The 55,399-nt window shown below is 65.1% G+C and carries 55 protein-coding genes; 27 read left to right on the top strand and 28 right to left on the bottom strand.

Annotated elements, in window-relative coordinates; all coding sequences use genetic code 11:
- Positions 1-119: 119 nt before the first annotated feature.
- The 3 genes from WH303_RS00275 to sucC all read right to left on the bottom strand — a co-directional run bounded on the left by WH303_RS00275 (position 120) and on the right by sucC (position 2,989).
- The gene (locus WH303_RS00275) at positions 120-803 is read right to left on the bottom strand and encodes a TerC family protein (RefSeq protein ID WP_312986859.1); all 684 of its coding nucleotides are present in this window, start codon (positions 801-803) and stop codon (positions 120-122) included.
- A 112-nt stretch (positions 804-915) separates the two neighbouring features.
- Positions 916-1,812, bottom strand: a complete 897-nt coding sequence (gene sucD, locus WH303_RS00270) for a succinate--CoA ligase subunit alpha (protein ID WP_021026616.1) — start codon at positions 1,810-1,812, stop codon at positions 916-918.
- A gap of 16 nt (positions 1,813-1,828) precedes the next feature.
- Positions 1,829-2,989 (bottom strand): ADP-forming succinate--CoA ligase subunit beta, encoded by a 1,161-nt coding sequence (gene sucC, locus WH303_RS00265; protein ID WP_021026617.1) that lies wholly within the window; start codon positions 2,987-2,989, stop codon positions 1,829-1,831.
- A 561-nt stretch (positions 2,990-3,550) separates the two neighbouring features.
- On the opposite strand from sucC, the gene argC reads away from it, so the two are divergent.
- Positions 3,551-4,483: an N-acetyl-gamma-glutamyl-phosphate reductase gene (gene argC, locus WH303_RS00260; protein ID WP_339516007.1), complete on the top strand. Its 933-nt coding sequence runs from the start codon at positions 3,551-3,553 to the stop codon at positions 4,481-4,483.
- A 104-nt stretch (positions 4,484-4,587) separates the two neighbouring features.
- Here the strand turns inward: argC and WH303_RS00255 are convergent, their stop codons facing one another.
- From WH303_RS00255 to WH303_RS00225, 7 genes are read right to left on the bottom strand one after another with little or no spacing between them, the layout of a single operon-like run.
- The gene (locus tag WH303_RS00255) at positions 4,588-5,649 is read right to left on the bottom strand and encodes an ABC transporter substrate-binding protein (RefSeq protein WP_027010839.1); all 1,062 of its coding nucleotides are present in this window, start codon (positions 5,647-5,649) and stop codon (positions 4,588-4,590) included.
- An 11-nt stretch (positions 5,650-5,660) separates the two neighbouring features.
- Positions 5,661-6,785: an NAD(P)/FAD-dependent oxidoreductase gene (locus WH303_RS00250; RefSeq protein ID WP_339516001.1), complete on the bottom strand. Its 1,125-nt coding sequence runs from the start codon at positions 6,783-6,785 to the stop codon at positions 5,661-5,663.
- Positions 6,778-8,211 (bottom strand): FAD/NAD(P)-dependent oxidoreductase, encoded by a 1,434-nt coding sequence (locus WH303_RS00245; RefSeq protein WP_339515999.1) that lies wholly within the window; start codon positions 8,209-8,211, stop codon positions 6,778-6,780. The genes WH303_RS00250 and WH303_RS00245 overlap by 8 nt, the downstream gene beginning before the upstream one ends.
- The gene (locus tag WH303_RS00240; protein WP_339515997.1) at positions 8,208-8,570 is read right to left on the bottom strand and encodes a (2Fe-2S)-binding protein; all 363 of its coding nucleotides are present in this window, start codon (positions 8,568-8,570) and stop codon (positions 8,208-8,210) included. Before WH303_RS00240 ends, WH303_RS00245 begins: the two co-directional genes overlap by 4 nt.
- The gene (locus WH303_RS00235; protein WP_116926056.1) at positions 8,570-9,364 is read right to left on the bottom strand and encodes an ABC transporter permease; all 795 of its coding nucleotides are present in this window, start codon (positions 9,362-9,364) and stop codon (positions 8,570-8,572) included. The genes WH303_RS00240 and WH303_RS00235 overlap by 1 nt, the downstream gene beginning before the upstream one ends.
- Before the next feature lie 17 nt (positions 9,365-9,381).
- Positions 9,382-10,239, bottom strand: a complete 858-nt coding sequence (locus WH303_RS00230) for an ABC transporter permease (RefSeq protein ID WP_339515991.1) — start codon at positions 10,237-10,239, stop codon at positions 9,382-9,384.
- Positions 10,236-11,309, bottom strand: a complete 1,074-nt coding sequence (locus WH303_RS00225) for an ABC transporter ATP-binding protein (protein WP_021026626.1) — start codon at positions 11,307-11,309, stop codon at positions 10,236-10,238. Before WH303_RS00225 ends, WH303_RS00230 begins: the two co-directional genes overlap by 4 nt.
- 200 nt (positions 11,310-11,509) lie before the next feature.
- Here WH303_RS00225 and WH303_RS00220 point away from each other — a divergent pair, with 200 nt between their 5' ends.
- From WH303_RS00220 to yddG (WH303_RS00200), 5 genes are all read left to right on the top strand, one after another.
- Positions 11,510-12,355, top strand: a complete 846-nt coding sequence (locus WH303_RS00220) for an IclR family transcriptional regulator (RefSeq protein ID WP_021026627.1) — start codon at positions 11,510-11,512, stop codon at positions 12,353-12,355.
- A 48-nt stretch (positions 12,356-12,403) separates the two neighbouring features.
- Positions 12,404-13,360, top strand: coding sequence for a 2-hydroxyacid dehydrogenase (locus WH303_RS00215; protein WP_339515987.1), 957 nt, complete (start codon positions 12,404-12,406; stop codon positions 13,358-13,360).
- A 166-nt stretch (positions 13,361-13,526) separates the two neighbouring features.
- A complete protein-coding gene (gene yddG, locus WH303_RS00210) occupies positions 13,527-14,465 on the top strand; it encodes an aromatic amino acid DMT transporter YddG (protein WP_312986868.1) in 939 nt (312 codons plus the stop codon).
- A gap of 145 nt (positions 14,466-14,610) precedes the next feature.
- A complete protein-coding gene (locus tag WH303_RS00205; RefSeq protein ID WP_021026630.1) occupies positions 14,611-14,760 on the top strand; it encodes a hypothetical protein in 150 nt (49 codons plus the stop codon).
- A gap of 151 nt (positions 14,761-14,911) precedes the next feature.
- Entirely contained in the window at positions 14,912-15,832 is a 921-nt protein-coding gene (gene yddG / locus WH303_RS00200) for an aromatic amino acid DMT transporter YddG (RefSeq protein WP_339515982.1), read from the top strand.
- 73 nt (positions 15,833-15,905) lie between these two features.
- Here the strand turns inward: yddG (WH303_RS00200) and WH303_RS00195 are convergent, their stop codons facing one another.
- From WH303_RS00195 to recA, 4 genes are all read right to left on the bottom strand, one after another.
- Complete coding sequence (locus WH303_RS00195; protein ID WP_339515980.1) at positions 15,906-16,385, bottom strand: VOC family protein; 480 nt, start codon at positions 16,383-16,385, stop codon at positions 15,906-15,908.
- A 114-nt stretch (positions 16,386-16,499) separates the two neighbouring features.
- On the bottom strand, positions 16,500-16,751 hold the full coding sequence (locus tag WH303_RS00190) for a VF530 family protein (RefSeq protein WP_116926050.1): 252 nt from the start codon (positions 16,749-16,751) through the stop codon (positions 16,500-16,502).
- A gap of 83 nt (positions 16,752-16,834) precedes the next feature.
- Positions 16,835-17,284: a recombination regulator RecX gene (gene recX / locus WH303_RS00185; RefSeq protein ID WP_339515975.1), complete on the bottom strand. Its 450-nt coding sequence runs from the start codon at positions 17,282-17,284 to the stop codon at positions 16,835-16,837.
- A gap of 87 nt (positions 17,285-17,371) precedes the next feature.
- Positions 17,372-18,448, bottom strand: coding sequence for a recombinase RecA (gene recA, locus WH303_RS00180; RefSeq protein ID WP_339515973.1), 1,077 nt, complete (start codon positions 18,446-18,448; stop codon positions 17,372-17,374).
- Between the two features lie 190 nt (positions 18,449-18,638).
- Between recA and WH303_RS00175 the strand changes: the two genes are divergently transcribed.
- Positions 18,639-19,127 carry a MarR family winged helix-turn-helix transcriptional regulator gene (locus tag WH303_RS00175; protein ID WP_021026637.1) on the top strand — a complete coding sequence of 163 codons (489 nt, stop codon included), beginning with the start codon at positions 18,639-18,641 and terminating at the stop codon, positions 19,125-19,127.
- A gap of 20 nt (positions 19,128-19,147) precedes the next feature.
- Here the strand turns inward: WH303_RS00175 and WH303_RS00170 are convergent, their stop codons facing one another.
- Positions 19,148-20,089 (bottom strand): SdiA-regulated domain-containing protein, encoded by a 942-nt coding sequence (locus tag WH303_RS00170; RefSeq protein WP_339515971.1) that lies wholly within the window; start codon positions 20,087-20,089, stop codon positions 19,148-19,150.
- 276 nt (positions 20,090-20,365) lie between these two features.
- Here WH303_RS00170 and WH303_RS00165 point away from each other — a divergent pair, with 276 nt between their 5' ends.
- Both WH303_RS00165 and WH303_RS00160 read left to right on the top strand, forming a co-directional pair.
- Entirely contained in the window at positions 20,366-21,052 is a 687-nt protein-coding gene (locus WH303_RS00165; RefSeq protein WP_021026639.1) for a response regulator, read from the top strand.
- A 64-nt stretch (positions 21,053-21,116) separates the two neighbouring features.
- Entirely contained in the window at positions 21,117-22,571 is a 1,455-nt protein-coding gene (locus WH303_RS00160) for a sensor histidine kinase (protein ID WP_339515968.1), read from the top strand.
- Between the two features lie 12 nt (positions 22,572-22,583).
- Here the strand turns inward: WH303_RS00160 and WH303_RS00155 are convergent, their stop codons facing one another.
- From WH303_RS00155 to WH303_RS00145, 3 genes are read right to left on the bottom strand one after another with little or no spacing between them, the layout of a single operon-like run.
- Positions 22,584-23,426, bottom strand: coding sequence for an SPOR domain-containing protein (locus WH303_RS00155; RefSeq protein WP_339515966.1), 843 nt, complete (start codon positions 23,424-23,426; stop codon positions 22,584-22,586).
- A gap of 40 nt (positions 23,427-23,466) precedes the next feature.
- Entirely contained in the window at positions 23,467-24,318 is an 852-nt protein-coding gene (locus WH303_RS00150) for a biotin--[acetyl-CoA-carboxylase] ligase (protein ID WP_339515964.1), read from the bottom strand.
- A complete protein-coding gene (locus WH303_RS00145) occupies positions 24,315-25,031 on the bottom strand; it encodes an SET domain-containing protein (protein ID WP_339515962.1) in 717 nt (238 codons plus the stop codon). Before WH303_RS00145 ends, WH303_RS00150 begins: the two co-directional genes overlap by 4 nt.
- A 162-nt stretch (positions 25,032-25,193) precedes the next feature.
- On the opposite strand from WH303_RS00145, the gene WH303_RS00140 reads away from it, so the two are divergent.
- From WH303_RS00140 to WH303_RS00105, 8 genes are all read left to right on the top strand, one after another.
- The gene (locus WH303_RS00140) at positions 25,194-28,130 is read left to right on the top strand and encodes a DNA topoisomerase III (protein ID WP_339515961.1); all 2,937 of its coding nucleotides are present in this window, start codon (positions 25,194-25,196) and stop codon (positions 28,128-28,130) included.
- A gap of 7 nt (positions 28,131-28,137) precedes the next feature.
- Entirely contained in the window at positions 28,138-29,553 is a 1,416-nt protein-coding gene (locus WH303_RS00135) for a hypothetical protein (protein WP_339515959.1), read from the top strand.
- A 2-nt stretch (positions 29,554-29,555) separates the two neighbouring features.
- Positions 29,556-30,089, top strand: coding sequence for a hypothetical protein (locus tag WH303_RS00130; protein WP_339515957.1), 534 nt, complete (start codon positions 29,556-29,558; stop codon positions 30,087-30,089).
- A gap of 39 nt (positions 30,090-30,128) precedes the next feature.
- A complete protein-coding gene (locus tag WH303_RS00125) occupies positions 30,129-30,473 on the top strand; it encodes a hypothetical protein (protein ID WP_339515955.1) in 345 nt (114 codons plus the stop codon).
- A 105-nt stretch (positions 30,474-30,578) separates the two neighbouring features.
- Complete coding sequence (locus WH303_RS00120; RefSeq protein WP_339515953.1) at positions 30,579-31,190, top strand: class I SAM-dependent methyltransferase; 612 nt, start codon at positions 30,579-30,581, stop codon at positions 31,188-31,190.
- A 67-nt stretch (positions 31,191-31,257) separates the two neighbouring features.
- Entirely contained in the window at positions 31,258-32,055 is a 798-nt protein-coding gene (locus tag WH303_RS00115) for a tRNA-uridine aminocarboxypropyltransferase (protein ID WP_339515951.1), read from the top strand.
- A gap of 371 nt (positions 32,056-32,426) precedes the next feature.
- Positions 32,427-32,744, top strand: coding sequence for a DUF4148 domain-containing protein (locus tag WH303_RS00110; protein WP_148293124.1), 318 nt, complete (start codon positions 32,427-32,429; stop codon positions 32,742-32,744).
- 151 nt (positions 32,745-32,895) lie between these two features.
- Positions 32,896-33,222 (top strand): DUF4148 domain-containing protein, encoded by a 327-nt coding sequence (locus tag WH303_RS00105; protein WP_021026512.1) that lies wholly within the window; start codon positions 32,896-32,898, stop codon positions 33,220-33,222.
- Between the two features lie 215 nt (positions 33,223-33,437).
- Here the strand turns inward: WH303_RS00105 and WH303_RS00100 are convergent, their stop codons facing one another.
- The 4 genes from WH303_RS00100 to WH303_RS00085 form a co-directional block, all read right to left on the bottom strand.
- The gene (locus WH303_RS00100; RefSeq protein WP_021026511.1) at positions 33,438-33,680 is read right to left on the bottom strand and encodes a hypothetical protein; all 243 of its coding nucleotides are present in this window, start codon (positions 33,678-33,680) and stop codon (positions 33,438-33,440) included.
- 63 nt (positions 33,681-33,743) lie between these two features.
- Positions 33,744-34,286 carry a ferritin-like domain-containing protein gene (locus tag WH303_RS00095; protein WP_021026510.1) on the bottom strand — a complete coding sequence of 181 codons (543 nt, stop codon included), beginning with the start codon at positions 34,284-34,286 and terminating at the stop codon, positions 33,744-33,746.
- 106 nt (positions 34,287-34,392) lie between these two features.
- Positions 34,393-35,049 carry a DUF924 family protein gene (locus WH303_RS00090; protein WP_339515931.1) on the bottom strand — a complete coding sequence of 219 codons (657 nt, stop codon included), beginning with the start codon at positions 35,047-35,049 and terminating at the stop codon, positions 34,393-34,395.
- Between the two features lie 103 nt (positions 35,050-35,152).
- Positions 35,153-36,208 carry an acyltransferase family protein gene (locus WH303_RS00085; RefSeq protein WP_339515929.1) on the bottom strand — a complete coding sequence of 352 codons (1,056 nt, stop codon included), beginning with the start codon at positions 36,206-36,208 and terminating at the stop codon, positions 35,153-35,155.
- Positions 36,209-36,954: 746 nt separating this feature from the next.
- On the opposite strand from WH303_RS00085, the gene WH303_RS00080 reads away from it, so the two are divergent.
- Complete coding sequence (locus WH303_RS00080) at positions 36,955-38,979, top strand: acetoacetate--CoA ligase (protein ID WP_339515927.1); 2,025 nt, start codon at positions 36,955-36,957, stop codon at positions 38,977-38,979.
- Positions 38,980-39,155: 176 nt separating this feature from the next.
- Positions 39,156-40,352 (top strand): multidrug effflux MFS transporter, encoded by a 1,197-nt coding sequence (locus WH303_RS00075; RefSeq protein WP_339515925.1) that lies wholly within the window; start codon positions 39,156-39,158, stop codon positions 40,350-40,352.
- A gap of 53 nt (positions 40,353-40,405) precedes the next feature.
- On the opposite strand, the gene WH303_RS00070 is transcribed toward WH303_RS00075, so the two are convergent.
- Positions 40,406-40,789, bottom strand: coding sequence for a VOC family protein (locus WH303_RS00070; protein ID WP_021026505.1), 384 nt, complete (start codon positions 40,787-40,789; stop codon positions 40,406-40,408).
- A 289-nt stretch (positions 40,790-41,078) separates the two neighbouring features.
- On the opposite strand from WH303_RS00070, the gene WH303_RS00065 reads away from it, so the two are divergent.
- The gene (locus tag WH303_RS00065) at positions 41,079-42,035 is read left to right on the top strand and encodes a DMT family transporter (RefSeq protein ID WP_339515922.1); all 957 of its coding nucleotides are present in this window, start codon (positions 41,079-41,081) and stop codon (positions 42,033-42,035) included.
- Here the strand turns inward: WH303_RS00065 and WH303_RS00060 are convergent.
- Positions 42,032-42,979 carry a LysR family transcriptional regulator gene (locus WH303_RS00060; RefSeq protein WP_116926028.1) on the bottom strand — a complete coding sequence of 316 codons (948 nt, stop codon included), beginning with the start codon at positions 42,977-42,979 and terminating at the stop codon, positions 42,032-42,034. The two genes, WH303_RS00065 and WH303_RS00060, sit on opposite strands and share 4 nt — an antisense overlap.
- Before the next feature lie 122 nt (positions 42,980-43,101).
- Between WH303_RS00060 and WH303_RS00055 the strand changes: the two genes are divergently transcribed.
- The 5 genes from WH303_RS00055 to WH303_RS00035 all read left to right on the top strand — a co-directional run bounded on the left by WH303_RS00055 (position 43,102) and on the right by WH303_RS00035 (position 49,385).
- Positions 43,102-43,812 carry a pirin family protein gene (locus WH303_RS00055; RefSeq protein WP_339515916.1) on the top strand — a complete coding sequence of 237 codons (711 nt, stop codon included), beginning with the start codon at positions 43,102-43,104 and terminating at the stop codon, positions 43,810-43,812.
- A gap of 63 nt (positions 43,813-43,875) precedes the next feature.
- Entirely contained in the window at positions 43,876-44,571 is a 696-nt protein-coding gene (locus tag WH303_RS00050; RefSeq protein ID WP_339515914.1) for a hydrolase, read from the top strand.
- 61 nt (positions 44,572-44,632) lie between these two features.
- Positions 44,633-46,531, top strand: coding sequence for an amidohydrolase (locus WH303_RS00045; RefSeq protein WP_021026501.1), 1,899 nt, complete (start codon positions 44,633-44,635; stop codon positions 46,529-46,531).
- Between the two features lie 45 nt (positions 46,532-46,576).
- Positions 46,577-48,220: an MFS transporter gene (locus tag WH303_RS00040; RefSeq protein ID WP_339515909.1), complete on the top strand. Its 1,644-nt coding sequence runs from the start codon at positions 46,577-46,579 to the stop codon at positions 48,218-48,220.
- Between the two features lie 151 nt (positions 48,221-48,371).
- The gene (locus WH303_RS00035) at positions 48,372-49,385 is read left to right on the top strand and encodes a dioxygenase family protein (protein ID WP_339515907.1); all 1,014 of its coding nucleotides are present in this window, start codon (positions 48,372-48,374) and stop codon (positions 49,383-49,385) included.
- Here WH303_RS00035 and WH303_RS00030 read toward each other — a convergent pair whose 3' ends face one another.
- Positions 49,386-50,423, bottom strand: a complete 1,038-nt coding sequence (locus WH303_RS00030) for a phosphotransferase family protein (RefSeq protein ID WP_339515905.1) — start codon at positions 50,421-50,423, stop codon at positions 49,386-49,388.
- Positions 50,420-51,652 (bottom strand): acyl-CoA dehydrogenase family protein, encoded by a 1,233-nt coding sequence (locus WH303_RS00025; protein WP_339515903.1) that lies wholly within the window; start codon positions 51,650-51,652, stop codon positions 50,420-50,422. The genes WH303_RS00030 and WH303_RS00025 overlap by 4 nt, the downstream gene beginning before the upstream one ends.
- Before the next feature lie 169 nt (positions 51,653-51,821).
- On the opposite strand from WH303_RS00025, the gene WH303_RS00020 reads away from it, so the two are divergent.
- Positions 51,822-52,619 carry a tyrosine-protein phosphatase gene (locus WH303_RS00020; protein WP_312989002.1) on the top strand — a complete coding sequence of 266 codons (798 nt, stop codon included), beginning with the start codon at positions 51,822-51,824 and terminating at the stop codon, positions 52,617-52,619.
- Between the two features lie 45 nt (positions 52,620-52,664).
- Positions 52,665-53,642, top strand: coding sequence for a hypothetical protein (locus WH303_RS00015; protein WP_339515897.1), 978 nt, complete (start codon positions 52,665-52,667; stop codon positions 53,640-53,642).
- 12 nt (positions 53,643-53,654) lie between these two features.
- On the opposite strand, the gene bla is transcribed toward WH303_RS00015, so the two are convergent.
- Entirely contained in the window at positions 53,655-54,563 is a 909-nt protein-coding gene (gene bla / locus WH303_RS00010) for a class A beta-lactamase (RefSeq protein WP_339515895.1), read from the bottom strand.
- Positions 54,564-54,688: 125 nt separating this feature from the next.
- Positions 54,689-55,150: a PadR family transcriptional regulator gene (locus WH303_RS00005; RefSeq protein ID WP_339515893.1), complete on the bottom strand. Its 462-nt coding sequence runs from the start codon at positions 55,148-55,150 to the stop codon at positions 54,689-54,691.
- Positions 55,151-55,399 lie beyond the last annotated feature (249 nt).

Below are 55,399 nucleotides of genomic sequence, written 5' to 3'. Positions count from 1 at the left end.
CAATGCGTTGGCTGCTGCAGGCGCTCTTTCCCCTTGACGATGCACCCTCTCTGCAGCCCGGCGTAGAAATGCAAAAAGCGCCCGAAGGCGCTTTGTGTTGGGCTGAGAGGATCAGCCGCTCAGTGTGCAGGCGCGGTATTGCGCTTTTGCAGCCACAGGCCCAGGCCCACCACCAGGGCGGCGCCAGCGGCAGCTGCCAGGTAGTGCAGCGCAGGGTTGGCTGCTACAAAGCCGTGCAGCAGCTTGTCGTTCATGATGGTCTCGCCACCCACCCAACCGATGAGGCCAGCGCCCAGGATCACGATGACCGGGAAGCGCTCCATCAGCTTGATCATCAAGGTGGAGCCAAAGACCACCAGCGGGATCGAGATCGCCAGGCCCAGGATCAGCAGCAGCATATTGCCGCCGGCAGCTGCCGCCACGGCAATCACGTTGTCCAGGCTCATCACCAGGTCGGCGATCAGGATGGTGCGGATGGCGGCCATCATCGTGCCGGTGCCCTTGCCCGCGCCCTCTTCTTCGTCATGGCTGGTGAGCAGTTGCAGGCCAATCCACAGCAGCAGGCAACCGCCGACGATCTGCAGGAAGGACAGCTCCAAGAGCTTGGCGGCGACCACGGTCAGCAAGATGCGCAGCACCACGGCGGCGCCGGAGCCGAACATGATGGCTTTTCTTTGTTGTTCAGGGGGTAGGGAGCGCGCTGCGAGCGCGATGACAACGGCGTTGTCGCCCGAGAGAATGATGTTGATCCAGATGATCTTGACCAGCCCGATCCAGAAGTCGGGATGATTGACGTAATCCATGTTGCGCTCCGTAGTTATGAATAAAGACGCCAGACCTGAACGATCTGGCGTCTTCTTTTTATGGAGTACGCAGTTTAGCGGGGCACGCAGCCCCTGGCATGCGTAATTTTGCTTACTTCAGCAGGCCTTGCAGCAGGCGGCCCATTTCGGATGGGTTGCGGGTGATGGTGAAACCGCACTCTTCCATGATGGCCAGCTTGGCATCTGCCGTGTCGGCGCCGCCGGAGATCAGCGCGCCAGCGTGGCCCATGCGCTTGCCGGGAGGGGCAGTCACACCAGCGATGAAGCCCACCACAGGCTTCTTCATGTTGGCCTTGCACCAGAGAGCGGCTTCAGCTTCGTCTGGACCGCCGATTTCGCCGATCATGATCACAGCGTCGGTGTTCGGGTCGTCGTTGAACGCCTTCATCACGTCGATGTGCTTGAGACCATTGATGGGGTCGCCACCGATACCGACAGCCGAAGACTGGCCAATGCCCAGTTCGGTCAGCTGTGCCACGGCTTCATAGGTCAGGGTGCCCGAACGGCTCACCACACCGATGCGGCCTGGCTTGTGGATGTGACCGGGCATGATGCCGATCTTGATTTCACCGGGGGTGATCAGGCCTGGGCAGTTGGGGCCCAGCAGCAAGGTCTTCTTGCCGCCAGCCGCTTCCTTGGCCTTCATCTTGTTGCGCACTTCCAGCATGTCGCGCACGGGGATGCCTTCGGTGATGCAGATGGCCAGGTCCAGGTCGGCTTCCACGGCTTCCCAGATCGCAGCAGCAGCGCCTGCAGGTGGCACATAGATCACGGACACGGTGGCACCGGTGTCCTTGGCAGCATCCTTGACCGAACCGTAGATAGGGATGTCGAAAATCTTTTCGCCAGCCTTCTTGGGGTTCACGCCAGCGACGAAGCAGTTCTTGCCGTTCGCGTATTCCTGGCACTTTTCAGTGTGGAACTGGCCGGTCTTGCCCGTGATGCCTTGGGTAATGACTTTGGTGTCTTTATTGATATAGATAGACATGTGTGTTCTCCAGGGCTTACTTCACTGCGGCAACGATCTTGGTGGCGGCTTCGGCCATGGTGTCGGCCGAGATGATGGGCAGGCCCGATTCGGCCAGCATCTTCTTGCCCAGCTCTTCGTTGGTACCCTTCATGCGCACCACCAGTGGCACGCTCAGGTTCACCGCCTTGCAAGCGGTGATCACGCCGGTAGCGATGGTGTCGCACTTCATGATGCCGCCGAAGATGTTGACCAGAATGCCCTTGACCTTGGGGTTCTTGAGCATGATCTTGAAGGCTTCAGTGACCTTCTCGGGGGTGGCACCGCCGCCCACGTCCAGGAAGTTGGCAGGCTCGCCGCCGAACAGCTTGATGGTGTCCATCGTGGCCATGGCCAGGCCAGCGCCGTTCACCAGGCAGCCGATGTTGCCGTCCAGGCTGATGTAGGCCAGGTCGAACTTCGAAGCTTCCACTTCCGCTGGATCTTCTTCGTCCAGATCGCGCAGGGCCACCAGCTCTGGGTGACGGAACAGCGCGTTGGGGTCGAAGTTGAACTTGGAGTCCAGTGCAATCACGTTGCCCTTGGAGTCACGGTTGAGCGGGTTGATTTCAACCAGCGATGCGTCCGTGTCCATGTAGCACTTGTACAGCTTTTGGCAGATATCGATGAACTGTGCCACCGAATCAGCAGGCATGCCGATGCCCTTGGCCAGTTCTTCACCATTGGCTTGCGTGAAGCCAGCAATGGGGTCGACCAGCACGGTGATGATCTTCTCTGGAGTGCTGTGCGCCACTTCCTCGATGTCCATGCCGCCTTCGCTCGAAGCGATGAAGGCCACCTTCTGCGTGCCACGGTCGGTCACGGCAGACAGGTAGTATTCCTGCTGGATGTCGGCACCGTCTTCGATGTACAGGCGGCGCACCTTCTGGCCTTCAGGGCCGGTCTGGTGGGTCACCAGTTGCATGCCGAGGATTTGCTCGGACAGCGCCTTCACATCGTCGATGGTCTTGGCAACCTTCACGCCACCGCCCTTACCGCGGCCACCTGCGTGAATCTGGGCCTTCACCACCCACACGGGGCCGCCCAGCTTCTGTGCTGCTTCCACTGCTTCTTGCACAGTGAAGGCGGGGATACCGCGCGGAACGGGCACGCCGAACTGACGCAAGATTTCCTTGCCTTGGTATTCATGAATTTTCATGATGTCTCTCAGTAAAACAAAATGGGAAAAAACCCGGCGGCCGAGCGCGCAGAACAAAGAATTCGCAAACAAGGCAGAAGGCCTGGCAGTCCGCGAATTTACCATGCTGCACTGCGCCATGGGGGGCAGCGCCTGCAGGAGTCCCAATGCGCTTCCGGGGTTTGTCGGCCGCCGGAATGCATATAGCTATTATTTGTATAGCTAACCAGCCATGTTGGGCAGTCGTCTCCGTGTACCAGGTCTATCAGCCAAGGCAGTCAATGCCTGTCGGAGGCCTGCGTAAAAGTTGTCGATAAATACCCGAGCGGTGCAGGATTTTTGGCACAGCCGCCCGGGGCTGACACATTTTTGCGCTAGTGCGCACTGCGCTTTGGGCCAGCACAGGGCCATCACAGGCCCCAAAACAGCATGTCCGGCGCATCGCACAAGCCCTTGTCAGACCGGACTGCAAATTTGCCATCCTCCTGCGCGCATTGCAGCGCTTTGTATGACAATAAGCACTTTCCCGAACCTCAAGCGCCCGCAGCCCGCAGGCGCCAACGCACAGCAGGAGTGATGGCAATGGCAAAAGTGTTTATCGACGGCGAAGCTGGCACCACCGGTTTGCAGATTCGCGAACGCCTGGTGGATATGCCCGGCGTGGAGTTGGTAAGCATTGCGCCCGAGCTGCGCAAGGACCCAGAGGCCAAGCGTGCGCTGATCGCCGGCGTGGACCTGGTCATCCTCTGCCTGCACGACGATGCCGCCAAGGACACCACGGCCATGGTTGATGCGATCGAGCAGGAAACCGGCCGCAGCATCCGCATCATCGATGCCTCGACCGCCCACCGCGTCAATGACCAGTGGGTCTATGGCTTCCCCGAGCTGAGCGCGGGCCAGAAAAGCGCCGTGCAAGCGGCCAAGCGCGTCTCCAACCCTGGCTGCTATGCCACCGGCGCCATCGCCATCCTGCGCCCGCTGATCGATGCCGGCCTGGTCCCTGCCGATGCCGCGCTGGCACTGCCTTCGGTGTCCGGCTACTCCGGTGGCGGCCGCCAGATGATGGAAGCCTATGAGGCCGGCGGTGCCGCCCCTTATGAGGCCTATGCGCTGGGCCTGACGCACAAGCACATCCCCGAAATCCTGAAATACACCGGCCTGACCCGCCGCCCGGTATTCATTCCTGCGGTCGGTAACTTTGCCCAGGGCATGCTGGTGCAGCTACCGCTGCACCTCGATGAGTTGCCCGGCAAGCCGCTGCTGAGCGATCTGCACAACGCCCTGGCCGCCCACTACGCCAAGACCAACCAGGACGAGCAATGGGTGCAGGTGCTGCCGCCCACCGACGACAACAAGCTGGCCGCCGATACCTTGGCAGGCACGAACAAGCTGGAAATCCGCGTGTTCGGCAACGAGCAGCTGCGCCAGGCCGTCGTCATCGCCCGCCTGGACAACCTGGGCAAGGGCGCCAGCGGCGCTGCAGTGCAAAATCTCAAGCTGATGCTGGGTCTCTAATCCACCGCTGCGCCAGCACGACAAAGCCGCCCCATGGGGCGGCTTTTCTCTGTCTGGGCGATGACCAGATGCCGGGCACTATCCCACCAGGCACCTGCCGGTGATCAGCGCTCCACCGTGCGGTTCCAGCGCTTGTTCCACTCGGGGCGGTCGGCGTTGACCACATCCCAATCCACAGCCACGGCATTCTTCAGGATGGCGTTCATCTTGTTCTGCTCTTCGGCTGGCTTGCCTTGCAGCTTGGTCTTGGGGTTCACGGGGTTGTAGCTGCCGTTTTCCATCGCCAGCGCCTGGGCTTCCGGGCTCACCAGATACTCCACCAGCTTTTGCGCCAGCTCGGACTCGGGGTTGTTGTTGAGCACGCACATGGCGGTCATCAGCACAACAGCGCCTTCCTTCGGCGCCACATATTCCATCGGGATGCCCTTGGACTTCATCAGCTCGGCCTGCGTCAGGGTGTAGGGGAAGATGGCGGCATCACCGGCCTGCATCATCTCCACCACCTTGGACGAGTTGGGGATGTACTCCACCACGTTCGGGCCAATGGTCGTCGGCCAGGCCTTGAAGGCCGGGTCCACGTTCTTTTCGTTGCCGCCCTTGAGGCGGTTGAACATCAAAAAGGCATGCAGGCCAAAGGACGAGGCCGGCATCGACTGCACCACCACCTTGCCCTTGAGCTTGGGGTCGGCCAGGTCGTTCCAGGAAGTGGGTGCAGCCCAGCCCTTTTCGGCAAACATCTTGGTGTTGTAGGCCAGGCCGGTCAGGCCCATCGACAGGCCAATGGCGCTGTCCTTGATCTTCGCGATGTCCGGGATCTCGCTGTAGCCGGCAGCGGGCTTGAGCTTTTCGCACAGACCCATGCTGATGGCGCGGTACATCACGCCGTCATCCAGGGTCATGACCTGCATCTGGGCCTTGTCCTTGGAGGCCTGGGCCTTGGCCAGGATATCGGTCGAGGTGCCCGGCACCACGACGACCTTGACATTGTTGGCCTTCTCGAACGCGGGGAACACGAACTGCGAGTAGGTGCGCTCCATGTTGCCGCCATTCATGCCGATGTAGATGGTTTTGGTCTGTGCCTGCACCGCGCTGGCCGCAGCCACCACAGAGGCCATCAGGGCGATGGCGCGCACAGGAGTTTTGAGGGTCGTCGTCCAAGAAGACATGTGGATTCCTTTCAGGTTGAACATGCGGGGTCGGTAAATCGGTCTATACGGAAAGCATCAATCGGCGTGCTGCTGCGGCCCTGGGCAATCAGCTCAGCCATCACATCGCCCACGCCCGGCCCGAGCTGAAATCCCCCGCCGGCAAAACCAAAGGCATGGTAGAGGCCGGCCTGGCGGCTGCTGGCGCTGATGATGGGCTCGTGGTCAGGCAAGGCGCCTTCGTTGCCGCTCCAGGTGCGGATCAGCTGGGCGTTCTTCAACTGGGGCAGCAGCTCCACCAGCTGCGGCAGCTGCGCCCAGACGGTGGTGTGGCGGTTGCGCGCGCGGGTGTCGTCCAGCACCAGTCCGGGCCCGCCGCCAAACACCACATTGCCCCGGCGCACCTGGCGGCAGTAGATGCTGCCGCCCTCCACGCCCAGGCTCCAGTGCAAAAAGTAGGGCAAGGGCTCGGTCACGCCCATGGCCGGCGGCCGGATGCGCATGGGCACCGGCTCGCCGCACTGCTCGGCAAACTGGCCGGCCCATGCGCCTGCGGCGTTGACCACCACATTCGCGCGGATCTCCATCTCGGGCGTGCGCACCACAAAGCGCTGGCCATTGTGCGCCACCTCCAGCACGGGGCTGTGCTCGAACACCTGGGCCCCCGCCCGCGCGGCCGCCGTGGCAAAGGCCGGTGACAGCAGGCGCGGGTTGGCCTGGCCATCATCCGGGCAGAAGGAGCCGCCCACGACCTTGGCGCCGCCGACCGGAAAGCGCTTGTGCAGCTCTGCGCCATCGAGCAGCTGCAGGTCCAGCCCACAGTCGCGCGTCTTCTCGGCATAGCGCACTAAAGATTCCATATCCGCCTGCGAGCGGGCAATCTTGAAGTGGCCCGAGCGCTCGTACTCGGCCTCGGTGCCGATCAGCGCGGTCAGGCGCCCCCAGTGCTGGTGGGCGCGTTGCGACAGCGGCAGCATCGCCAGCGACCGCCCCTGGCGGCGCACACCACCAAAATTGACGCCGCTCGAGCGCGAGCCGCAGAGATCGCGCTCGACCACTACCACCGGGATGCCGCGTTTGCGCAAGAACAGCGCCGTGCTCGCGCCCATGATGCCGCCGCCAATCACCACCACCTCGGTGGCCAGTTGCTTAACCATGGCTGGCCTCCTGGTCCGTGCTGACCACGGTCATGTCCAGCGGCAGGGGCTTGATCGGCGCCTGGCCCCGGATGCGGCCTATCTGCGCCACAGGCACCTGCAAGGTATCGGCCAGGATCTCGGTCGCAGCCACACCGCACATGCGGCCCTGGCAGCGGCCCATGCCAACCCGGCACAGCGCCTTGATGCGGTTGATGTCGCCCTGCGGCTGGTTGGCAGCGGTAGCGCGCAGCTCAGCCGCCGTGATGTTTTCGCAGCGGCAGACCACCAGCTCGTCCGGTGCACGCGCCGCCCAGTCGTCGGGGAAGGGAAACGCCACCTCCAGCGCCTGGCGGAACTGCTGCGTCTTGTCCAGCTGCTGGCGCAGCCTGGCCTGGCGCGCTGCATCGGTTGCAATGCCCCGGTCCTGCAGCAAAGCCAGTGCGGCCAGCTCGCCCGACATCTCGGCCGCGTCCGCCCCCATGATGCCGGCGCCGTCGCCCGCCAGATAGACGCCGGGCACGCTGCTGCGCCGGTCGGCATCGATCTGCGGCACATAGCAGCGGTGCAGCGGGGCAAAGGCGAACGCGCAGCCCAGCAGGTCGGCCAGCTGCGTCTCGGGCCGCAGCGCATAGCCCAGGCCGATGGCGCTGCAGGCAGTGCGTTGCTCGGCGCCCTGCGCATCCTTCCACACAATAGCCTGCACGCGGTCTGCGCCTTCGGCGCGCAGCAGCTGCACGCCGTGGTGTACCGGCACATCGTGAAACATCAGCCAGCTCAAAAAGTACAGGCCCTTGGCGGTGACTGCCGGTTGGGCCAGCATCGCTGGCGCCGCCTTGTAGCGCTGCACGGCAGGAGCCGTATCCAGCACCGCCAGCACCCGGCCACCGGCCTTGGCGTACTGGTAGGCCACGAGATACAGCAAGGGGCCGGTGCCGGCAAACACCACCGCGTCGCCAATCGCACAGCCCTGGTACTTCAAGGCCACCTGGGCGCCGCCCAGGGTGTAGACGCCGGGCAGGGTCCAGCCCGGCAGGGGCAATACCCGGTCGGTGGCGCCGGTGGCGACGATCAGATCGCGCCAGCGCAGGGTATTGGCGGTGCGCTGCGCCGTGTGCAGCAGGTCCAGGCTGTGGCCCTGGGCGTTCCAGACGAGGGTGTCGGGCCGGTAGTCCAGCTGCGGGCGCAGGCGGTCAAAGGTCTGGTGCAGATCGCTGGCGCGGCCGGCCTCAAAGCCATACAGGTCCTTGGGCGTGCGGCCAAAGCCATCGGGCTGGCGGCGGTAGATCTGGCCTCCGGCCTTGGGCGCCTCGTCGATGACGACCGGGCGCAGGCCATGGGCCAGCAGAGTTTGCGCGGCGCGGATGCCGGCAGGCCCGGCGCCCACGATGACGGGCGGCCCGTCTGCGGGCCGGGGATCGTCCAGGTAGAAATCGCTGCCGATCATGGTTGCACCTGGGTCGCATTGGTGGCGGTAGCCTGGGCCACGGCCTCTGCCGTGGTACAGATCTGCATGCCCGCCTGCAGCAAGGTGGAGCAGGCGCGCAGCTTGCGGCCGGCCTGCTCACCACCCAGCGTGACCCAGCAGTCCTGGCAGGCGCCCATCATGCAAAAGCCGGCGCGCGGGCTATGGGCAAACTCATGGCTGCGCAGCTGGGCCGACTGGGTCAGCACGGCAGTCAGCACCGTGTCGCCCTGCAGCGCCTGGGCAGGCTGGCCGTTGAGCACAAACTGCAGCGGCTGGCGACCCTGCTCCTTGAGGCGCTGCAGCTGGCCGGCCGGCAAAAGAGGAGTAGCGTGTGCCATCAGTGCTTGCCGATCAGGATGCGGTCCAGTCCATAGACCTTGTCGAGCAAGAGCATCAGCCCCAGCGTGATGAACACGATCAGCGCCGAAACGGCCGCCATCATCGGGTCCAGCGACTCGGTGGCATACATGTACATGCGCACCGGCAAGGTCACCGTGCTGGGCGAGACCACAAAAATCGACATGGTCAGCTCGTCAAAGCTGTTGATAAAGGCCAGCAACCAGCCGCCGGTGATGCCGGGCAGGATCATCGGCAAGGTGATGCGCTGGAACACCTTGGCATTGCTGGCGCCCAGCGAGTAGGCGGCCTGCTCGGCGCTGCGGTCAAAGCCGATCAGCGCGGCCATCACCAGGCGCATGGTGTAGGGCATCACCACCAGCGCATGGGCAAAGATCAGCCAGCCAAAGCTGCCCTGGCCGCCGACCAGCGAGAACATACGCAGCATCGCCACACCCAGCACCAGGTGGGGAATGATCAGCGGCGACAGGAACAGCGCCTGCAGCGCGCCACGGCCCGGGATCTCATAGCGCACCAGCGCAATGGCAGCGGGCACGGCCAGCGCGGTCGAGATGGAGGCGGCCGCGACCGCCAGGCCCAGGCTGTTCCAGAACGACTGGACAAAATCGGCATGGTGCAGCACCTGCTCAAACCAGCGCAGCGAGAAGCTGGTGGTGGGCAGGGTCAGGGTCTCGGCCGGGGTGAAGGCCACCAGGCAGACGATCACCAGCGGCGCCAGCATGAAGATGATGACCAGCGCGTTGAAGATGAGGGCAATGGGTCCGTTTTTTTGCATGTCAGTTACCTCGCCTCTCAGCCCAGGGTCTTCTTGTAGCGGCCTTCAACCATGCGGTTCCAGCCCAGCATGATCACCAGGTTGGCAGCCAGCAGCACAAAGGCGATGGCTGCGCCCAGCGGCCAGTTCAGCTCGTGCAGGTACTCGTCATAGATCAAGGTGGCGACCATCTTGACCCGGCGCCCGCCCAGCAGGCCGGGAATCGCAAACGAGCTGGCGGCCAGGCCGAACACGATCAGGCTGCCCGAGAGAATGCCGGGCAGCACCTGCGGAAACACCACGCGGCGCAGGGTGGTGAAGTGCGAGGCACCCAGCGACAGCGAGGCGCTCTCGACCGAAGGATCGAGCTTTTGCAGCGAGGTCCAGACGGGGATCACCATGAAGGGCAGCATCACATGCACCAGTGCAATGACAATGGCCGTCTCGTTGTAGAGCAGCTTGACCGGGCTGATGCCCACCAGGCGGAAGATGTCGTTGATCAAGCCTTCGGGGCCCAGCAGCATGCTCCAGCCAAAGGCCCGCACCACCACCGAAATCAACAGCGGCGCCAGGATGATCAGCAAGAAGATGGAGCGCCAGGGCGCGCGCATCTTGCTCAGGATGTAGGCCTCGGGCGCGCCGATGGCGATGCAAATCAACGTCACCAGGCCCGAAATCCACAAGGTGCGCCAGAAGATCTCGTAGTAGTAGCTGTCGGTGACGATGTGCACATAGTGCTCGATCGTGAAGCTGCCCGCGACCGGACCGGTGTCCACGTTGTAGGCATTGAAGGACAGGATGGTGGTCAGCAGCAGCGGCACCGCCAGCATCACCGCAAACAGCAGCAGCGCCGGAGCGCTCATGGCCCAGGGGGCCCAGGTGCGGCGCTCGCTCATGCGGCCACCCCGTCACCAGCGATCAGGCGCACATTGCGGTCGGACCAGTCGATCCCCACCTGGCTGCCTACCTGGTGGGGCGCCTCGCCATCGTTGGCCGCCGTCACGGTGATGCTGCCCAGCGGGCATTCCACCGTGTAGAGCCAGAGATTGCCCAGGAAGAAGCGCTCGCGCACAGTGCCCTGGGTGCGGCCGGGCGAAATGGCCGACAGCTGGATTTTCTCGGGGCGCAGGCCCAGCAGCAAACGCGTGCCGTGGCTGGCCGCTGCGGCGGGCACATCCTGCACCGCCATCTGCACATCGCCCACATGCGCCAGCCACTGGCCGCCCTGGGCATGCACGGTGGCCTGCAGCAGGTTGGCCTTGCCGACAAAGGTGGAGATAAAGGCGTTGTGCGGGTGCTCGTACACCGTGTGTGGCGTGTCCACCTGGGTGATGCGGCCGGCTTCCATCACCACGACGCGGTCGCTGATCGACATGGCTTCGCTTTGGTCATGCGTGACCATGATGGTGGTCGTGCCCACCTTGCGCTGGATCTCGCGCAGCTCGAACTGCATCTCCTCGCGCAGCTTGGCATCGAGGTTGGACAGCGGTTCATCGAGCAGCAGCACCGGTGGCTTGATGACCAGCGCCCGGGCCAGGGCCACGCGCTGGCGCTGGCCGCCCGAGAGTTCACGCGGGTAGCGGTCGGCATAGGGACCCAGGTGCACCAGGGCCAGCGCTTCGCTGGCACGCTCGCTGCGCTCGGGCTGCGCCACCTTGCGCATCTCCAGGCCGAACTCGACGTTCTCGCGCACGGTCATGTGCGGGAACAGCGCATAGGTCTGGAACACGATGCCCAGGCCGCGCTCATTGGCCTTGGCGCGGGTGATGTCCTTGCCGTCGAGCTCAATGCGGCCTTCGGTCACATCCACAAAGCCAGCAATCATCTGCAAGCTCGTGGTCTTGCCGCAGCCCGAGGGGCCGAGCAAGGAGACGAACTCGCCCTTTTGCACATCCAGGTTGAACTGGCTGACCACCCGGTTGGGGCCGTACTGTTTGGAGACGTTGTGGAGACGCAGAAAACTCATGGAAATCACCTCGGTGGCACAGGGTTGCGGGGCCCGTCGGCCATGTCGCACGGATGAACGACATTTGCAACTATTTGTCTATTTTCGGAATGTGGTTTGAATCCATACACGGTGTAAACACTGATAATGGAAGATAAATTTGATTTATTCCGATAAATGGAATAAAAATCAGATGTACCGAATTTTTATTCCGAAAAACCATGAGCACCGACACCTCTGAGGACAACAGCCACCAGCGCGGCACCCTGCACCGCAGCTTTTTGGTGATGCGCGCGCTGGCCGCACACCAGACCGAAGGCGTGCGCGTGACCCATCTGGCCAAGGAAATCGGCCTGACCCAGGCCACCACGCACCGGCTGCTGCAAGGCCTGATCCAGGAGGGCATGGTCGAGCAGGACCAGGTGCACAAGCTCTACCGGCTGAGCCTGGATTTGTTCTCGCTGGCCGCCCAGGCCGGTGCGGTAAGCGACCTGCGCAGCCTCGCGCGCCCGGTGCTGCTGCGCCTGTGCGCCAGCCTCAACGACACGGTGATCCTGATGGTGCGCTCGGGCTTTGACGCGGTCTGCCTGGACCGCATCGAAGGCCAGTTCCCGATCCGCACCTTTACCGGTGATATCGGCGGGCGCGTGGCGCTGGGCGTGGGCCAGGGCTCGCTGGTCATCCTGGCCAACCTGCCCGAGGCCGAGCGCGAGGAGGTGCTGCGCTTCAACCTGCCGCGCATGCAGCACTACAACGTCTATGACGAGGTCTACATGCGCACCGAGATCGACAAGGCGCACCGCCAGGGCTATACCGCCAAGAACTCCGGCCTGCTCGAAGGGATGGCTGGCCTGGCCGTGCCGGTGTTTGACCGGGGTGGCCAGGTGGTGGCAGCGCTGTCGATCGGCACCCACACCGCGCGCCTGAGCGACGAGCGCCTGCCCATCGTGCGCGACATGCTGCTGCGCGAAGCCAAAACGCTGAGTGCGCAGATCAACCCCTTTGACCCGACCTTGCGCCACCCGATGCATGCGATCTCCACCGGGGACCGCACCCGCTCGATGTAAGCCCAGCCCTGTCACCTTCCGTTTTTCTGCACTTCAACGCCCCCCGCCATGGCCTCCAGCACCCCCTTGCACCTCATCATCAAAAGCGGCGGCAGCGCTGCGATCCCGGAATGGACGGCCCTGTTTGCCGAATTTGCGCCGCATGTGGTGGTGCATGACTGGAACACGCCACCCGCCGATCTCAGCCTGGTGGATTTCGCAATGGTCTGGGAGCCCGAGACCGGCGCGCTGGCCCGTTTTCCGCAGCTCAAGGCCATCTTCAGCTCGGCCGCCGGCGTGGACCATATCCTGGCCGACCGCGACCTGCCCGCCAACTTGCCCATCGTGCGCATGGTGACGGGCGAATCGCAGCAGCGCATGGCCGAGTTCTGTCTGATGGCCACCCTGATGCTGCAAAAAAACATGCCCCGCGCGCTGGCCCAGCACCGCCAGCAGCAGTGGATCGAGTTCAACCCGCCGCATGTGGCCAGCGAGCTGCGCGTGGGCATTCTGGGCCTGGGCACCCTGGGCGCTGCTGCCGCGCAGATGCTGCGCGCCGTGGGCTACCCGGTGCAGGGCTGGTCGCAAACGCGCAAGCAGATCGAGGGTGTGACCAGCTACTGCGGCCAGGACGAGCTGGCCGCCTTTTTGCGCAGCAGCCAGGTGCTCATCTGCCTGCTGCCCGATACGCCTGCGACCCGGGGCATTCTCAATGCCCAGCTGTTTGCCCAGTTGCCCGCCGGCGCCCAGCTGGTCAATGCCGGCCGGGGCACGCAGCTCCACAGCGCCGACCTGGTGGCCGCGCTCGACAGCGGCCAGTTGGGCGGTGCGCTGCTGGATGTCACCGAGCCCGAGCCCTTGCCGGCCGATTCGCCGCTGTGGACGCACCCACGCGTCATCCTCACGCCCCACATCGCCGCCAGCGCCAGCCGCCGCGCCAAGGCGCGCCAGGTGGCCTTGTCGATGGCGCAGTGGCAGGCCGGGCAGGCGCTGGACAACTGCTTTGACCGGGTGCGCGGCTACTGACCAACCCGGGTACATGGGGCCGGCCAGGCCGCTGAACGCTGGGCCGCTGCAAAGCCACCACTGGCGCCATATCCGAGTGTTTTGCGATGCCAAGCCCTTGGCCCCACCAGGGCCGCCCAATAGCCGCTAGCATGCGAGCCGCCCTCGTCTGCATCCCCTCCTCTCCATGTCCACCCCTTCCCTTGTGCCCAGCCAGCGCGCGACGCTGATTGGGCTTTCTGCCGTGCTCTGCTGGTCTGCACTGGTGAGCCTGTTCCGCAGCGTTGCCGAACACCTGGGGGCGATCGGCGGGGCCGCCTGCGTGTTCTCGCTCAGCGCCTTCTTGGTGACCTGGCGCTTTGGCCTGCCGCGCGCCGCACAGCTCAAGGCCATGCACCCGGCCTATCTGCTGGGCTGCGGCCTCTTGTTTGTGCTCAACGAGATCGCTTTTTCGCTGTCGATGGGCTGGGCCAGCCACCGGGGCCAGACGCTGGAGCTGGGCATGATCAACTACCTCTGGCCCAGCCTGACCTTGGTGATGGCCACCGTGCTGGGCCTGCAGCGCTTTCGCGCCGGCCTGGTGCCGGGCGTGCTGCTGTCGATGGCCGGCATTGTGCTGGTGGTCAAGGGCGACAATGCGCTGTCCCTGGCCAGCCTCTGGGCCAATGTGCAAAGCAACCCGCTGGCCTATGCGCTGGCGCTGTGCGCGGCCTGCCTCTGGCCTTGCTACTCGGTGGTGTCCAAGCGCTACACCCAGGGCGCCAATGCACTGCCGGCCTTTCTCTGGGCCGTGGCCGCCGTGCTCTGGATCAAGTACGCGCTCAGCCCCGAGCCACCGCTGCGCTTTACCCTGCCCGCCTTGCTGCAGCTGGGCCTGCTCAGCGGCTTGACCGCCCTGGGCTACAGCTGCTGGGACCATGGCCTGCGCGCCGGCAACCTGACAGTGATGGCCGTGGGCTCCTACTTCACCCCCGTGCTGTCTGCGCTGGTCGGCACGCTCTGGCTGCAGGTGCAGCCGTCCTGGAGCTTTTGGCAAGGCGTGGCCCTGGTCACGCTGGGCTCGCTGGTCTGCTGGTGGGCCACCCGCAGCCCGGGGCCAGCCGATGGCAAAAAGCTGGCGGGCTAAGCACCTGCCCGCGCTTGCCAGTGCCAACGCGGGGCGGCATCGCCAGCCTTTGTATACACATGCAAACACCTAGGTGGCGCGCCATGGCCAAAAGCGCGCGCCGCACTATAGTGGGCGGGTTGCCCGCGTTTTTTCCGAGCTGCCCATGGACTACTCCCGCCCCAACCATATCCCCACCGCCGCCGAGCAAGAGGCCGACAAGCGCCTGGAGCTGCGTGGCCTGATCGCATTTGCCGTGCTCACCGTGGTGGCGACCATCGCTGCCGCGCTGGTCTTTGGCAGCCATATCAGCTAATCGCTGATTTCTTCACCCCTCGGAAACGACACCGCCAGCGTGGCTGCCGGGTGTGGCTGCGGTCCGCTGGCCGTCTGCCTGCAGAGCTGCGCTTTTCCAGCTAGGATGCAAGGCTGCTTTTCGCAGCTTTCCCTGCATCCACCGCGCGCCCATGTCTTCCTCTCCGATCTCCCCCGCCCAGGCCTCTTCGCAACGCGCCACCCTGATTGGCCTGTCGGCCGTGTTGTGCTGGTCCACCTCGGTGGGCCTGTTTCGCAGCGTGGCGGAGCACCTGGGCCCCATTGGCGGGGCGGCGGCGGTGTTTAGCTTGGGGGCCTTGCTGGTCACGCTGCGCTTTGGCCGCCCGCGCCTGGCGCAGCTGCGCGCCATGCACCCGGCCTACCTCTGGGGCTGCGGCCTGCTGTTTGTGCTCTACGAGATCGCGCTGTCGCTGTCGCTGGGCTTTGCCAGCAACCGGGGCCAGACCTTGGAGCTGGGCATGATCAACTACCTGTGGCCCAGCCTGACGATTGTGCTGGCGACAGCCTTTGGGCTGCAGCGCTTTCGCTTCGGCCTGGTGCCGGGGGTCTTGCTGGCCATGGCCGGCATTGTGCTGGTGCTCAAGGGCGACAGCGCGCTGTCCATCGCCAGCCTCTGGGCCAATGTGCAAAGCAACCCGCTCGCCTATGGCCTGGCGTTCTCGGCCGCCTGGCTTTGGCCCTGCTACTCGGTCATCGCCAAGCGCTATGCCCATGGCGCCAATGCGCTGCCGGCCTTTCTCTGGGCCGTGGGCGCGGTGCTCTGGGCCAAGTACGCGCTCAGCAATGAGCCGGCGCTGCAGCTGTCGCTGCCGGCCATCGTGCAGCTGTGCATGCTCAGTGGCCTCACCGCGCTGGGTTACAGCTGCTGGGACCACGGCCTGCGCGCCGGCAACCTCACAGTGATGGCCGTGGGCTCCTACTTCACCCCCGTGCTGTCTGCCTTGGTCGGCACCGTCTGGCTGCAGGTGCAACCGTCCTGGAGCTTCTGGCAGGGGGTGATGCTGGTGACGGCCGGCTCGCTGATCTGCTGGTGGTGTACCCGCAGCAAATAGCGCCGCGCGGGAAGCGCCACGCGGATAGCGCCGCGCGGGAAGCGCCACGCGGGACAGCGCCCGCGCTGAATGCTCAGCCTTTGCGTGCCGCTTCCAGCGCGGCAATATCGATCTTGGTCATGCCCATCATCGCCTCGAACACCCGCTTGGCTGCGGCCCGGTCGGGGTCGGACATGGCTGCAGTCAGCATGCGGGGCGTGATTTGCCAGGAGATGCCCCAACGGTCCTTGCACCAGCCACAGGCGCTTTCCTGCCCGCCATGGCTGACGATGGCGTTCCACAGGCGGTCGGTCTCGGCCTGGTCATCCGTGGCGATCTGGAAGGAAAAGGACTCATTGTGCTGAAAATGCGGCCCGCCGTTGAGCCCTATGCAGGCAATGCCCGCCACGTTGAACTCCACCACCAGCACATCGCCCTGCCGGCCATCGGGGTAGTCACCCGGCGCGCGGTGTACCGCGCCCACGGCGCTGTCCGGAAAAGTCTGGGCATAGAACTGCGCGGCATCGAGCGCATCGCCCTGGTACCAGAGGCATACGGTATTTTTTGTGGTCATCGTCGGTCTCCTGCGTCAAGCGGAACAGACGTCTAGGCTATCGCTTGGCAGCACACCTGTGGGTAGGACAGCGCTGCACAGCAAGGGCGCCGCCGCACTGCGGGCAACGCGGCCTCAGGCGCCGCTGCGCCTTTTCTCGCGCAGCATGAACAGGTACAGGCCCTCGACCTTCTCGCGCGCCCAGGGCGTTTTGCGCAAAAAACGCAGGCTGGAGTTGATGCTCGGGTCCAGGCAAAAACAACGCACGGGGATGCGCTCACCCAGCTCTTCCCAGCCAAAGTACGCGACCAGCTCGTTCAGGATGTGCTCCAGGGTCAGGCCATGGAGGGGGTTATTGGGCTGTTCGGCAGTGCTCATGGCCGCCATTGTCGCCGAGCAGGGGCACAGGCTGCGGGGCTGGGGCTTTGCGGGCCGCGCATGGCACAGCCCAGCGGGGTGCTGTTCAGCGGCTAATCGCCATCCCCGCCGCGCAGCACCTGGCGCACCACATCCCCGCCAAAACCCCGGCTGGCCAGAAAGCGCATCTGCTTGGCCCGCTCCTGCGGGCTCTCGGGCGGCGTGCCAAAACGGCGTTGCCAGACCTCACGGGCGCGCTGCAGCTCGGTGCTGCGCAGGCGCTCGCGGGCATCGGCGATCAGCGGGGCATCCACGCCTTTGTGGCGCAGCTCCTGCAGCACGCGGTTGGCACCGTAACGGGCAGCCTTGGTGTGGATGACGCTGTCGACAAAGCGCGCGGCGCTCAGAAAGCCCTTGGCTTCCAGCTCGTCGAGGATGGCCGCCAGGTCCTCGCCCTCTTCCACATGGGGCGCGAGCTTGCCCTGCAGCTCAGCGCGCGAATGCTCGCGCTGCGCCAGGTAGCGCAGCGCACGTCCTTTGAGGGAGAGTTTGCTAAAAGACATGCGTTCTCATTGCTATAAAACAAATAGCTGCTTGCGCACAGCATCTGTGCACAAGCAGCTATCTCAGCGCTCAGGCTTCAGCAGCGATCAGCCTTCGGTGCCGGGCGCTACCGGGCCGTCCACCACGCCGTCTTCGGCGGGGCGCAGGCTGATGTTCAGGCTCTCGCGCACCTTGTTCTCGATCTCGATGGCGAGGTCGGGGTTTTCGCGCAGGAACTCACGCGAGTTGTCACGGCCTTGGCCAATCTTCTCGCCGTTGTAGGCGTACCAGGCACCGCTTTTCTCGATGATGCGGGCATTGACACCCATGTCCAGGATTTCGCCTTCGCGCGAGATGCCTTCGCCAAACAGAATGTCGAACTCGGCCGTCTTGAACGGAGGCGATACCTTGTTCTTGACCACCTTGACCTTGGTCTCGTTGCCGATGGCCTCATCGCCGCGCTTGATGGTGCCGGTGCGGCGGATATCGAGGCGCACCGAGGCGTAGAACTTCAGTGCATTACCGCCGGTCGTGGTTTCGGGGCTGCCGAACATCACGCCGATCTTCATGCGGATCTGGTTGATGAAGATGACCATGCAGTTGGTCTTCTTGATCGTGGCGGTGAGCTTGCGCAGCGCCTGGCTCATCAGGCGGGCCTGCAGACCGGGCAACTGGTCGCCCATTTCGCCTTCGATTTCGGCCTTGGGGGTCAGGGCCGCGACCGAGTCGACCACGATCAGGTCCACCGCGCCGGAGCGCACCAGGCTGTCAACGATCTCGAGCGCCTGCTCACCGGTGTCGGGCTGGCTGATCAGGATATCGCCCAGGTTCACGCCCAGCTTTTGGGCATAGCTGGTGTCCAGCGCGTGCTCGGCATCGATAAAGGCGCAAGTGCCGCCCAGCTTTTGCATCTCGGCAATCACCTGCAGGGTCAAGGTGGTCTTGCCCGAGGACTCCGGGCCGTAGATCTCGATGACCCGGCCGCGCGGCAGGCCGCCAACGCCCAGTGCAATATCCAGGCCCAGCGAGCCGGTGGACACCACCTGGATGTCCGACACCGCTTCGCCTTCACCGAGCTTCATGATGGTGCCCTTGCCGAACTGCTTTTCGATCTGGGCCAGGGCGGCGGCCAGCGCCTTGGCTTTTTCGCTGTTGGCTTCGGGTTTGGTGGCGGTGGCGTTCATGGATTTCTCCTTGCGTTTGATGGTCATGTCTTTGATCTGGAGATCCAGCTGTTTGCATATACAGCCTGGATGCTTGAACAGTAGTTTATGGGATGGGTATATTTTATAGAAGTACTTTTTTAGTCAGTTTAGTTGACTATATGCACAATAGCGACTTCCACCGTTTTGCGCTTTCTGCGCACCACTTGCCATGCCCATTCTTCTGCCCCATTTGCCCGACGACAGCTGGCGCCTGACCCATATGGGCCGCCTGCTGGGCCATGCGATGCGCCGTTTTGATGCCCGCGTGCTGCAGCTGATGGCCCAGGACGAGGCCGTGCCGCTGGCGCTGTCGCACCTGGCCGAGCGTGACCAGGTGAGCGCCGCCCACATCCACATCACCCGCCACCTGTCGCTGGCCGGCGACCGCCTGGTGGACCTGGCAGCGCGCGCGGGCATGAGCAAGCAGGCGATGGCCCAACTGGTGGACCAGTGCGAAGCCTGGAACCTGGTGACCCGCGAGCGCGACCCGCGCGATGCCCGCGCCCGCACCGTGCGCTTTACCGAGACCGGCCTGCTGTGGCTGCAGGCGTTTGAGCGTGCCGTCAGCCAGGCCGAGGCGGAGTTCCGCGCCGAGGTCGGCGAGCAGGTCGCCACCGTGATCCAGCTGGGGCTGGAGGTGTATGGGGCCGACAGCTGAGCGGCTGCGCCTGGCCGCGTTCAGCGGCGCTTACGCGCGAATTTGTAGAACAGGTTGGGCTCGGAGACGATGTAGATATTGCCGCTGTTGTCCATGGCCAGGCCTTCGGGCTGCGGCACCCGCTCGGCCAGCCCTGCCATATCGGCCCACAGCGGCATCACGCTGAGCAGGTCGCCGGCGCGGCTGTACTCGTACAGCACCGACGATTCCTCCCCCAGCAGCAGCAGGTTGCCGCTGCGCGGATCGACCTCGATGGCGGCCAGGTCGGTGCTGGGCATGTCGTCCACCGCCGGCACCTCCCAGGTCGAGACCTTCATATCGACCAGTCCCGGCTTGAGCTTGGACAGCGGCGCATCCATCACCAGCACCTGCATGGGCCATTTCTCGGTCACGGCCAGCAGCTGCTGGCGCTTGGCATCCCAGCCCAGGCCTTCAAGCGCAAAATTCTTGATGGCAATGTCATTGAGCTGCACATAGGGGCTGTGCTCCAGCGACACCTCGGTCACGCCCTTGCCAAACTGCACCCAGTGGATGCGGTTGGTACGCTCGTCGGCAATCGCAAACCAGTCGCCCTGGATATGGGCAATGCCTTCGGTGTCGCGGGCGCCCAGCAGCGGCGCCAGCCGCAGCAAGCGGCCATCGGTGCTCAGCTCGGCAATCTGGGGCGGGCGGTTGGTCACCGCAAACAAGGTCTGGGTCTCGGGGTTGAAGGCCAGGCCCGAGAGGTTGTCGGCAATGCCGTTGACCACCTTGGCATCGATGCTGACCTGGTAGTGCGGCAGGTTGGCAGGCGGCGCCGAGCGCGGTGCCGACTGCAGCGCATCGGTATGCCCCGGCATCGCAATGACGTGGTGCCACTGCAGGTACAAGGCAGTCAACACCAGCAAGGCCGTGACCAACACCAGGCGGCGCTGTCGCTGCGACGCCTGCCACCTCACCTGTACCTTGGGCCCTGGTCTCATCACCACCTGCTGCAGTCACACCCCACCAGCCACAGGCCGGGTGCCTGCGTGTTCTGGTCAAGACGAGGCGCTATCCTACGTGAGAGCAGCCTCGGTTTGATGACGCCGGGGTCGGTTTTACGTCTGTGCAACAAAAAAACAGGGGCTCAGGACCCCACACCACGGCCTTGCAGCCCAACCGCTTTGATCTATGCTTAGGTGGCCAGCAAGGCCATGGACTCGCCTAGAATCATTGACACCATCCACATCACGACTACAACACCGATAGGAGACCGCATGCGAATACTGATTGCCGAGGACGACCAGGTGCTGGCCGATGGCCTGCTGCGCAGTCTCCGCAACTCCGGCGCCGTGGTCGACCATGTCTCCAATGGCACCGAGGCCGATGCCGCCCTGATGGCCAACAACGCGTTTGACCTGCTGATTCTGGACCTGGGCCTGCCGCGCATGCATGGGCTCGAAGTGCTCAAAAAGCTGCGCGCCCGGGGCTCGGCGATTCCGGTGCTGATCCTCACCGCCGCCGAGAGCGTCGATGACCGGGTCCAAGGCCTTGATCTGGGCGCCGATGACTACATGGCCAAGCCCTTTGCGCTGTCCGAGCTCGAAGCCCGTGTGCGGGCACTCACGCGCCGGGGCGTGGGCATGAGCACCAGCCTGATCCAGCATGGGCCGCTCGCCTATGACCAGGCCGGGCGCGTGGCCACGTTCGACGGCCGCATGCTGGAGCTGTCGGCCCGCGAGCTGGGCCTGCTGGAGGTGCTGCTGCAGCGCTCGGGGCGGCTGGTCAGCAAGGACCAGCTGGTCGAGCGCCTGTGCGAATGGGGCGAGGAGGTCAGCACCAATGCGATCGAGGTCTATATCCACCGCCTGCGCAAGAAGATAGAAAAGGGCCCCATCCGCATTGCCACCGTGCGTGGCCTGGGTTATTGCCTGGAGAAGATCCAGCCACCGGCCCCGCACTGAACCCCCACCCTCCGGCCACAACGGGGCGATGGCCGCCCCCGGCCCCATTCACGCAAGGACAGCCTTGGCCCTGTTTCGCAGCGAGCAGCGATCTTTGTTCGGAGAGATCCTTGACTGGATGCTCACGCCGCTGCTGCTTTTGTGGCCCGTATCGCTGGCATTGACCTGGCTGGTGGCCCAGGACCTGGCCAACAAGCCCTTTGACCGCGCGCTCGAATACAACGCCCATGCGCTGGCGCAGCTGGTGGGGGTGCAGGGCGGCAAAACCTATTTCAACCTGCCGCTGCCGGCCAGCGAGATCCTGCGCGCCGACGACGCCGACAAGGTGTACTACCAGGTGACCACGCCGTCGGGCATGTTCCTCGCGGGCGAATCGGCGCTGCCCATGCCCGCCAAGGACCTGGAGCGCAGCGTCGGCATGGTCCAGCTGCGCGATGGCGAGCTGCGCGGCGTCGATGTGCGCATCGCCTGGATCTGGGTGCAGCTGTCGCTGCCCGAGCCCAACCTGGCGCTGATCCAGGTTGCCGAGACACGCGAGAAGCGCAGCGTGCTGGCCACTGAAATCATCAAGGGCGTCATGCTGCCGCAGTTTGTCATCCTGCCGCTGGCGGTGCTGCTGGTCTGGCTGGCGCTGGCGCGCGGCATCAAGCCACTGCACCTGCTCGAAGAGCGCATCCGCGCGCGCAAGTCCGAAGACCTCTCGCCGATCCAGCACAAGGATGTACCGCTTGAAGTGGTGCCGCTGGTCGACTCGGTCAATGGCTTGCTCGAGCGCCTCAACGATTCACTGGCCACGCAGAAGCGCTTTCTCGCCGATGCCGCGCACCAGCTCAAGACCCCGCTGGCGGGCCTGCGCATGCAGGCCGAGATGGCCCAGCGGGCCGATGCCAAGGAAGACGACCTCAAGCTGTCCTTGCAGCAGATCGGGCGCTCGAGCATTCGCGCCACGCACACCGTCAACCAGCTGCTGTCGCTGGCGCGCGCCGAGGGGCCCAGCGCGCTGCTGCAGCGCACGCCCTGCAACCTGGCCGAAATCGTGCTCGACGCGATGCATGACGGCATTGACCGGGCCCTGGCCAAGCACATCGACATGGGTTACGACGGCATGCAGGTCGATGACCGCGAGGTCTGGGTCAACGGCAATGCCACCTTGCTGGGCGAGCTGGTGCGCAACCTGCTGGACAACGCGATCAATTACACGCCGTCCAGCGCCAGCGCGCCGGGCATCATCAATGTGCGCCTGATGGCCGACCCCTTTGGCCATGTGATCGTGCTGCAGGTGGAGAACTCGGGCCCTGGCATTCCCGAGGAAGAGCGCGAGCGTATTTTTCAGCCCTTCTACCGCGTGCTGGGCAGCGAGGTCGATGGCTCGGGTCTGGGCCTGCCCATCGTGCAGGAAATCGCGCGCCAGCATGGCGCCACCGTGGGCCTGGAAGACGCCCACCCGCGCCAGGCCCAGCGCGGCGTGGTGTTCAGCGTGTGCTTTCAGACCACGCTGGCGCCGCAGCCGTCCAGCTGAACGGCCCTGCCATCAGGAGCAGCTGCGCAGGTCCTTGCCGTCCATCACATGCCAGCTCTGCACGCGCTTCTTGGTGGCCGCATCCATCTTGGGCCAGCGCACGGTGTAGCTCAGGGCCTCGGGGCGCTCGACCACCACCTTGGCGCCGCTCACGCCTTTTTTGCCCATGGTTGCCAGATGGCGATCGGCTGCCTCTTCACTGGAGAAGCGCCCCAGCGAGATGCCCGGCTCCAGGCTGGCGATACGGGCGCGGTCGGTGCTGATGTCGAGCGCGCGCAGCTCGTCGCGGCGCGTGTCCAGCGCCTCCTGGCTGCTGAACTTGCCGACATAGACCATCCAGCGGCCGGCGCTGGTGCTGCTGTCCAGGCGCCAGCTGCCTTCTGGCAGCTTGGCCAGTTGCAGGCGCAGCGCATCAACCTGCTTGGCGTCAAAGCTGCCGGCCACCAGGCATTCCTTTTTCTCCGGCTTCTCCGCTTTGTCTGCCAGCTTGTCGGCGGGCTTGTCCGTCGCTTTGTCCGTTATTTTGGCCGCGAGCTTGTCGGCTTCGGCAGCCGCTTTGTCTGCGCTGTCGGCGGCCGGCTCCGCCGCCGCAACAGCAGCGGGCTCAGGCGCGGGGGCGGCCACCGGTGCCGGCGCCGGGGCGGGCTCTGCGGGTGCCGTGCGGGCCAGCTCCTGGGCCTGCTTGGCTTCCTGCGGGGTCAGAATGCGCAGCGCATCGGGCTTGACCTGCTGCTGCACCCGCTCGGGCTCGGAGGGGTCTTCCGGGCCCCAGCCCAGGCTGCGCAGCATGCCTTGCGAGAAGGCGTAGTAGCCGGCATTGGCCAGTAGCAGCAGCACGATGGCAAAACGAATCATCTCCGCTCCCGTCTGTTAGTTCTCTGATCCTGCGGCGCGCTCAGGCCGCGCCCGCCTGGGGCCGCACGCTGACTTCCGAGCTGGTCACATCGACCACGCCTGCGGTAGTCTGCACGCGCAAGGCGCCATCAGCGGCCACACCCAGCGCCAGGCCAGCGGTGCCATCGCTCAGGCCGACCTCACGGCCCGCCAGCGCATCGCGCGCCGCATAGGCCGCCTGCAGCGGTGCAAAGCCGTGCTGCGCAAAGGCCTGGATGGCGGCCACCAGCGGCGGCACCACGGCCTGCAGCGCCTGCGGTGCATCCCAGCGGCTGTCGAGCATCTGCAGGCTGCCGGGAATGGTCGACAGGCCCTCGGCCTGCGGGGCCTGCACATTGATGCCGATGCCGATCACCACATAGCGCTCGGCCTGCTGCTGGCCATCACCCGCATGCGTGCGGGCCGAGACAAAGCTGGCGGTCTCGACCAGGATGCCGGCCAGCTTGTGGTCGCCGGTCAGCCAGAGGTCATTGGGCCATTTGAGGCCAATCGTCGGAGTGCTTGAGCCTGCCTCGGGCAGCTGGGGCTGCAGGCTTTGCGCCACCGACACACCAACAGCCAGCGACAGGCCCGACCAGTCGGCTGGCGCCAGCGGCAGGCCCAGCGACATCAGCAGCGAGTCACCCACCTCGCTGCGCCAGGGCTTGCCCATGCGGCCGCGCCCTGCCGTCTGCTGCTCGGCCACCAGCAAGATGGGTTCCTGCCGGCCGGCACGCGCGCGGCGCATCAGCTCGGTGTTGGTCGAGTCGATGCTGGGCAGCACCTCGATCGTGAAGCCCGGCAACTGCGGCTCCACCGCCTCCCAGATCGCTTCAGCAGGCCAGCGGATCGGCGTGTTCTGCGCCTCGCTCATGCGCCCGCCTTGGCGGCCTTGGCGCCCTGGGTCTTTTTATCGGCTTTGGCCTTCTTGTCGCTCTTTTTCCTGTCCTTGTCCTTTTCCTTGCCCAGGGCCTTGTCTGCGGCCTGGGCCTTGTGCTTTTCCGCTTTGGCAGGTTTGGCGGGCTTCGCCGCATCGGCAGATGCTGCCTTGGCCTTGCGCTTCTTGGGCAGCACCGGCTCGGGTAAATCCGAGGCGGGCACCTTGGGCTTCCAGCCGCGCTTGGGCGCCAGCATCGTGCCCCGGCATTCGGCCGCGCCGCAGTGGCAGGCGTAGTCGGCCTTGAGCTTGGCGGTGTAGCGCTCTTCGATGATCAGGCCATAGTCATAGCCCAGCTCCTCGCCCGCGCTGATATTGCGCAGCGCGCTGATGAAGATGCGGTCATCGGCCTCTTCGGCAAAGCAGTTGGGCTCGCAGCTGTGGTTGATCCAGCGGGCCGAGTTGCCGCCATCGCCCCCGTCGATGACGCGGTCGCCATCGATCTGAAAAAAGAAGGTGTGGTTGGGGTGGTCCGGGTCGTGCGGGTGGCGGCGCTGGCTTTCTTCGTAGCTGATGACCTTGCCCGCATATTCGACAATGACTTCGCCTTCTGCGATATCCTGCAACGCAAAAACGCCCCTGCCGTGCACGCCCGAACGCCGTACCTGGATACGACGACCTGTTGAAAAATGGGGAACATGGTTCGGCATGGGATTTTTTCTGCTACTTTAAAAATAAGCACATGCGCATGTGCGCACACGTACACATGCAGGCGCCCGCGCACATGCGCGTAAAGCGTGCATTGTAAGAGCGTGCTCAGAGAGCCAGCAACCCACAGTGTTGGCAGACCCCAGTTTGATGAGAGTGAACCCATGTCCAAGACCCTGGTCATTGCAGAAAAGCCGTCCGTTGCACAAGACATTGTTCGTGCACTGACGCCGGTGGCAGGCCAATTTGCCAAACACGACGACTACTTTGAAGCCGATACCTTCATCGTGACGAGCGCGGTGGGTCACCTTGTGGAGATCCAGGCCCCCGAAGAATTCGATGTCAAACGCGGCAAGTGGAGCTTTGCCCATCTGCCGGTCATCCCGCCTTACTTTGAGCTCAAGCCCGTCGACAAGACCAAGACGCGCCTGAACGCCGTCGTCAAGCTGGCCAAGCGCAAGGATGTCACCGCGCTGATCAACGCCTGTGACGCGGGCCGCGAAGGTGAGCTGATCTTCCGCCTGATCGAGCAATACGCCGGTGGTGCCAAGGGGGGCCTGGGCAAGCCGATCCAGCGCCTGTGGCTGCAGTCGATGACGCCCCAAGCCATCCGTGACGGCTTCAACAAGCTGCGCTCCGATAACCAGATGCTGGGCCTGGCCGATGCCGCCCGCAGCCGCTCCGAAGCTGACTGGCTGGTGGGCATCAACGGCACGCGGGCGATGACCGCGTTCAACTCGCGCGATGGCGGCTTCTTCCTGACCACCGTGGGCCGTGTGCAGACCCCCACGTTGTCGCTGGTCGTCGAGCGCGAGGAAAAGATCCGCAAGTTCGTCAGCCGCAACTACTGGGAAATCCACGGCGAGTTCAACGCCCAGGCCGGCGCCTACCCGGGCAAGTGGTTCAACCCGGCCTGGAAGAAAAGCGACGACGCCGAGGCGCGCGCCGACCGCGTCTGGAGCCAGCAGGAGGCGCAGGCGATTGCCGAGGCCGTGCGCGGCAAGCCCGCCACGGTGACCGAAGAGTCCAAGCCCACCACCCAGGCCTCACCGCTGCTGTTTGACCTGACCAGCCTGCAGCGCGAGGCCAACAGCAAGTTCGGCTTCTCGGCCAAGACCACCTTGGCGCTGGCCCAGGCGCTGTACGAGCGCCACAAGGCACTGACCTACCCGCGTACCGATTCGCGTGCGCTGCCCGAGGACTACCTGCCCGTCGCGCGCCAGACCTTCGAGATGCTGGCCCACAGCAATATGCAGCAGCTCGCGCCGTTTGCGCAGCAAGCCATTGGCGCCAACTACATCCGCGCCAACAAGCGCATTTTTGACAACAGCAAGGTCTCGGACCACTTTGCCATCATCCCGACCACGCAGGCGCCCGGCGCCTTGAGCGAGGCCGAGCACAAGCTCTACACCTTGGTGGTGCGCCGCTTCATGGCAGTGTTCTTCCCCAGCGCCGAGCACCAGGTCACCACGCGCGTCAGTCAAATTGACGACCACCACTTCAAGACCGAAGGCAAGGTGCTGGTCAAGCCCGGTTGGCTGGCCATCTACGGCAAGGAAGCGGCCCACGAAGTGGAAGACGCCAAGGAAGGCGACAAGGGCCAGAACCTGGTGCCGGTGCAGCCCGGCGAGAAGCCCACGGCCGACCCGGTCGAGCCCAAGGGCCTCAAGACCAAGCCACCTGCCCGCTACTCGGAAGCGACCCTGCTGGGCGCGATGGAGAGCGCCGGCAAGCAGATCGACGACGACGAGCTGCGCGAAGCCATGCAGGAAAAGGGCCTGGGCACGCCTGCGACGCGCGCGGCCATCATCGAAGGCCTGCTGACCGAAAAATACATGCTGCGCGAAGGCCGCGAGCTGATCCCCACGGCCAAGGCCTTCCAGCTGATGACCTTGCTGCGCGGCCTGCAGGTCGAAGAGCTCTCGCGTGCCGACCTGACCGGCGAGTGGGAGTACAAGCTCGCACAGATGGAAAAGGGCCAGCTCTCGCGCGAAGCCTTCATGGCCGAGATCCAGGCCATGACCGAGCGCCTGGTGAAAAAGGCCAAGGAATACGACCGCGACACCATCCCCGGTGACTACGCCACCCTGTCCGCGCCCTGCCCCAACTGTGGTGGCGTGGTCAAGGAAAACTACCGCCGCTATGCCTGCACCGGCGTGGGCGGCACTGGCGAAGGCTGCGGCTTCTCGTTCACCAAATCGCCTGCCGGCCGCACCTTCGAGACCGCCGAGGCCGACCAGCTGCTGCGCGATCGCAAGATCGGCCCGCTCGACGGCTTCCGCTCCAAGGCCGGCTGGCCCTTTGCCGCCGAAGTGGCCATCGTGCGCGACGAGGACAACAACAACTACAAGTTCGAGTTCCTGTTCGAGGACAACAAGTCCGACGAGGAATCGGGCGAGCTGGTGGACTTTGGCAGCCAGAACACCTTGGGCGCCTGCCCCAAGTGCGGCGCACCGGTGTTCGAGCATGGCGCCAACTATGTCTGCAGCAAGGCCGTCCCCACGGCCCAGCAGCCCACGCCCAGCTGCGACTTCAAGAGCGGCCAGATCATCTTGCAGCAGCCCATCGAGCGCGACCAGATGGCCAAGCTGCTGGCCACCGGCAAGACCGACCTGCTCGACAAGTTCGTCTCCAACCGCACGCGGCGCAGCTTCAAGGCCTTCCTGGCCTGGGACAAGGAAGCCGGCAAGGTGAACTTCGAGTTCGAGCCGCGCGACAGCAAGTTCCCGCCGCGCAAGGGCGCAGCCGCCAAGACCGCTACCAAGACGGCCACAAAGACCGCGAGCAAGACCGCTGCCAAGGCCACCAAGACAGCGGCCAAAACCGCTACCAAGACAGCCACCAAGTCCGCCGCCAAGACGCCGCGCAAGGTCGCTGCGACGCTGACCCCCAGCCCCGCGCTGGCGGCCGTGATCGGCAGCGAGGCCACGTCCCGCCCCGAGGTGATCAAGAAGCTCTGGGACTACATCAAGGCCAACGGCCTGCAGGACGCCAAGGACAAGCGCGCGATCAATGCCGACGCCAAGCTGCAGCCGCTGTTTGGCAAGGACCAGATCAGCATGTTCGAGATCGCCGGCATTGTTGGCAAGCATGTGAGCTGATACCTTGATGCGCCGCATTCTTTGCCAGGCCCTCGCCTGCAGCGCCCTCCTGTGGGGGGCGCACAGCCATGCCCAGATTGCCCTGTTCGCGCCGCCCGGCGTACATCCGGAATTTGTCGGCAAGGTGGCGACCGCCCATATCAATGTGCACAGCCCTGAAGACCTGGAGAAAAACCTCCAGGCCGTCAAAGGCTCGGCCACCCGACTGGATCTGGACCTGGGGCCGGTGCTCAACAGCCGCAAGCCACTGGACCAGATCCCCATCCGCTACCGCGCCGTCGATGCCAACGGTGCGAGTGCTGGCTGGCAGGACAAGGCCATGGCGCCCCAGGCGCACAACAAGCTGCGGGTGATCCCGCAAGAGGCCGAGGCGCGCAAGATTCTGCAGCCCTACATGGCCGTGATCCAGCGCTACCAGGCCCAGGTGGCCACGGTGTTCATCGCCGATGAGCCCTATCTGCACGGCATCCCCAAGGCAGATCTGGAGCGCATTGCCACCACGGTGCGCACAATGCTCCGCGAGCACGGCATCAAGAACGTCAAGCTGGGCGTGATCTTTGCCAGCGGCATGGTGAATGCCGAGTTTGCCAAGATGGTGGACCAGGAGGCCGTGCGCTATGTGCAAACCCTCGACGGCCATCGCCAAACCCTCAGCAGCCTGGGCGACCAGGCCACGGCGGCGGACCTCCAATGGCTCAAGGACATCGCGCAGTTCCGGCTGACCACCTATGACAATGCCGGCAACCTCTACACCGGCGGCGGCGTTCCGCGCGGCTATGACCTGTATGGCTTTGACTTCTACCTGTCCACCGCGCTGCAGGACCGGCTCTACGAAAACATGCTGCCGCTATTAAAGAAGCAGGTGCGCGGGGGCGAATGCGATATCAGCGCCTACACGACCATGTCCGAGCTGCGCGCGCAGCTGTCCTTCTACCAGGATGGCCCTGTGCGCCAGTCCAGTGCCGCCGACAAGGCTGCGGGCCGCCCCACGCCACAGCAGCAGGACAAGGTCTTGCTCGACCAGCTCTACCAATGCCGCATGACGGCGGCCACCGAGATGCTGCGCAAGGAGCTGGCCAAGATCGGCAGCAAGGGCAAGATTCTGGTGCTGACCGAGTCGAGCAACAACGGCGTGCTGGAGTTCGATGCCCGGCAGAACATCGAAAAAGGCCAGCCCGAGCGCCTCGTCGAATCCCGGGTGCTGGATGAGGTGCAGCGTGGCCTGGACTTCTACCAGGCCCAGCGCAAAAAGGGAGACGTTGCGGTGCTGGAGTTCTTCACCTTCGACAACACCTTTGACAAGACCATCCAGCTGGACATCGGTGGTTTTGTCGACATGCCCGCCGTCAAAAAGCTGATCTTTGACAGCGCGCAGCGCGAGATGTGCCAAAGCGGCGTCACCGCCGCTTGCCAGCAGCGCTGAGCATGGCCAAGGGCGAGCCGCTGCAGCTGCTGGCCCTGGCTGCAGGCATCTATCTGCTGCTGGAAGCCAGCTTTCATGGCATGGCCTGGCTGCTCGCCCGCATCATTGATCGCGAGGCGCAGCGCCAAGGCCATGCAGCCGAGCCCAGCCCTGCACACTGGCGCGCCATCTTCTACCGCTTGTTTGCGGTGCTGGCCGTGCTGATGATGAGCCATTGGTTCAGCCTGAGCCTGAACTGGCCCCACACGCAGCCGTGGCAACAGTGGCTGCTGGGCGCTGTCATCATCGCCACCGTGCTGTCGGTGGTGATGCTCAGCGATGCCGCCATCATCCAAAAGCTCAAGAAGGACAGCCAGCCGCACTTCAGCAATATGCAGGAGATGGGGCTGCTCTACATCCTGCGCCACCTGCCCGCGCACCGGCCGTGGTATTTCAGCGCAGCCTACCTGCCGCTGGCCCGGCGCTTGAACCGGGGCATCAGCCTGCTGGCCTTCTTGCTGCTGTACCTGGATTTGCGCTTCTACCAAGGGGGCTGATACAGTGCCTGCCATGCCCCAACCTCCATTGCCGCTGCCATGTACCTGCGCCCTGCCTACCGCCGGCTGATCTGGCTGGCCCTGGTGGTGGCCTGCGCTGCCGCCGTGTACGCCTGGCGTGGCCCGGCGCTCATCGGTGATGCCGAGCAGGCCGCCAGCGGGCTGTGGCGCAAGGCCTCGTCTCCTCCTCCACCCAGCGCTGAAGAGCTGCAGCGCAGCCAGGCGCGGCGCGCTGCGCCCGACGGCAGCAGCGGCCAGGCACGGCCCGCAGCCGTGCCGCGCAAATGCCAGCTGGGCGGCCAGACCATCTACACCGACGGCCCCTGCCCGGCAGGCAGCCAGGAGCAGATCGTGCCGGAGAACCTGTCCGTGATCCCGCGCTGAACCGGCCCGCTGCCAATACCGCAGTGCCCCACCCGCGTGCGCCATCTGCGCGATACTGCCTGCGCAATGCAACGTGGTGCTGCATTGCATCGATAAAGGACATGCGTGCAATCAGCGGACAGGCAATGGTTTGACGAGGCGTACTACCAGCGCTTTTATTTCGACAAGAAAACCAGCGTGGTGGACCCCGCGCATGCCGCGCGCCTGGGCGCCTTTGTCTGCAGCTACCTGCAATACGTGCGCGTGCCGGTGCAGCGCGTGCTGGATGTCGGTTGCGGCATCGGCCTGTGGCGCGATGCGATTGCACAGCACTTTCCACAGGCCAGCTACCACGGGGTGGAGTACAGCGAGTACCTGTGCCAGCGCTATGGCTGGGAGCAGGGCTCGGTCGTGGACTATGCGCCGGCCGATGGCCAGCCCTTTGACCTGGTGATCTGCCAAGGCGTGCTGCCCTACCTGAGCCCGGCCGATCTGAAGCTGGCACTGGCCAATCTGGGCCGGCTGAGCCGGGGCGCGCTCTATGTCGAAGCCGTCGCGCGCGAAGACTATGAGCGCGACATCATCGACGACGCGCTGACCGACCCGCGCCTCTACCGCCACCGCGCCGAGCTCTACCGCCGAGGCCTGGCCCAGGGCTTTACCGAGCTGGGCGGCGGCGTCTGGCTAAGCCGGCGCGCCGATGTGCCGCTGTTTGCGCTGGAAGCAGTGCAGAACTGAGCGGCGCCAAGGGCAGCGCTAATCCCGCTGCGCTGCTTGGTTGGGCAGGGCGACGACAATAGCGCCCGTGTCATCCCAGCCCTCTTCCCCCCTTGCCAGCGAGGCCGCCAACACCGCTGGCGCCCTCGCCCCCCATGCTGTCTCGCGCCTGCGCGCCGAGCGGCTGCAGCGCAGCACCCGCCCTTTTCTGGCCCGAGGCGGCCCCAAGGGGGAGCGCTGCGAGGGCTGCCGGCTGCGCCCCAGCCACTGCCTTTGCGCGCTGCGGCCCACGCAGGCCACCACGGCGGGCGTATGCCTGCTGATGCACGATGCCGAGCCACTCAAGCCCAGCAACACCGGCTGGCTGATTGCCGATGTGGTGGCCGAGACCTGGGCCTTTGGCTGGTCACGCACGGAGAGGGATGCTGGGCTGGAAGCGCTGCTGGCCGATCCGCAATGGCAGCCCTATGTGGTCTTCCCCCAGGAGTTTGTGCATGAGCCCGGCCGCGCCGTGCAGCAGCTGCCAGCACCATCCCCGCAAGAGGGAGGCCGCAGGCCGCTGTTTATCCTGCTCGATGCCACCTGGCCCGAGGCACGCAAGATGTTCCGCAAGAGCCCCTATCTGGACCGCTTTCCGGTGCTCAGCCTGCACCCCGAGCAGATCTCGCGCTACCAGCTGCGGCGCTCGCGCCGCGACGACCATTTCTGCACCGCCGAGGTCGCAGCCCTCTGCCTGGATCTGGCCGGCGACCAGCGCGCGGCGCAGACCCTGGAAACCTACCTGGACATCTACACCCACCACTACCTGCAGGCCAAGCACCAGCTGCCGCCCGACTGGCGCAGCGCCGCGCACCAGCAGCTCCTGCGGCTGCAAAACCCTCTGTGACAGCACTGTCACTGTCGTATATCCATAGCTAATCTGGTTGCTGTGGCAGCCAACACCCCGCGTCAACCCTGACAGGGTTAACCAAGAAGTTCTGCGGCACAGTCAAACGCCAGGTTTGCCGGAATTCTCCTACGTATGCGCCTTTCCAGCGAGAGCAGTGCGTACCGGGCCCTGCCGGGACGATTGCATGGCCGCCAAAAAATTAGATCGTTTTTCAGAACAATCTATTCCGATTTAGGCTATTTATCGGAAGCGGGGCGGTGCATACACTAACTACATCGATCAACGAGAACCACACAAGGTGCACCGCACCACCCGTTGAGCGAACCAGCCCCTCATGGTGAGTCGCTGGAGTTCTCCAGGAGTTAAAAATGAACGCACGTATTTTCTCGATCGCCGGTGTAGCTGCTCTGATGTTGGGTGCCGGTGTTGCCCAGGCCAATCCCTTTGAAGGCGACCAGTCGATTGCTCCCCATGTTGCCGCCACCAGCGCCGTGAGCCGCGCCGATGTGCAAGCGCAATTTGTCGAAGCCCAAAAGAACGGCACCCTGTTGTTCAAGGGCGACCAGCTGCAAGCCAATGCCTTTGAAAAGGGCAGCAGCAACCTCTCCCGCGCCGACGTGGTGAAAGCCGCCCACGACGCCCGCGTTGCCGGCACCCTGCCTGAAGGCGAAAGCTTCGGCGAATAAGCCCGGGCAACCGCGCTGAGGCGCTGAGAGTGGGCCGCAGGCCGCTCTCGCAGCCCTCCCCCAATTTCGAATCAACCTATTTTTTGGACGCCGCCGCTCTTACCGCGCAAATCCGTGATTTGCCAGCAGCGCGGGTCCGTGGAGAGAAACCATGTTTGCACGCAATATGTCCGCTTTGATGATGGCCGCTGGTCTGGTGTTTGCCGGTGCTGCCAGCGCCGCTACCACCGCCCCCGTGGGCAATGGCTCGGACTACCCCGCCTACCCTGCAGCCCATAGCACCCTGACCCGCGCCGACGTGCAGGCCCAGGTGAGCGAAGCCCAGCGCAATGGCTCGATGGCCGTGATCGGTGACCGCATCAACACGTTCGGTGCAGAAAGCCGCACATCCAGCCTCAGCCGCGCCCAAGTGCAGCAGCAGGCCCATGAAGCCCTGGTCGCCGGCACCCTGCCTGAAGGCGAATCCTTCGGCGAATAAGTGAAGCAAACCGCTCTCCCAGGCGGATGCTGGCAGAGCGGTCAGATGTTCATGCTCTTCGCCATTGGGCGAGGCTTGAGAGACATTACAGCGGGTATGCCCGCCACACAACGAAAACGCATCTAGTGCGTAGCCCGGCCAGACCTTGTCCCATTGCGTCTGGGCCGTGCTCTTGGTAGCCACTGCCGGTTCGCCGGCAGTGGTCTTTTTACGTCTCAATCCAATGCAAAACCAGTTTCGGTGATCTGCAGCTGGCCGTTCTCGCCCTTCTGCAACCAGCCTTGCTCACAGGCATAGTCCATGGCAGGCTGCTGCTCTGCAGCGCTGACGCCATTGCGCTTCAGCACATTGCCAAGGGCATCGGCATCCAAACCATCGCCCGCGCGCAGCAGTTCCTCATTCACCATCAGGTAGAGCAGGTGCTTGGCGTTCTTGCGTGTTGCTTCGGTATCGGTCATCCGTCTTTTCCTCCATCAGCATAAAAAAACCGCAACTCGGTTGCGGTTCAGGTGTGGTGGCCCTTACTGGGCCTTTTTCATCCAGTCCGACAGCTCATCGGCATGCTCTTGCTCCTGCTCCAGGATCTGCTCGATCAGGCGGCGCGTGGTGTGGTCCTTGTCGCCAATCAGGTCGACCATCTGCGTGTAGGCCTCGATGGCGACGCGCTCGGCCACCAGGTTGGAGCGGATCATCGCATGCAGGTCCATGTCGTCGTTGTAGTCGGCATGGCTGCGGCCGCTCAGACTGTCGGGGTTGAAGTCGGGCTCGCCACCCAGCTGCACAATGCGCGTCGCAATGCGGTCGGCATGGGCCTGCTCTTCTTGGGCATGTACCAAGAACTCCTCTGCAATGGCGGGCGATTCCAGGCCCGTCGCGGTGAAGTGGTGGCGCTTGTAGCGCAGGATGCAGACCAGCTCGGTGGCCAGCGAATCATTGAGCAGGCGGATGATGTCCTCGCGGTAGGGCGAGTCATTGGGCAGCACGGCGCCCTGGTCCAGGCTTTTCTTGGCGGCATCGAGACGCTTGGAGTCAAGCGCCAGCGGGGTGCGGGTTTTGTCTAGCATCGCGGCTTCCTTTGGTGGGTGGTTGTTGTAAACACTACCCCTACAAGGTAAGCCCGCAGCAGCCCCGCGTCTGTGAGACAAGGGCTACTGTGCTTGCGCTAAAAGTTCAGAATCCTGCCCCGGGCTGGGCCAGGTAGTCCAGCTCTTGCGGCGTGCTGCTGCGGCCCAGAATGGCATTGCGGTGCGGAAAACGGCCAAAGCGGCTGATGACGGCCTGGTGGCGCAGCGCGTAGTCCCAGGTGCCTTGCAAATAGGTCTGCAGCTCGGCGGGCGCCGGGTGGCTGTCGCGCAAGCGGGCGGCCAGATCAACGCTGCGCTGCTGCAGGGCTGCATCCTCGGCATGCTCCAGCGGCAGATAGACAAACACCCGCACCACTGCCGGCAGCGCTTGGTCCCGGCCACTGTCGCACAGGCCCAGCGCCAGCTGCAGCGCCAGCGGGTCACCAGCAAAGGATTCGGGCGTGCCCCGGTAGATATTGCGTGTGAACTGGTCGAGCACGATGATGCGGGCCAGCGTATCCCAGACACCGTCGGTCCAGCCAGGCAAGTCAGCTGTTAGCGCCGCCTGCACTGTCGCACCAAAATGCGTACGAATGCGCGCATCGAAGGCATCGGACTTGCTGAACCATTGCTGCTTGTGCTGCAGCGCCTCGCTGCTGGAGGGGCGGGCGCTACCCAGCCAGAATTGCAGCACCTCATCGGCAGAGGCGATGGGCGCGGACGCAGGCGCGGGTGCAGGTGCGGATGCGGAAGCTGAAGTCATGGCGAAGCCTGTATCTATCAAAGCCCGTTTTTACCATGCAGCCGCAGCATGCAGAAACAACAAAGCCGGGCAAGGCCCGGCTTTGGTGGGGGATGACCGCCGTTTATGCGGTGCGCGAGCCTGCAGGCTGCGCCACCGGCTTGCTGCTGGCGCGGTCGCGCAGGCCCAGCGCCCAGCGCTCGATGGTGTAGAAGGACAGCGCGGCAAACGCGGCCGAGATCGGCAGGCCCAGGATCACCACCCACTGCCAGTCGGTATGGGCGCGCAGCAGGCGCACAACCGGGTAGTGCCAGAGGTAGATACCGTAGGACATCTTGCCCACCCAGACCAGGGCCGGCAGGCTCAGCATATCGAACAGCACACCCTTTTGCTTGATCACCGCAACGATGATAGCGGCAGCGACCAGCTCCACCAGCGCAAAGCCCCAGAGCAGCGCACCGGCGTCGTCCCACTCGTAGCCAATCACGGCAAAGGGCAGCACCGGCAGCAGCCACAGCAGGTATTTCTGGCGCGCATGCAGCGCATCCATCCACTCGGGGCGGTGCACGGCCACAGCGGCCAGCGCGCTACCCAGCAGCATGCCGGTGGCACGGGTGTCAAAGCGGAAGAAGATTTCGTAGAAGTGCTGGCCCTGGGCCACCCAGTAGGCGCGCCAGACAAACATCAGCGCCACCAGCAGCAGCACCGGGCGCCACAGCTGCTTGCGCGCGGTATGCGCCAGCAGCAGCACCAAGAGCGGCGGCCAGACCAGGTAGAAATGCTCCTCCACCGACAGCGACCACATATGCAGCAAGGTGTCCGGGCTGTCAAAAAAGGCGATGCCGTAGTCGGCCAGGTACAGGGCCGAGACCACGACGTCCTGGTTCACATCATCGAGGCCAGGCCAGATCAGCGGCGCAAACAGCCAGTAGGCGGCCAGGAACAGCAGCAAGGCCGGGGCCAGGCGCAAAAAGCGGCGCTTGTAGAAGCGCCAGAAGTCCAAGCGGCCCGATTGCTGGTGTTCCTTCAGCAGCAGCGAGGTGATCAAAAAGCCGCTGAGCACAAAGAACAGGTCCACACCAAAGAAGGCGCCATCGAACATCGGCGCATGGGCGTGGGACAGGAACACCAGGACGATTGCCACTGCGCGCATACCATCGAGCGCAGGGTTGTATTTCATACGGAATCCAGACAAAACCAAAGATCTCCATCTAACCGCAACAGGGCCTCAGCCGTCGTTGCGCTCCCAGACTTGGTGTCATTTGTTGCGCTGTTTTGGTGCAGGCCCGGAGGCTGACCAACCAGCGCTTGCTGGGAATTAAACATCTGTGCTTAACGCGCCAAGTGGCACGAAAGCTGACCCATCGGGCTTTGCGGTCCCCGCATTGCCGCTGGTCTCCAGGGCATGCAGGGAATACCAACCATGCGCCAGGGCGCGACGATTGAGAACCCGAGCCTATCGATTAAGTTCCGGCGTGGATGCATTATTTTGTGACCAATGCAGCCTAAATGCATGCATCTTGCAGTCAGCATGCAGCGCACCTGCCATCAGACACATCAAGCCCGCTCCTCGCCGTCCATCCCCTCTGCCTTGCCTGGCCCGCTCGGTCTGTGCCCGGGGCCCCTTGCCTGCCTCACACGGTGTGCAAAGCCTGCATGGCGATGATCGCCTGCAGGCCCCCAAGCGCTGTGTAGGAAAAGACGAAAGGCGCCCGTCAGCACCCGGGCGCGAATTGTGCCAGCTCGCCAGGCACTGCGCCCGCAAAGGGCTTGGGCAGGCTGACAAAAAATAACATTGCAAAGCAGGATCGGCGGGGCGCCCAGCAGAAACAGCGCCCCCTGCTGCCAGGGTGACAGCTTGCGTGCTAACCCCCATGCCAGCGCGCGCCGCTTTGCGTACGCTCTGGCTACGCTTTTTCTTTTGCCATGACCACCTCTGCCCCCTCCCCCCAGCCCCAGATCGAGCACTACGCGCAATGGCTCAGCCAGCAGCATGGCCTGCACTTTGACGACTACGAGGCCATGCATGCCTGGTCGGTCGAGCACCTGGCTGCATTTTGGCGCAGCATCTGGGACTACTACCAGCTTGAATCGCCTACGCCGATCACCGAGGTGCTGAGCGCCGATGCCATGCCGAATGCGCGTTGGTTCAGCGACGCCCAGGTCAGCCTGCCGCGCCAGCTGCTGCGCCATACGGCAGCGGCCCATCAGGCCGGGGTGCCGGCGATCGTCAGCGACAACGAACTCGGCCAGGTGCGCGAGATGGCCTGGCCCGAGCTGCAGCGCCAGGTGGCCTCGGTGGCGGTAGCGCTGCGCAGCCTGGGCATTGGCCGGGGCGACCGTGTGGCCGCCTATATGCCCAATATCCCCGAGACGGTGGTCGCCATGCTGGCCTGCGTCAGCCTGGGCGCGATCTGGAGCGTCTGCGCCCCCGACATGGGCGTGGCTGCCGTGGTGGACCGCTTCAAGCAGATCGAGCCCAAGGCCTTGATCGCCGTCGATGGCGTCTACTACGGCGGCAAGCCGCTGGACCGCAGCGCCGTTGTGCAGGCCTTGCTGGCCGAGCTGCCCACGGTGCAGCACTGCATCCGCGTGCAAAGCCCCTATGCCGCCGCAGCGGTGGGCAGCCACAGCTGGAACTGGGCCACCACCGGCCAGGACGCGCAGGCCGTCGCCGCCTTCGAGCCCGAATGGCTGCCGTTTGACCATCCGATCTGGATCGTCTATTCCAGCGGCACCACCGGCCTGCCCAAGCCCATCGTGCATGGCACCGGCGGCATCTTGCTGGCCCTGCATGTGGCGGGGCTGCACAACGACCTGGGCGCCAGCTACAGCGACAGCCATGCCGGCGAACGCTTTCTCTGGTACAGCTCCACCGGCTGGGTGATGTGGAATATCCAGGTCAGCGGCCTGCTGTTTGGCACGACGATCACCATCTTCGACGGCCACCCGGCCGGCAGCAGCAGCCAGCCTGATTGGGGCGTGCTGTGGCGTTTTGCCGCGCGCCACCACACCAGCATCTTTGGCGCGGGTGCCGCTTATTTCAGCAACTGCATGAAAGCCGGGCTCGACGTGGGTACTATCCCTGGCCTGCAGCAGGTGCGCACCTTGGGCAGCACTGGCTCGCCGCTCGCGCCCGAGGTGCAGCGCTGGGGCAGTGCCCAGTTGCAGGCAGCAGGAGCTGGCGAGGTGTTCTGGTGCAATATCTCGGGCGGCACCGATTTTTGTGGCGCCTTTATCGGCGGCAACCGCAGCCTGCCCCAGGCGCCCGGCCGCATGCAATGCCGCTGGCTGGGCCATGCGGTGGAGGCCTGGAACGAGCAAGGCCAGGCCGTGCGCGACGAGGTTGGCGAGCTGGTCTGCACCCGGCCGATTCCGTCGATGCCGCTGTACTTCTGGAACGACCCGGGCAAGCAGCGCTACCTGGACAGCTATTTCGACCACTGGCCCGGCATCTGGCGCCACGGCGACTGGATCCAGATCAACAGTGACGGCAGTTGCGTGATCTATGGCCGCAGCGACGCCACCATCAACCGCCAGGGCCTGCGCATGGGCACCAGCGAGATCTACAACGCCATCGAGGCGCTGCCCGAAGTGCAGGATTCGATGGTCATCGACCTGGAGTACCTGGGCCGCAACAGCTATATGCCGCTGTTTGTGGTGCTGCGCGAGGGCCTGGTGCTGGACGCCGCCATCCAGGGCCGCATCGAGCAGGCGATACGCACCGCCCTGTCGCCCCGCTTTATTCCGGACACCATCGCCCAGGTGGCCGAGGTGCCGCGTACCCTCACCGGCAAAAAGCTCGAGTTGCCGATCAAGAAACTGCTGCTGGGCCAGCCCGCCGACAAGGTGCTGAACCCGCAGACCATGGCCAACCCTGGCTGCCTGCCCTGGTACGAGGCATTTGCGGCTCAGCATCTGGCGCGGCTCAGCCAGCCGGCCGCTGGCTGAAAGCCCTGCGCTGCAGCGATGGAAGGACAGTGCGATAATGGAAAGCTATCGAGATGCAGCGGCTGGGCACCCCAGCCTCGGCGCCTGAGCCCCAGGGCCCGCGCCACAGCGCCTTCTCGCCTCCGACCCTCCTCCTGAAGATACGCAGCCCACCCGCCTGCGTGTCTGCAACCTGTATGCCTTCATCCATTTCTCTGCGCCTGGTGTTTATCCTGGGCCTGCTATCCGCCATTGGCCCTTTTGCCATCGACATGTACCTGCCGGCCCTGCCGCAGATTGGCGCCAGCCTGCAAGCGCACGTCGGGGCCGTGCAGGCCAGCCTGACGGCCTTCTTCCTGGCGCTGGGCGTGGGCCAGCCGCTGTTTGGCACCCTGGCCGATATGTGGAGCCGCAAAAAGCCGCTCTACCTGGGCCTGGCGATTTTTGTGCTGGCCAGTGTCGGCTGCGCGCTGGCGCAGGACATCCACACCCTGGTGGTGCTGCGCTTTATCCAGGGCCTGGGTGCGGCAGCGGGCATGGCCATTCCGCGCGCGGTGGTGCGTGATCTGCACACCGGCCACGAGGCCGCGCGCATGATGTCGCTGCTGATGCTGGTCTTCAGCGTCTCGCCCATCCTCGCGCCGCTGGCCGGCAGCGGAGTGATTGCAATCGGCGGCTGGCGCATGGTGTTCTGGGTGGTCGCAGTGGCCGCGCTGATCGGCATGGTGGCCATGGCGCGCGGCCTGCCTGAGACGCGCGCGTCCAACAACGGCGTGGACAGCAGCCTGGGCGGTGTGCTCCAGGCCTATGGTCTGCTGCTGCGCGACTGGCACTACCTGGGCCTGGTGTTTATCGGCGCCTGCGCGATGGCGGGCTTTTTCGTCTACCTGGCCGGCTCGCCCTTTGTGCTGATCAACCACTACGGCCTCAGCACCACGCAGTACAGCATGGCCTTTGCGTTCAATGCGATTGCCTTTATTGGCGCGGCGCAGTTCACCGGCATGCTGGGCAAGCGCTTTGGCCTGGTGCCCGTCGTCAAGCTGGCCGCTAGCGCCAGCGGCGTGGTGATGTGCTGCCTGCTGGCCTACTACCTGGTAGGCGGCGACCAGCTCGCCGTGCTGATTGGCCTGTACTTTGTCGCCAGCGGCTTGATGGGCCTGGTGATTCCCACCACCTCGGTGCTGGCGCTGGAGGCGCATGGCCAGATTGCCGGCACCGCCTCGGCCTTGCTGGGCACCTTGCAGATGCTCACCGGTGCGGTCGCCATGCAGATTGTGGGCCTGTTCTCCAGCGGCAAGCCGCTGCCGATGGTGGTGGGCATGGCCACCGGCGCGCTGTGCGGCGTGCTGCTGACCTGGATCACCTTGGGCGGCAAACGCGGCGCCCGGGTCTGACACCCTCCAATGACAACGCCCCGCAGCTGCGGGGCGTTTTTGCTTTCTGAGGTTTAAACCTTGGGCTGGCGGTAGGCCAGACAGAGCTTGTTGCCGTCCGGGTCGCGCAGGTAGGCCAGGTACAGGGCCGCAGGGCCTTCGCCGCGCCAGCCCGGTGGGTCTTCACAGGCCACGCCACCATGGGCCAGCCCCACCGCATGGGCCTGGTCCACCTGCTCGGTGCTGCTGGCGGCAAAACCGGTCGTGCTGCCATTGCCGATGCTCGCTGGCTCGCCATTGATGGGGGTGCTGACGCTGAAGGTGCCGCCATTGGCGCGCCAGAAATAGCGGTTCTTGTTGGCGGCGCCCGCGGGCACGCCCAGCGCGGCGAGGAAGGCGTCGTAGAACTGGCGCGATTTCTCCAGATCGCTGGTGCCGAGCATGATGTGGCTGAACATGGATGTCTCCTTGCAGATGGGTAAGGCGTTGGGGAAAGTTCGGGCAGCAGCCACTATAGCGGCGCTGGCGGGCGGCTGAATACGCGCGCTTGTCGCGCAGTATCCACCATCCGCCCCAGCGGTCTGCAGCCAGCACACAACAGTGCCTGGCCGTGCAAGTGCCAGTCCTTAGCCCCTGGCGCTGGTCACCTGTCGCCTGCCTGCCAATCACCGGACACGCACAGTCGCTATAGTCGCCCCGAGTCTGCTGGCATGCGTTGCGCGCGCCGGGTCCAGGCACCATCCAAACATGAATTTACAAAATATCCTCGGCCCGCAGGCCGCCTCGCACCTGCGTTTGATGGGCATGGCCTTGCTTTGGGGCGCGTCCTGGCCCAGCGGGCGCATGGTGGCCCAGCACATGCTGCCACTGGCAGCGTCGGGCCTGCGTTTTGTGCTGGCCGCCGTGGTGCTGCTGGTCTGGCTGTATGCGGCAGGCGGCATGGCCGGGCTCAGCCACTGGTCGCCCAAGCGCTGGCTGGGCATGGCAGCCGCTGCAGCCACAGGCGTGTTTGGCTACGCGGCCTGCTTTTTGAGCGGCCTGCAGTACCTGCCCGCCAGCAAGGCGGCGCTGGTCATCACGCTCAACCCGGTACTGACCTTGCTGCTGGCCGCCTGGATCTTTCGGGAACGCATCAACCGCACGATTGCCTTGGGCATGGCGCTGGCGGCGCTGGGCGCGGTGCTGGTCATCTCGCATGGCGATCCGGCCCAGCTGCTGGCTGGCGGCCTGGGCCGGGGCGAGCTGCTGATCCTGGGCTGCGTGGCCTGCTGGGTCAGCTACACCTTGCTGGGGCGCGCCATTCTGGCCGGGGTCGATGCGCTGTCCACCACCGCCATCACCGCCACCATCGGCGCCGTCATGCTGCTGGCCGCCAGCCTGGTGGTCGAAGGGCCGCAGGGCATGGCCCAGGCCTTCGATGCGGGCCTGCCCGCCTGGGGCGCGCTGCTGTTCCTGGCCTGGGGCTCTACCGCGCTGGCTTACGCCTGGTATTTCGATGGCGTCAAGGCGCTGGGCGCTGGCGCGGCATCGGGCTATATCACCTTGGTGCCGGTGATTGGCGTGGCCTGCTCGGCGCTGTGGCTGGGCGAGCAGATCGATGCACCGATGCTCGCCGGTGGCGCGATGGCGCTGGCGGGCACCGCGGTGATGAACTGGGGCCGACGCACACCGCGCGCTGCGGCGGCTACAGCGGCCGCGCGCTAAACCGCCAGCGGGTTCTCGGCCAGCTGCGGCGGCAGCTCCGCCCAGGGCTCGTTCATGAACTGCTGGGCCGCATAGTCCATGAAGGCCTGCACGCGCGCCGGCCGCGTACGGCCCGGCGGGGTGACGATGTTCAACGACAGCACATCGGCCTCCCAGCCCGGCATGGCAGTCTGCAGGCTTCCATCGCGCAGCTCCTGCCACACCAGAAATGACGGCTGCAAGGCCAGCCCCATGCCGGCCAGCAGCGCGGGCTGCAGCGCCTCGGCATTGTTGACCTGCATCTGTATCGGCATCACCTGCGTGTACTCGCCATGGCGCGCATGGCGAAAGCGCCAGCTGGTGCCATAGCGCGCCAGGCTGTACTGCAGGCCCTTGTGCTGGGCCAGATCACGCGGGTGTACCGGGTGGCCATAGCGCTCGAAGTAGGCCGGCGACCCCACCAGCAAGATGCGCACCTTGCACAGGGTGCGCGCAATCAGGCTCGAATCGCTCAGGTTGGCAATGCGCAGCGCCAGGTCAAAGCGGTCGCGGATCAGGTCCACCTGCTCGTCGGCAAAGTGCAGGTTCAGCTCCACATCCGGGTGCATCTTCATGAACTTGGGCAGGATCGGCGACAGCCGCGCAATGCCAAAGGACATCGGCGCGGCAATGCGGATCTGGCCGCGCAGGCTGGTGGAGCGGTCGGTGATATCGGCCTCCACGGCCTCGCCCTCCTGCAGGATGCGCGTGGCCCGCTCCAGCGCGCTGCTGCCGGCATCCGTCAGCGCCATGCGGCGCGAGGTGCGGTGGAACAGGCTGGTCTTCATGCGGCCCTCCAGCCGCGTGATGGCCTTCGATACCGTTGCCTGCGACAGCGCCAGCTCGGCAGCGGTGCGAGCGAACGATCCGGTCTCGGCCACCTTGGCAAAAATGGCCCAGGCCTCCAGGTCAGGCAGCTTGCTCATGGCTTCATCGCTTTCTCGATCACATTAAATATGGAATGAATGCTTTTCTATATTTTCTATTTTAATCATATTCAAGGCGACCTACACTTTCTTCATCGACGACAAAACACCTGGAGAAAGACATGATTGAACGACGCAGCTTTGACAGCCTGGGCGGTGCCAACCACGGCTGGCTCGATGCCAAACACCACTTCTCTTTTGCCGACTACCGTGACGCCCAGCGCGTGAACTGGGGCGCTCTGCGGGTCTGGAACGATGACACCATCGCCCCGCAAACCGGCTTCCCACCGCACGGCCATGCCGACATGGAAATCATCACCTATGTCCGTGAAGGTGCCATCACCCACGAAGACAGCCTGGGCAACCGGGGCCGCACCGAAGCCGGTGATGTGCAGGTGATGAGCGCCGGCAGCGGCGTGCGCCACTCGGAATACAACCTGGAGTCCACGACGACCCGCATCTTCCAGATCTGGATCCTGCCCGACCGCCAAGGCGACAAGCCCAGCTGGGGCGCCAAGCCCTTCCCCAAGGGCGACCGCAGCGGCAAGTTCGTGACCCTGGCCAGCGGCATGGACGGTGATGGCGACGCGCTGCCCATCCGTGCCAATGCCCGGGTGCTGGGTGCCACGATCAAGGCCGGTGAAAGCCTGGACTACGGTTTTGAACATGCCGACCGCTATGGCTACCTGGTCCTTGCCAAGGGCAGTGCCTCGATCAATGGTGTGGCGCTGTCCAGCCGCGATGGTGCTGCCATCCATGGCGAGACGACCATCCGCATCACCGCCACGGAAGACACCGAAATCGTGCTGGTGGATGCACCGGCCCTGAACTGAGCACCTGTAGATCCTTTGTAGACAACTTCCTTCCCGTTTCTAACTTTTCCAAGAGCACGCACCATGACCAACAAGCAATTTCTCGAAGTCCTGACCCCCGCCAACAGCCAGATGATCTTCATCGACCAGCAGCCCCAGATGGCCTTTGGCGTGCAGTCCATCGACCGCCAGACGCTGAAGAACAATGTGGTGGGCCTGGCCAAGGCGGCCCAGGTGTTTGGCGTACCGACGACGATCACCACGGTCGAGACCCACAGCTTCTCGGGCCACACCTACCCAGAGCTGCTGAATGTGTTCCCCAGCAACCCCATCCTGGAGCGCACGTCGATGAACTCCTGGGACGACCAGAATGTGCGTGATGCGCTGGCCGCCAACGTTGCCAAGGGCCACAAGAAGATCATCGTCTCGGGCCTGTGGACCGAAGTCTGCAACACCACCTTTGCTCTCAGCGCCATGCATGATGCCGGTTACGAGATCTACATGGTCGCCGATGCATCGGGCGGCACCTCGCTCGAAGCGCACAACCAGGCCATGCAGCGCATGGTGCAGGCCGGTGTGGTGCCCGTTACCTGGCAACAAGTGCTGCTGGAATGGCAGCGTGACTGGGCCAAGCGCGAGACCTATGACGCGGTGATGGACATCGTGCGCGAACACTCCGGTGCCTACGGCATGGGTGTGGACTATGCCTACACGATGGTGCACAAGGCGCCAGAGCGTGCACAGCACGGCAACACCATCGGCCCCAAGCCCGCTGTTTAACCGTTTTAGGGGGCAACGCCCCCGCCTACCGCCCACACCACCCACCACGCACGCCACCGCCATGACCACCTCCAGCCCCGACACCATTTTTCACAACGGCCGCTTCACCACCTTGAATAAGGCCCAACCCACGGCCAGCGCCGTTGCCATCCGCGATGGCAAGTTTGTCGCGGTGGGCAGTGATGCCGAGGTGCTGGCGCTGGCCACGAGCGGCACCCGCAAGGTCGACCTGCAGGGCCGCAGCGCGCTGCCGGGTCTGTTTGACAACCACACCCATGTGATTCGCGGCGGTCTGAACTTCAACATGGAGCTGCGCTGGGACGGGGTGCGGTCGCTGGCCGATGCGCTGGAGATGCTGCGCCAGCAGGTGGCAATCACCCCGGCACCGCAGTGGGTGCGCGTGGTGGGCGGTTTTACCGAGCACCAGTTTGTTGAAAAGCGCCTGCCGACCCTGGCCGAGATCAATGCGATTGCGCCGGACACCCCCGTGTTCTTGCTGCACCTGTATGACCGCGCCCTGCTCAACGCTGCTGCGCTGCGCGCCGTGGGCTACCACCGCGACACGCCCCAGCCACCGGGCGGCGAGATTGTGCGCGACAGCCAGGGCAACCCCCAGGGCCTGCTGCTGGCCAAGCCCAATGCGACCATCCTGTATTCCACCTTGGCCAAGGGCCCCAAGTTGCCCTTTGAGTACCAGGTCAACTCCACACGCCACTTCATGCGCGAGCTCAACCGCCTGGGCGTCACCGGTGTCATCGATGCCGGTGGTGGCTCGCAGAACTACCCCGATGACTACCAGGTCATCGAAGAGCTCAACCAGCAAGGCCAGATCACCGTGCGCCTGGCCTACAACCTGTTCACGCAAAAGCCCAAGGAAGAGAAGGACGACTTTCTGCAATGGACCCAGTCGGTCAAGTACAAGCAGGGCAACGACTACTTCCGCCACAACGGCGCTGGCGAGATGCTGGTGTACTCGGCGGCCGACTTTGAAGACTTTCGCCAGCCCCGCCCCGACATGCCGCCGCAGATGGAGACCGAGCTGGAAGATGTGGTGCGCGTGCTGGTCCAAAACAAGTGGCCCTGGCGCCTGCATGCCACCTATGACGAGACCATCAGCCGCGCGCTCGATGTCTTCGAAAAGGTGCACCAGGAAACCCCCATCGACGGCCTGAACTGGTTCTTTGACCATGCCGAAACCATCTCCGACCGCTCGATCGACCGCATCGCTGCGCTGGGTGGCGGCATTGCCGTGCAGCACCGCATGGCCTACCAGGGCGAGTACTTTGCCGAGCGCTATGGCCACAAGGCGATGGAAGCCACGCCGCCCGTCAAGAAGATGCTGGAAAAAGGCGTCAAGGTCTCCGCCGGTACCGACGCCACCCGCGTGGCCTCGTACAACCCCTGGGTGTCGCTGTCCTGGATGGTGACCGGCAAGACCGTCGGCGGCATGCAGATGTACCCCGAGCGCAACCTGCTCGACCGCGAAACCGCGCTGCGCATGTGGACCGAGAACGTGGCCTGGTTCTCCAACGAGGAAGGTGCGCGTGGCCGCATCCAGGTAGGCCAGTTTGCCGACCTGATCGTGCCGAACAAGGACTATTTCCAGGTGCCCGAGGATGAAATCTCCTTCCTTACCTCGGACCTGACCGTGGTCGGTGGCCGGGTGGTGTATGGCGCAGGCAGCTTTGCCCGCCATGACGACAACCCCCTGCCCCCTGCGATGCCCGACTGGTCGCCCGTGCGCCGCTTTGGTGGCTATGGCGCCTGGGGCGAGCCCGAAGGTGCTGGCAAAAACTCGCTGAACCCCGCCCGCTACCGCAGCCTGGCTGCTGGCTGCGGCTGCGGCAGCCACTGCGGCATGCACGGCCACCAGCATGCCGATGCCTGGGCCTCCAAGGTGCCGGCCTCCGACATGCAAGGCTTCTTTGGCGCACTGGGCTGCTCCTGCTGGATGTCCTGAGCGACCTGCCCCCCGTTTTTAAATTCTGCTGATCCGAGACCTGCCATGAACCACCCCCATCCCGACCATCCCCCGGCGCAGCCCGCGGCCCCGGCCCAGCCCGCCGGCGGCAGCTTTGCCCCTTTGCAGCAAAAACTGTTTGCCGTGCTGTGGATCGCCACCGTCGTTGGCAACACCGGCAGCTTTGTGCGCGATGTGGCCAGCGCCTGGCTGATGACCGACCTGTCGCCATCGCCAACGGCAGTCGCGCTGGTGCAGGCAGCAGCTTCGGCCCCGGCCTTTTTGCTGGCCATCCCGGCAGGCGTGCTGTCCGACATCCTGGACCGGCGCAAGTTTCTGATCGCCATCCAGGTGCTGCTGGCCTGCGTCAGCATTACCTTGATGACCCTGTCGGCGATGGGCATGCAGACGGTGGGCTCGCTCGTGGCACTGACCTTTCTGGGGGGCATTGGCGCCGCACTGATGGGCCCGACCTGGCAGGCCATCGTGCCCGAGCTGGTCGCCAAGCGGGACCTCAAATCAGCGGTAGCACTCAACTCGCTGGGCATCAATATTGCCCGCGCCATTGGCCCGGCTTTGGGTGGTGTGGTGCTGGCGGGCCTGGGTGCCTCGGTCACCTACGGGGTGGATGTGATCAGCTACGCCTTTGTGATTGCCGCACTGCTGTGGTGGCCGCGTCCCAAGGCCGAGCAAGACGACCTGAGCGAGCGCTTTGCAGGCGCCTTCCGTGCCGGCCTGCGCTATGCCCGCTCCAGCCGCGAGCTGCATGTGGTGCTGCTGCGTGCCTTCCTGTTCTTTGCACTGGCCAGCTCGGTCTGGGCGCTGCTCCCGTTGGTGGCCCGCCAGCTGCTGGGCGGTGGGGCCGGCTTCTACGGTGTGCTGCTGGGCGCCGTCGGTGTCGGCGCCATTGGCGGTGCCTTCCTGCTGCCCAAGCTGCGTAGTCGCCTGTCGTCCGATGGCCTGCTGCTGATGTCGGCCCTGGTCTCCGCTGCCGTGATGGCCTTCCTGGCGATATCGCCGCCCCAATGGGCTGCCGTGCTGGCACTGCTGCTGCTGGGCCAGTCCTGGATCACCGCGCTCACAACGCTCAACGGTGTAGCCCAGGCCATCTTGCCCAACTGGGTGCGGGGCCGTGCGCTGGCCGTCTACCTCACCGTGTTCAACGGCGCGATGACCTTCGGCAGCCTCAGCTGGGGCTTTACCGCCAAGGCGCTGGGTGTGCCCAGCACCTTGCTGGTGGGTGCTGCCGGCCTGGTCGTGATGGGCCTGATCGCCCACCGCATCAAGCTGCCCGAAGGCGAGGCCGACCTGGTGCCATCCAACCACTGGCCCGAGCCGCTGACCGCCCACGCTGTCGACAAGGACCGGGGCCCGGTGATGATCCAGATCCGCTACCACGTGGCCAAGGACAACCACGCGCCCTTCCTGAAAGCTCTCGCCCGCCTGTCTGCCGCCCGCCGCCGCGATGGCGCCTATGCCTGGGGCATCGTGCAGGACACCGCCTCCGAGGACCACTTCATGGAGTGGTTCCAGGTGGAATCCTGGGCCGAGCACCTGCGCCAGCACAAGCGGGTGACCCATAGCGATGCCGATGTGCAAAGCGAAGTGGCGCAGTACCACCAAGGCAGCGAACCCCCGGTGGTCCAGCATTTCCTGTCGGTGAACCACCCCGCCCAAGGCCATGCCTGATCGTTGAACCCCAGCACCCAGTCTGCCCAGCGGCAGCCTGGGTTTTGCGTTTGAAAGCGGCCTGTCAAGCACCGGTAAAACCGGGTAAAGAAGGCCGCCACGGGGCGCAAAAGCCGCGATCCCCGCCCATGCGGCGTTTAGCATGCGCGGCATGTCTTCCCCCAAAATGCCCATAGCAGCCACCCCGTCACGCCGCCAAATGCTGCGCCATCTTGCGCAAGCGGCCTGGGCCGTTCCCGCCCTCAGCCTGGGCGCCTGCAGCAGCATCACCAAGGCCCCGGCAGCTGCCAACGCCGCGCCTGCCATCGGCAATGCGCCCTGGGCGACCGGCGGCACGGCCGCCATCAGCGCGGCCGTGCGCGCCAGCAACCCCTTTGCCGCGGCCGCTGCCAGCGCATGCACGCTCAGTTGCGAAGCGACCATCGGCCCCTGCCACACCCAGTCGCCCGAGCGCGTGGACATCAGCGATGGCTGGGATGGCTTGCCGATGCACCTGCAGCTGCGACTGCTCGATCTGCAGTGCCAGCCCATTGCTGGCGCGCTGGTGGAGATATGGCATACCAATTACACGGGTGGCTACTCGGGCGAGATCGTCCCGATGTGCAACAACAACGCAGCCGACACCCAGCGCCAGTTCTTTCGCGGCTGGCAGCGCAGTAATGCCGAGGGCATTGTGCGTTTTGACAGCTGCTACCCCGGCTGGTATGCGAGCCGCGCCAACCATATCCACATCCGCATTCTGCAAGGCGCCTATGAGGCCAGCGATGCGGCCAGCAGCTGGCTGACCACGCAGCTCTTGTTTCCCGACGCGCTCAACAGCGCAATCTTTGCCCAAGCGCCGCACTACCAGGACAAGGGCCAGCCCGACACCACGTTGGACAGCGACAACGTCGTCGGCGAGGAGCCCGACAAGAGCGCCTATCTCTGGGAGGTGCAGAACATCGCCGGCGTGATGCTGGCCAGCAAAACCCTGGTGCTGCGCAGCAATCTGGGCGATACGCTGTGCCAGGTCAAAGGCAGGATGCCGCCCGGCCCACCGCCGGGCATGCAGGGTGGCCCTGGCGGACCCGGTGGGCCGGGGGGACCAGGCCGGCCACCGCCCGGCTTCCAACCTGGTGGCCCGCGCCCGCCGCTGCCGCCGGGCGTGCAGGCGCCTCAGGGCTGATCAGCCGCGCTCAAAAGCCTGCGCGCATTGCCAGCCCAGCGCTGCCAGCGGGCCGGCTTTGGCGCCCGTCGCAGCGGCATCAGCGGCCGCCGCCGTGCCATCGGCAGCGCGCTGCGCAATGCCGTAGAGGATGGCGGCCATGCGGAACAGGTTAAAGGCCAGGTAGTACTCCCACAAGGGGCCCGGGTCGCGGCCGGTGCGCTCGGCATACAGCGCCAGGTACTGGCGCTCGTCGGGGATGCCCAAGGCCGCCAGATCACAACCCCCCATGCCGCGCCACAGCGCAGGCGGCACGCGCCAGGCCATGCCGTGGTAGGCCAGGTCGGCCAGCGGATCGCCCAGGGTGGACAGCTCCCAGTCCAGCACGCCAATGATCTGCGGCTCGCTGCGGTGCCAGACAAGGTTGTCCAGCCGGTAGTCGCCATGCACCAGGGTGGTCTCTTCGGCCTGCGGCAGATGCTGGGGCAGCCAGTCCATCAGCTGCTGCATCGCAGGGTCTACGGGCACCCGCAACTGCTGGGTCTGCTGGCTCCAGCGCCTGGTTTGGCGCGCCACATAGCCGCCGGCGCGGCCGTAGCTGCCCAGGCCCAGCGCGGCCGGGTCCAGCTGGTGCAGCGCGGCGATCACGCGGTTCATCTCTCGGTACAGCGCGCCGCGCTCGGCCGCCTGCATGCCGGGCAAGGCCGGGTCCACCAGCACCCGTCCGTCCAGAAAATCCATCAGGTAGAACGGCGTGCCCAGCAGCTCGGCATCGTCGCAATAGGCCAGCATGCGCGGTACGGGCACCGCCGTGCCGGCCAGGGCCTGCATCACCTGGTGCTCGCGGTCAATCGCATGCGCTCCGGCCACCAGGCTGCCGGCGGGCTGCTTGCGCAGCACCATTTGCCGGCCGCCCAGCTGCAGCTTGTAGGTGGGGTTGGACTGGCCGCCCGCCAGCACGCTCACCGTGATCGGCTCGCCACCCGACAGACCCAGGTCCTGCAAATAAGGCTGCAGCCGCTGCGCCAGCGCCTGCGGGCTGGAGGTAGCCGCGTTCACAGCGGGCGCGGCGCTGCGGGCACCGCCTGGATGATCGCTGGCACGCCGCGCTCGGCCTGCGCATCCTTCTCGGCCGCCTGCACCAGCTTGCGCGCCATGCTGAAGCGGTGCACCTCGCTGGGGCCGTCGTAGATGCGAAAGGCGCGCATGTCCATGAAGATGCGCATCACCGGGGTCTCCATGGTCACGCCCTGCCCGCCCAGAATCTGCACGCAGCGGTCCACCACGCGCCATTCGGCCTCGGAGCAGACGACCTTGGCCCGGCTCGATTCATAGCTGCCCTGCTCGCCCTGGTCCAGCAGCCAGGCCGTGTGCCAGATGTGCAGGCGCGCGGTGTGCAGGTCCATGTCGTTATCGGCCAGCATAAAGCCCACGCCCTCATGCGAGGACAGCGGCTTGCCAAAGGCGGTGCGGCGGCGGGCATAGGCCAGCGCCACATCCTGCGCACGCCGGGCCTGGCCCAGCCAGCGCATGCAATGCGTCAGCCGCGCGGGCGCCAGGCGCACCTGGGCATAGCGAAACCCCTTGCCGACCTCGCCCAGGATGGCGCTGGCAGGCACACGCAATTGGTCAAAGCGCAGCACGCCGTGGCCGCCGGTAAAGCAGGCATCCATCGCATCCATTGAGCGCTCCAGCGTGATGCCGGGCTGGTCCATATCGCTCAGAAACATCGTGGCGCCGCCGTCTTCGGTGCGGGCCATGATGATGGCGTAGTCCGCCCCTTCGGCGCCGGTGATGAACCATTTCTGCCCGCTGATCAGGTAGTCATCGCCATCGCGCACCGCCACCGTGGCCAGCGCCGCCGGGTCGGAACCGGCACCGGGCGCCGGCTCGGTCATTGCAAAGCAGGAGCGCAGCTGGCCCGCCACCTGCGGGCGCAGCCAGCGCGCCTGCTGGGCCGGGGTGGCCACCGCCTCCATCAGGTGGATATTGCCTTCATCGGGCGCATGGATGTTGAGCGCCGTCGGGCCCAGCCAGGAGTAGCCGGCCTCTTCAAACACCACCGCTTTCTCGATATGCGTGAGGCCCAGCCCGCCCAGCTCGCGCGAAGCATGGGGCGTGAGCAGGCCGGCTGCGCGGGCGCGCTCGACCAGCTCGCGGCGCAGCGCCTCATCGGGGCCATGGCGGCTTTGCCTAGCATCGTTCTCCAGCGGAATCACCTGCTCGGCGATAAAGGCGCGGGTCTTGTCGCGCAGCGCCAGCAGTTCGGGGGACAGGGAAAAATCCATGGTGCGGTCTTCGGGTAAGGGGGCCTGCAGATGGTGCCATGCGCCGCGTGCCAGGCGGTCACCGTTGAGACAGAGTCGCCCGCCCCGGCGCTGCGGCACTAAAAAGCGCTGCAAAGGGATGACACCCTGGTGTCGTACCCCGGACTTGCAGATGGGCTATAAACAAAGCATGCCCATCCAAGCCGAATCTGCACCCATCACCTCCGAGGCCACCACCCAGGCCTATAGCCGCCACCTGCCACTGGCGGGCACCACCAATTTCCGCGATCTGGGCGGCTACCAGGGCCTGGACGGCCGCACGGTGCGCTGGCGCAAGCTGTTCCGCTCTGACCACCTGGCCTTGCTCAGCCCCGAGTCCCAGCTGCAGCTGCTGCGCGAGCTGGGCGTGGCCCGCTCGGCCGATTTTCGCGGCCAGCGCGAGCAGACCGTGGACCACTATGCGATCGACGGCCTGCAGCACCATTCGCTGGCCATCGAGCCGACCCTGGTGCAGCGCGCCTTCAGCCTGATGCAGCAAGGCCAGCGCCTGACGCCCGACCACACCGTCGTGCTGATGCAGGACACCTACCGCAGCTTTATCCACGACAATGCCGCGCCGTTTGCGCAGTTCTTCGAGATGCTGCTGGACAGCGATGCGCCCATCGTCTTCCACTGCACCGCTGGCAAGGACCGCACCGGCTGGGCCGCCACCTTGCTGCTGACCACCCTGGGCGTGCCCCAGCATGTCGTGCTGCAGGACTACCTGCTGACCAACGACTATTACCACCGCCCGGCCGAAGCCGTGGCCGCTGCCGCCCACATCCCCGAGGAAGTGCTGCAGGTGCTGTGGCGCGTGCAGGAACCCTTCCTGACCGCCGCGATCCAGCCCGTGCTGCAGGACTATGGCAGCATCCCCAACTATGTGGAAAAGGTGCTGGGCGTGGATGCAAAGGCACAGCAGAAGCTCGCGCAGATGTATCTGGAATAATCGGTTGTTCCTTCGACTTACGGTCACCCCGTTGGCCGCCCGCCGATGAACAATCTTCTCTCTTCCCCCCGCCCCCCAGGCACCATCCGTTGGACACCCCGCCAGATCGCATTGGCCAGCCTGCTGGTGCTGGCCGTTGTGCTGTGCTGGCTGCCGGCTTTTCAGGCCATCGCCGACCGCTATGTGGATGACGGCCTGCAGCGCTCCCTGCTCAGTTTTGCCACCGCCCGTGCGCTGCACAGCGTCGTGTCGGTGCTGCAAGGCACCGAGCTGGCCGTGCAGCCGATGGGCGTGGGCCTGACCTTGACGCTGGGCCAGGTGCTGGCGCCCATCAGCGACCTGGTAGCGCAGTTTGCCGACTGGATGCTCTGGGCCAGCATCGCGTTTGGCCTGCAAAAGCTGCTGTTGTCGATGGGCGGCAGCTATGGCGTCACCGGCGTGCTCACGCTTATCGCGCTGGCCTGGCTGCTGCTGCGCTGGCGCCAGCAGGCGGTGCCCACCTGGCTCAGCCGCTTGCTGGTGGTGCTGCTGTTTACCCGGCTGGTGATGCCGGTCACCATCATCGGCAGCGAGGCGCTGTTCCAGCACTTTATCGCGCAGACCTACCAGGAGAACCAGATCGCCACCGAAGGCGCCGTCGGCCAGCTGCAGCAGTTTGATGTGCGCGCCCCGGCCAAAGCGCCAAGTGCGGACGCGGCAACGCCGACCCCGCCGGCCAGCCCCGCCGTGACGCCGTCACCCAGCCTCTGGGAGCGCTTCAAGCAATGGGGGCAGCAGGCCCAGCAATCGGCCAGCCAGGCGGCATCGGGGGTGCAGGACCTTGTACGCAACCCGGGCGATGCGCTGCGCGACAAGCTCAGCGAGCTGCAGCAGCAGCTCGATCAGCAGGTGGAACGGCTGGTGACCTTGATGGTGGTATTTGCGCTGCAGACGCTGGTGATACCGTTGGTGCTGGTCTGGGCACTGCTGCAGCTGTGCAAAGGCTTGCTGGCGGGGCCACGCCAGCCAGCTGCCAAATCGTAGGAGCAGGCTCGCTTACAGCGCAGCGTGCCACTGCGCAATCGCTGCGCCCACCTTGGCCATCACCGCATCGCTTTGTGCGGTCGTGCGCCCGCCACCGGTCAGGTAGGCGGTGATGATCAGGCCTTCCGAGGCCGCATTGGGCCAGGCGATCAGGCAGTCATTGGCGGTGCTGTGGGCACCGGCACCGGTCTTGCCGCCCACGCGCCACTCCGACGGCAGGCCCGCGCGCACGCGCTGGTCGCCGGTGCGGCTGTCTGTCAGCCACTGCTGCAGCATCGCGCGCCCGTAGCCCTTGAGCACATCGCCCAGCAGCAGCGCCTGCAAGGTCGCCTGCATGGCTCGCGGCGTGGTGGTATCGCGGGGGTCGCCGGGCTCGGCCGTGTTGAGCAGCGGCTCGGTGCGGTCCAGCCGCGTGGCCTTATCGCCCAAAGTGCGCAGCCAGGCCGTCAAGGCTTCGGGCCCGCCGCTGGCGCGCAGCAGCAGGTTGGCGGCGACGTTGTCGCTGACCACCACAATCGCTTCGCAGAGCTCCAGCAGGCTGATGCCACCGGGCTGGTCCTGGTACTTTTCCGTCACCGGCGCATAGGGCACCATGTCGGCCGAGGTCACCAGCACCTGCTGGCCCAGGTCCAGCGCACCGGTTTGCCCCAGGTACAGCACATGGGCAGCCAGCAAGGTCTTGAAGGTGCTGCACATCGCAAAGCGCTCATCGCTGCGGTAGCCGGCCTCACCGCCGGTCTCAGCATCAAACGCATAAACGCCCAGGCGGCCACCGCTCTGGGCTTCAATCAGGGTCAGCGCCTTGTGCAAGGCACGGTCGGCACGGGGGTGGGCGGACTGGCGGGATGCACAGCCGGCCAGGCCAAAAACAGAGCCGCTGCCCATGACCAGGGTAGCGGCTACAAAGTGGCGTCGTTGCATGGTCTTGCTCGGTAGAGGTTGTCATCCCGGAGGATGGATAACTACCGAGCATACCCCGGCCCAGGGCCTGGCGACACGATATGGCGCAAGCTTTGCGGCGGCCGGGCAACAGGCCCGGAACGCGCTCAGGCCTTTTCGATCTTCAGAGCGACCTCGTCGAGCAGCGCGGCAATCTTGTCGATCTGCTCGGCCGACAGTGCCGTCTCGCCGTCGCCGGCCATCTTCAGGCGCAAGGCCATCTTGAAGTTCTCGATCGCGCGCACCAACTGCGGCGGGCGCTGGCGGGCGTCGCGGTCCTTGCCACGGGCGAGGCGTGTCAGCAGCAGCTGCAGTGCATCGGCCTGCTCGGCGAGGGCCTGCTCGCCTTCGGCGGTGATGGTGTAGCGCTTGCGCCCGCCTTCGGATTCGCTGGCCGTTGCATGGCCCATGTCCACCAGGTAGCTCAAGGTCGGGTAGATGGTGCCGGGGCTGGGCTGGTAGTCGCCGCCCACCAGCTCGCCCACGGCGCGGATCACGTCGTAGCCATGGCTGGGTTGCTGGCCAATCAAATGCAGCGCCAGCAGCTTGAGGCCGCCAGCCTCGAACATGCGCTCGCGCTTGTGCGCCAAGTGGCGCGCAGCGTCCGGCCCGTGGCCATGGCCGTGCGGACCGTGGCCGGGGCCATCGCCATGGTGGCGTGGGCCCCGGCCGGGGGCGCCCCCATAGCCCAAATTGCGGCCCCGGGGGCGGGAGAGGTGGTGGGGGGGTTGTAAGTGGTGTTGGGGGTGTGGGATCTGTGTTGCTTTAATAAGATGCATATAATATATATATTTAAAAGGAAGATTTAAATCCGGTTT

It is taken from the genome of Comamonas sp. MYb69 (genome assembly GCF_037479315.1).
Taxonomy (GTDB): Bacteria; Pseudomonadota; Gammaproteobacteria; order Burkholderiales; family Burkholderiaceae_C; genus Comamonas.
The sequence above is the reverse complement of the archived record's forward strand: the minus strand, read 5'-3'. Positions and strand labels throughout refer to the sequence as shown.

Excerpts from the sequence above, each read along its gene's own strand:
- WH303_RS00040 (WP_339515909.1), top strand. The coding sequence starts at position 46,577 with ATGAACCACCCCCATCCCGACCATCCCCCGGCGCAGCCCGCGGCCCCG.
- WH303_RS00205 (WP_021026630.1), top strand. The coding sequence starts at position 14,611 with ATGGACTACTCCCGCCCCAACCATATCCCCACCGCCGCCGAGCAAGAG.
- recX (WP_339515975.1), bottom strand. The coding sequence starts at position 17,284 with ATGTCTTTTAGCAAACTCTCCCTCAAAGGACGTGCGCTGCGCTACCTG.
- WH303_RS00245 (WP_339515999.1), bottom strand. The coding sequence starts at position 8,211 with ATGATCGGCAGCGATTTCTACCTGGACGATCCCCGGCCCGCAGACGGG.
- WH303_RS00070 (WP_021026505.1), bottom strand. The coding sequence starts at position 40,789 with ATGTTCAGCCACATCATGCTCGGCACCAGCGATCTGGAGAAATCGCGC.
- WH303_RS00175 (WP_021026637.1), top strand. The coding sequence starts at position 18,639 with ATGCCCATTCTTCTGCCCCATTTGCCCGACGACAGCTGGCGCCTGACC.
- WH303_RS00170 (WP_339515971.1), bottom strand. The coding sequence starts at position 20,089 with ATGAGACCAGGGCCCAAGGTACAGGTGAGGTGGCAGGCGTCGCAGCGA.
- WH303_RS00095 (WP_021026510.1), bottom strand. The coding sequence starts at position 34,286 with ATGCTAGACAAAACCCGCACCCCGCTGGCGCTTGACTCCAAGCGTCTC.
- WH303_RS00055 (WP_339515916.1), top strand. The coding sequence starts at position 43,102 with ATGATTGAACGACGCAGCTTTGACAGCCTGGGCGGTGCCAACCACGGC.
- yddG (WP_339515982.1), top strand. The coding sequence starts at position 14,912 with ATGTCTTCCTCTCCGATCTCCCCCGCCCAGGCCTCTTCGCAACGCGCC.
- WH303_RS00140 (WP_339515961.1), top strand. The coding sequence starts at position 25,194 with ATGTCCAAGACCCTGGTCATTGCAGAAAAGCCGTCCGTTGCACAAGAC.
- WH303_RS00085 (WP_339515929.1), bottom strand. The coding sequence starts at position 36,208 with ATGAAATACAACCCTGCGCTCGATGGTATGCGCGCAGTGGCAATCGTC.
- WH303_RS00275 (WP_312986859.1), bottom strand. The coding sequence starts at position 803 with ATGGATTACGTCAATCATCCCGACTTCTGGATCGGGCTGGTCAAGATC.
- WH303_RS00130 (WP_339515957.1), top strand. The coding sequence starts at position 29,556 with ATGGCCAAGGGCGAGCCGCTGCAGCTGCTGGCCCTGGCTGCAGGCATC.
- WH303_RS00255 (WP_027010839.1), bottom strand. The coding sequence starts at position 5,649 with ATGTCTTCTTGGACGACGACCCTCAAAACTCCTGTGCGCGCCATCGCC.
- WH303_RS00005 (WP_339515893.1), bottom strand. The coding sequence starts at position 55,150 with ATGTTCGAGGCTGGCGGCCTCAAGCTGCTGGCGCTGCATTTGATTGGC.
- WH303_RS00215 (WP_339515987.1), top strand. The coding sequence starts at position 12,404 with ATGGCCTCCAGCACCCCCTTGCACCTCATCATCAAAAGCGGCGGCAGC.
- WH303_RS00235 (WP_116926056.1), bottom strand. The coding sequence starts at position 9,364 with ATGCAAAAAAACGGACCCATTGCCCTCATCTTCAACGCGCTGGTCATC.
- WH303_RS00225 (WP_021026626.1), bottom strand. The coding sequence starts at position 11,309 with ATGAGTTTTCTGCGTCTCCACAACGTCTCCAAACAGTACGGCCCCAAC.
- WH303_RS00020 (WP_312989002.1), top strand. The coding sequence starts at position 51,822 with ATGCCCATCCAAGCCGAATCTGCACCCATCACCTCCGAGGCCACCACC.
- WH303_RS00100 (WP_021026511.1), bottom strand. The coding sequence starts at position 33,680 with ATGACCGATACCGAAGCAACACGCAAGAACGCCAAGCACCTGCTCTAC.
- WH303_RS00105 (WP_021026512.1), top strand. The coding sequence starts at position 32,896 with ATGTTTGCACGCAATATGTCCGCTTTGATGATGGCCGCTGGTCTGGTG.
- WH303_RS00145 (WP_339515962.1), bottom strand. The coding sequence starts at position 25,031 with ATGCCGAACCATGTTCCCCATTTTTCAACAGGTCGTCGTATCCAGGTA.
- WH303_RS00195 (WP_339515980.1), bottom strand. The coding sequence starts at position 16,385 with ATGACCACAAAAAATACCGTATGCCTCTGGTACCAGGGCGATGCGCTC.
- yddG (WP_312986868.1), top strand. The coding sequence starts at position 13,527 with ATGTCCACCCCTTCCCTTGTGCCCAGCCAGCGCGCGACGCTGATTGGG.
- WH303_RS00250 (WP_339516001.1), bottom strand. The coding sequence starts at position 6,785 with ATGGTTAAGCAACTGGCCACCGAGGTGGTGGTGATTGGCGGCGGCATC.
- WH303_RS00050 (WP_339515914.1), top strand. The coding sequence starts at position 43,876 with ATGACCAACAAGCAATTTCTCGAAGTCCTGACCCCCGCCAACAGCCAG.
- sucD (WP_021026616.1), bottom strand. The coding sequence starts at position 1,812 with ATGTCTATCTATATCAATAAAGACACCAAAGTCATTACCCAAGGCATC.
- WH303_RS00125 (WP_339515955.1), top strand. The coding sequence starts at position 30,129 with ATGTACCTGCGCCCTGCCTACCGCCGGCTGATCTGGCTGGCCCTGGTG.
- WH303_RS00075 (WP_339515925.1), top strand. The coding sequence starts at position 39,156 with ATGCCTTCATCCATTTCTCTGCGCCTGGTGTTTATCCTGGGCCTGCTA.
- WH303_RS00230 (WP_339515991.1), bottom strand. The coding sequence starts at position 10,239 with ATGAGCGAGCGCCGCACCTGGGCCCCCTGGGCCATGAGCGCTCCGGCG.
- recA (WP_339515973.1), bottom strand. The coding sequence starts at position 18,448 with ATGAACGCCACCGCCACCAAACCCGAAGCCAACAGCGAAAAAGCCAAG.
- WH303_RS00065 (WP_339515922.1), top strand. The coding sequence starts at position 41,079 with ATGAATTTACAAAATATCCTCGGCCCGCAGGCCGCCTCGCACCTGCGT.
- bla (WP_339515895.1), bottom strand. The coding sequence starts at position 54,563 with ATGCAACGACGCCACTTTGTAGCCGCTACCCTGGTCATGGGCAGCGGC.
- WH303_RS00025 (WP_339515903.1), bottom strand. The coding sequence starts at position 51,652 with ATGGATTTTTCCCTGTCCCCCGAACTGCTGGCGCTGCGCGACAAGACC.
- WH303_RS00155 (WP_339515966.1), bottom strand. The coding sequence starts at position 23,426 with ATGATTCGTTTTGCCATCGTGCTGCTGCTACTGGCCAATGCCGGCTAC.
- WH303_RS00060 (WP_116926028.1), bottom strand. The coding sequence starts at position 42,979 with ATGAGCAAGCTGCCTGACCTGGAGGCCTGGGCCATTTTTGCCAAGGTG.
- WH303_RS00080 (WP_339515927.1), top strand. The coding sequence starts at position 36,955 with ATGACCACCTCTGCCCCCTCCCCCCAGCCCCAGATCGAGCACTACGCG.
- WH303_RS00240 (WP_339515997.1), bottom strand. The coding sequence starts at position 8,570 with ATGGCACACGCTACTCCTCTTTTGCCGGCCGGCCAGCTGCAGCGCCTC.
- WH303_RS00165 (WP_021026639.1), top strand. The coding sequence starts at position 20,366 with ATGCGAATACTGATTGCCGAGGACGACCAGGTGCTGGCCGATGGCCTG.
- WH303_RS00090 (WP_339515931.1), bottom strand. The coding sequence starts at position 35,049 with ATGACTTCAGCTTCCGCATCCGCACCTGCACCCGCGCCTGCGTCCGCG.
- WH303_RS00110 (WP_148293124.1), top strand. The coding sequence starts at position 32,427 with ATGAACGCACGTATTTTCTCGATCGCCGGTGTAGCTGCTCTGATGTTG.
- argC (WP_339516007.1), top strand. The coding sequence starts at position 3,551 with ATGGCAAAAGTGTTTATCGACGGCGAAGCTGGCACCACCGGTTTGCAG.
- WH303_RS00190 (WP_116926050.1), bottom strand. The coding sequence starts at position 16,751 with ATGGCGGCCATGAGCACTGCCGAACAGCCCAATAACCCCCTCCATGGC.
- WH303_RS00220 (WP_021026627.1), top strand. The coding sequence starts at position 11,510 with ATGAGCACCGACACCTCTGAGGACAACAGCCACCAGCGCGGCACCCTG.
- WH303_RS00035 (WP_339515907.1), top strand. The coding sequence starts at position 48,372 with ATGTCTTCCCCCAAAATGCCCATAGCAGCCACCCCGTCACGCCGCCAA.
- WH303_RS00045 (WP_021026501.1), top strand. The coding sequence starts at position 44,633 with ATGACCACCTCCAGCCCCGACACCATTTTTCACAACGGCCGCTTCACC.
- sucC (WP_021026617.1), bottom strand. The coding sequence starts at position 2,989 with ATGAAAATTCATGAATACCAAGGCAAGGAAATCTTGCGTCAGTTCGGC.
- WH303_RS00150 (WP_339515964.1), bottom strand. The coding sequence starts at position 24,318 with ATGAGCGAGGCGCAGAACACGCCGATCCGCTGGCCTGCTGAAGCGATC.
- WH303_RS00015 (WP_339515897.1), top strand. The coding sequence starts at position 52,665 with ATGAACAATCTTCTCTCTTCCCCCCGCCCCCCAGGCACCATCCGTTGG.
- WH303_RS00135 (WP_339515959.1), top strand. The coding sequence starts at position 28,138 with ATGCGCCGCATTCTTTGCCAGGCCCTCGCCTGCAGCGCCCTCCTGTGG.